At 33.9% G+C, this 52,611-nt stretch carries 47 protein-coding genes and 1 pseudogene (1 of these 48 cut by a window edge); 21 read left to right on the forward strand and 27 right to left on the reverse strand.

Annotation, left to right across the window (positions count from 1 at the left end; all coding sequences use genetic code 11):
- The 6 genes from EGI22_RS11120 to EGI22_RS11145 form a co-directional block, all read right to left on the reverse strand.
- A protein-coding gene (locus EGI22_RS11120; RefSeq protein WP_255068445.1) for an aldehyde reductase crosses the window boundary here: on the reverse strand, positions 1-629 show its 5' portion. Its footprint begins 439 nt before the window's first position; only the first 629 of its 1,068 coding nucleotides appear in the window; it begins with the start codon at positions 627-629; its stop codon lies beyond the left edge, outside the window.
- A 93-nt stretch (positions 630-722) separates the two neighbouring features.
- Positions 723-1,397 carry an NAD-dependent epimerase/dehydratase family protein gene (locus tag EGI22_RS11125; protein ID WP_255068447.1) on the reverse strand — a complete coding sequence of 225 codons (675 nt, stop codon included), beginning with the start codon at positions 1,395-1,397 and terminating at the stop codon, positions 723-725.
- 1 nt (position 1,398) lies between these two features.
- Positions 1,399-2,307, reverse strand: coding sequence for an AraC family transcriptional regulator (locus EGI22_RS11130; protein ID WP_255068449.1), 909 nt, complete (start codon positions 2,305-2,307; stop codon positions 1,399-1,401).
- A 215-nt stretch (positions 2,308-2,522) separates the two neighbouring features.
- Complete coding sequence (locus EGI22_RS11135) at positions 2,523-2,669, reverse strand: hypothetical protein (protein WP_255068450.1); 147 nt, start codon at positions 2,667-2,669, stop codon at positions 2,523-2,525.
- Between the two features lie 193 nt (positions 2,670-2,862).
- Positions 2,863-3,054: a hypothetical protein gene (locus EGI22_RS11140; RefSeq protein WP_255068452.1), complete on the reverse strand. Its 192-nt coding sequence runs from the start codon at positions 3,052-3,054 to the stop codon at positions 2,863-2,865.
- 228 nt (positions 3,055-3,282) lie between these two features.
- On the reverse strand, positions 3,283-3,996 hold the full coding sequence (locus EGI22_RS11145; RefSeq protein WP_255068453.1) for a hypothetical protein: 714 nt from the start codon (positions 3,994-3,996) through the stop codon (positions 3,283-3,285).
- Positions 3,997-4,343: 347 nt separating this feature from the next.
- Here EGI22_RS11145 and EGI22_RS11150 point away from each other — a divergent pair, with 347 nt between their 5' ends.
- Complete coding sequence (locus tag EGI22_RS11150) at positions 4,344-4,955, forward strand: YceI family protein (protein WP_255068454.1); 612 nt, start codon at positions 4,344-4,346, stop codon at positions 4,953-4,955.
- A gap of 182 nt (positions 4,956-5,137) precedes the next feature.
- On the opposite strand, the gene EGI22_RS11155 is transcribed toward EGI22_RS11150, so the two are convergent.
- From EGI22_RS11155 to metH, 3 genes are all read right to left on the reverse strand, one after another.
- A complete protein-coding gene (locus tag EGI22_RS11155) occupies positions 5,138-5,374 on the reverse strand; it encodes a DUF2442 domain-containing protein (protein WP_255068456.1) in 237 nt (78 codons plus the stop codon).
- Positions 5,364-5,573 (reverse strand): DUF4160 domain-containing protein, encoded by a 210-nt coding sequence (locus EGI22_RS11160; protein ID WP_255068457.1) that lies wholly within the window; start codon positions 5,571-5,573, stop codon positions 5,364-5,366. The genes EGI22_RS11155 and EGI22_RS11160 overlap by 11 nt, the downstream gene beginning before the upstream one ends.
- 234 nt (positions 5,574-5,807) lie before the next feature.
- On the reverse strand, positions 5,808-9,563 hold the full coding sequence (gene metH / locus EGI22_RS11165; protein WP_255068458.1) for a methionine synthase: 3,756 nt from the start codon (positions 9,561-9,563) through the stop codon (positions 5,808-5,810).
- 143 nt (positions 9,564-9,706) lie between these two features.
- Between metH and EGI22_RS11170 the strand changes: the two genes are divergently transcribed.
- The gene (locus tag EGI22_RS11170; protein ID WP_255068460.1) at positions 9,707-10,171 is read left to right on the forward strand and encodes an Lrp/AsnC family transcriptional regulator; all 465 of its coding nucleotides are present in this window, start codon (positions 9,707-9,709) and stop codon (positions 10,169-10,171) included.
- A gap of 525 nt (positions 10,172-10,696) precedes the next feature.
- Positions 10,697-11,629, forward strand: a complete 933-nt coding sequence (locus EGI22_RS11175) for a DUF1295 domain-containing protein (RefSeq protein WP_255068462.1) — start codon at positions 10,697-10,699, stop codon at positions 11,627-11,629.
- A gap of 28 nt (positions 11,630-11,657) precedes the next feature.
- Here EGI22_RS11175 and ppk2 read toward each other — a convergent pair whose 3' ends face one another.
- Entirely contained in the window at positions 11,658-12,722 is a 1,065-nt protein-coding gene (ppk2, locus tag EGI22_RS11180; RefSeq protein ID WP_255068463.1) for a polyphosphate kinase 2, read from the reverse strand.
- A 119-nt stretch (positions 12,723-12,841) separates the two neighbouring features.
- On the reverse strand, positions 12,842-13,567 hold the full coding sequence (locus EGI22_RS11185; protein ID WP_255068464.1) for a murein L,D-transpeptidase family protein: 726 nt from the start codon (positions 13,565-13,567) through the stop codon (positions 12,842-12,844).
- A gap of 216 nt (positions 13,568-13,783) precedes the next feature.
- Between EGI22_RS11185 and EGI22_RS11190 the strand changes: the two genes are divergently transcribed.
- From EGI22_RS11190 to EGI22_RS11205, 4 genes are read left to right on the forward strand one after another with little or no spacing between them, the layout of a single operon-like run.
- Positions 13,784-15,379 carry a caspase family protein gene (locus EGI22_RS11190; RefSeq protein WP_255068465.1) on the forward strand — a complete coding sequence of 532 codons (1,596 nt, stop codon included), beginning with the start codon at positions 13,784-13,786 and terminating at the stop codon, positions 15,377-15,379.
- Positions 15,380-15,404: 25 nt separating this feature from the next.
- Positions 15,405-16,901, forward strand: coding sequence for a hypothetical protein (locus EGI22_RS11195; RefSeq protein WP_255068466.1), 1,497 nt, complete (start codon positions 15,405-15,407; stop codon positions 16,899-16,901).
- A 1-nt stretch (position 16,902) separates the two neighbouring features.
- The gene (locus EGI22_RS11200) at positions 16,903-19,599 is read left to right on the forward strand and encodes a hypothetical protein (RefSeq protein ID WP_255068467.1); all 2,697 of its coding nucleotides are present in this window, start codon (positions 16,903-16,905) and stop codon (positions 19,597-19,599) included.
- Between the two features lie 6 nt (positions 19,600-19,605).
- On the forward strand, positions 19,606-21,102 hold the full coding sequence (locus EGI22_RS11205) for a DUF4384 domain-containing protein (RefSeq protein WP_255068468.1): 1,497 nt from the start codon (positions 19,606-19,608) through the stop codon (positions 21,100-21,102).
- A gap of 52 nt (positions 21,103-21,154) precedes the next feature.
- Here EGI22_RS11205 and EGI22_RS11210 read toward each other — a convergent pair whose 3' ends face one another.
- The gene (locus tag EGI22_RS11210) at positions 21,155-21,352 is read right to left on the reverse strand and encodes a YhcB family protein (RefSeq protein ID WP_255068469.1); all 198 of its coding nucleotides are present in this window, start codon (positions 21,350-21,352) and stop codon (positions 21,155-21,157) included.
- Positions 21,353-21,422: 70 nt separating this feature from the next.
- Entirely contained in the window at positions 21,423-23,435 is a 2,013-nt protein-coding gene (locus EGI22_RS11215; RefSeq protein WP_255068470.1) for an ATP-binding protein, read from the reverse strand.
- A gap of 216 nt (positions 23,436-23,651) precedes the next feature.
- On the opposite strand from EGI22_RS11215, the gene EGI22_RS11220 reads away from it, so the two are divergent.
- The 7 genes from EGI22_RS11220 (at position 23,652) to EGI22_RS11250 (ending at position 30,238) form a co-directional block, all read left to right on the forward strand.
- Entirely contained in the window at positions 23,652-25,469 is a 1,818-nt protein-coding gene (locus EGI22_RS11220; RefSeq protein WP_255068471.1) for an APC family permease, read from the forward strand.
- A gap of 60 nt (positions 25,470-25,529) precedes the next feature.
- Positions 25,530-25,940, forward strand: a complete 411-nt coding sequence (locus EGI22_RS11225) for a hypothetical protein (RefSeq protein WP_255068472.1) — start codon at positions 25,530-25,532, stop codon at positions 25,938-25,940.
- Positions 25,941-26,020: 80 nt separating this feature from the next.
- A complete protein-coding gene (locus EGI22_RS11230) occupies positions 26,021-28,210 on the forward strand; it encodes a TonB-dependent receptor (RefSeq protein WP_255068473.1) in 2,190 nt (729 codons plus the stop codon).
- A gap of 33 nt (positions 28,211-28,243) precedes the next feature.
- The gene (locus EGI22_RS11235; protein ID WP_255068474.1) at positions 28,244-28,594 is read left to right on the forward strand and encodes a heavy-metal-associated domain-containing protein; all 351 of its coding nucleotides are present in this window, start codon (positions 28,244-28,246) and stop codon (positions 28,592-28,594) included.
- A 91-nt stretch (positions 28,595-28,685) separates the two neighbouring features.
- A complete protein-coding gene (locus EGI22_RS11240; protein ID WP_255068475.1) occupies positions 28,686-29,108 on the forward strand; it encodes an OsmC family protein in 423 nt (140 codons plus the stop codon).
- Positions 29,109-29,162: 54 nt separating this feature from the next.
- Positions 29,163-29,354, forward strand: coding sequence for a hypothetical protein (locus EGI22_RS11245; protein ID WP_255068476.1), 192 nt, complete (start codon positions 29,163-29,165; stop codon positions 29,352-29,354).
- A 92-nt stretch (positions 29,355-29,446) separates the two neighbouring features.
- Positions 29,447-30,238 (forward strand): thymidylate synthase, encoded by a 792-nt coding sequence (locus EGI22_RS11250; RefSeq protein WP_255068477.1) that lies wholly within the window; start codon positions 29,447-29,449, stop codon positions 30,236-30,238.
- Here the strand turns inward: EGI22_RS11250 and folK are convergent.
- From folK to EGI22_RS11270, 4 genes are all read right to left on the reverse strand, one after another.
- Complete coding sequence (gene folK / locus EGI22_RS11255; protein ID WP_255068478.1) at positions 30,235-30,714, reverse strand: 2-amino-4-hydroxy-6-hydroxymethyldihydropteridine diphosphokinase; 480 nt, start codon at positions 30,712-30,714, stop codon at positions 30,235-30,237. The two genes, EGI22_RS11250 and folK, sit on opposite strands and share 4 nt — an antisense overlap.
- A 3-nt stretch (positions 30,715-30,717) precedes the next feature.
- Positions 30,718-31,473, reverse strand: coding sequence for a geranylgeranylglyceryl/heptaprenylglyceryl phosphate synthase (locus EGI22_RS11260; protein WP_255068479.1), 756 nt, complete (start codon positions 31,471-31,473; stop codon positions 30,718-30,720).
- The gene (locus tag EGI22_RS11265) at positions 31,454-31,777 is read right to left on the reverse strand and encodes a hypothetical protein (protein ID WP_255068480.1); all 324 of its coding nucleotides are present in this window, start codon (positions 31,775-31,777) and stop codon (positions 31,454-31,456) included. Before EGI22_RS11265 ends, EGI22_RS11260 begins: the two co-directional genes overlap by 20 nt.
- A 91-nt stretch (positions 31,778-31,868) precedes the next feature.
- Complete coding sequence (locus tag EGI22_RS11270; RefSeq protein ID WP_255068481.1) at positions 31,869-33,767, reverse strand: ATP-dependent DNA helicase RecQ; 1,899 nt, start codon at positions 33,765-33,767, stop codon at positions 31,869-31,871.
- Positions 33,768-33,889: 122 nt separating this feature from the next.
- Between EGI22_RS11270 and EGI22_RS11275 the strand changes: the two genes are divergently transcribed.
- Positions 33,890-36,532 carry a T9SS type A sorting domain-containing protein gene (locus EGI22_RS11275; RefSeq protein WP_255068482.1) on the forward strand — a complete coding sequence of 881 codons (2,643 nt, stop codon included), beginning with the start codon at positions 33,890-33,892 and terminating at the stop codon, positions 36,530-36,532.
- A 31-nt stretch (positions 36,533-36,563) separates the two neighbouring features.
- On the opposite strand, the gene EGI22_RS11280 is transcribed toward EGI22_RS11275, so the two are convergent.
- From EGI22_RS11280 to bshA, 6 genes are all read right to left on the reverse strand, one after another.
- Positions 36,564-37,421, reverse strand: a complete 858-nt coding sequence (locus tag EGI22_RS11280) for an SRPBCC family protein (RefSeq protein ID WP_255068484.1) — start codon at positions 37,419-37,421, stop codon at positions 36,564-36,566.
- Entirely contained in the window at positions 37,418-37,741 is a 324-nt protein-coding gene (locus EGI22_RS11285) for a helix-turn-helix transcriptional regulator (protein ID WP_255068486.1), read from the reverse strand. The genes EGI22_RS11280 and EGI22_RS11285 overlap by 4 nt, the downstream gene beginning before the upstream one ends.
- A 64-nt stretch (positions 37,742-37,805) precedes the next feature.
- Complete coding sequence (locus tag EGI22_RS11290) at positions 37,806-38,375, reverse strand: pentapeptide repeat-containing protein (RefSeq protein ID WP_255068488.1); 570 nt, start codon at positions 38,373-38,375, stop codon at positions 37,806-37,808.
- Positions 38,376-38,381: 6 nt separating this feature from the next.
- Positions 38,382-39,047, reverse strand: coding sequence for a hexitol phosphatase HxpB (gene hxpB / locus EGI22_RS11295; protein ID WP_255068489.1), 666 nt, complete (start codon positions 39,045-39,047; stop codon positions 38,382-38,384).
- Position 39,048: 1 nt separating this feature from the next.
- Complete coding sequence (locus tag EGI22_RS11300) at positions 39,049-40,836, reverse strand: ABC transporter ATP-binding protein (RefSeq protein WP_255068491.1); 1,788 nt, start codon at positions 40,834-40,836, stop codon at positions 39,049-39,051.
- A gap of 73 nt (positions 40,837-40,909) precedes the next feature.
- Entirely contained in the window at positions 40,910-42,055 is a 1,146-nt protein-coding gene (bshA, locus tag EGI22_RS11305) for an N-acetyl-alpha-D-glucosaminyl L-malate synthase BshA (protein ID WP_255068492.1), read from the reverse strand.
- A gap of 178 nt (positions 42,056-42,233) precedes the next feature.
- Here bshA and EGI22_RS11310 point away from each other — a divergent pair, with 178 nt between their 5' ends.
- Together EGI22_RS11310 and purN are read left to right on the forward strand one after the other, a co-directional pair.
- On the forward strand, positions 42,234-43,025 hold the full coding sequence (locus tag EGI22_RS11310) for a geranylgeranylglycerol-phosphate geranylgeranyltransferase (RefSeq protein ID WP_255068503.1): 792 nt from the start codon (positions 42,234-42,236) through the stop codon (positions 43,023-43,025).
- A 5-nt stretch (positions 43,026-43,030) separates the two neighbouring features.
- Positions 43,031-43,600: a phosphoribosylglycinamide formyltransferase gene (gene purN / locus EGI22_RS11315; protein ID WP_255068493.1), complete on the forward strand. Its 570-nt coding sequence runs from the start codon at positions 43,031-43,033 to the stop codon at positions 43,598-43,600.
- Here purN and EGI22_RS11320 read toward each other — a convergent pair.
- The 4 genes from EGI22_RS11320 to EGI22_RS11335 all read right to left on the reverse strand — a co-directional run bounded on the left by EGI22_RS11320 (position 43,590) and on the right by EGI22_RS11335 (position 49,057).
- Positions 43,590-43,994, reverse strand: coding sequence for a DoxX family protein (locus EGI22_RS11320; protein WP_255068494.1), 405 nt, complete (start codon positions 43,992-43,994; stop codon positions 43,590-43,592). The genes purN and EGI22_RS11320 overlap by 11 nt on opposite strands.
- Before the next feature lie 4 nt (positions 43,995-43,998).
- Entirely contained in the window at positions 43,999-44,229 is a 231-nt protein-coding gene (locus EGI22_RS11325; RefSeq protein ID WP_255068495.1) for a DUF4834 family protein, read from the reverse strand.
- Between the two features lie 91 nt (positions 44,230-44,320).
- Entirely contained in the window at positions 44,321-45,565 is a 1,245-nt protein-coding gene (locus tag EGI22_RS11330; RefSeq protein ID WP_255068496.1) for a TlpA disulfide reductase family protein, read from the reverse strand.
- A 522-nt stretch (positions 45,566-46,087) separates the two neighbouring features.
- Positions 46,088-49,057 carry a leucine--tRNA ligase gene (locus EGI22_RS11335; RefSeq protein ID WP_255068497.1) on the reverse strand — a complete coding sequence of 990 codons (2,970 nt, stop codon included), beginning with the start codon at positions 49,055-49,057 and terminating at the stop codon, positions 46,088-46,090.
- Positions 49,058-49,289: 232 nt separating this feature from the next.
- On the opposite strand from EGI22_RS11335, the gene EGI22_RS11340 reads away from it, so the two are divergent.
- The 4 genes and pseudogenes from EGI22_RS11340 to EGI22_RS11355 all read left to right on the forward strand — a co-directional run.
- Positions 49,290-49,502: a type II toxin-antitoxin system HicB family antitoxin gene (locus EGI22_RS11340; RefSeq protein WP_255068499.1), complete on the forward strand. Its 213-nt coding sequence runs from the start codon at positions 49,290-49,292 to the stop codon at positions 49,500-49,502.
- Positions 49,495-49,707, forward strand: a complete 213-nt coding sequence (locus EGI22_RS11345; protein WP_255068501.1) for a type II toxin-antitoxin system HicA family toxin — start codon at positions 49,495-49,497, stop codon at positions 49,705-49,707. The genes EGI22_RS11340 and EGI22_RS11345 overlap by 8 nt, the downstream gene beginning before the upstream one ends.
- Before the next feature lie 571 nt (positions 49,708-50,278).
- Complete coding sequence (locus EGI22_RS11350; protein ID WP_255068502.1) at positions 50,279-51,595, forward strand: WG repeat-containing protein; 1,317 nt, start codon at positions 50,279-50,281, stop codon at positions 51,593-51,595.
- Positions 51,596-52,255: 660 nt separating this feature from the next.
- Positions 52,256-52,611, forward strand: a pseudogene (locus EGI22_RS11355) (hypothetical protein); the annotation flags it as partial.

Consider the following 52,611-nt stretch of genomic DNA (forward strand, 5'->3'; position numbering starts at 1 on the left):
TCAGAAGTGGTATTTTGGGCATTGAGCGGAGGTCCCATTACTGCGGGAGGGTTCATCACCACCAAATCCCATTGTTTTTGTGCTTTTGACATTTCCCAAGCTTTTTGCTCTGCCAGCGTTTTGGAATAGGAGTAGGGCTGATAGTTTATTGATGCAGTTGTATTCCAAACTGCCTCCGTCAGTTTTCCACCTGGTGCGTTTACGGTATCTATGGCATCCGTATATATCGCAGCACAGCTACTGGTTAAAACTACTCGTTTAACAGATTTTACCTCATTTGCAGAGTTCAAAACATTTTCGGTACCTTTAACTGCTGGCTCTATTAGCTCTTTTTGAGGATCTTTTATGGCCAAAGTAAACGGCGACGCAGTATGATATACCAACTCACAACCTTCCATTGCTGCTTTGTAAGCTCCCGGCGTAAGCAAATCTGCCTTAAAGAATTTTATCTCACCTTTGGAATTAGCCGCGGCATCTATAAGATGTTGTAATTTTTTGGTGTCATCAGGATTTCTTACTGCTGCATGTACAGTCATTCCTTCATCCAAAAGTTTTTTAACTACCCAACTCGCCACATATCCGTTGGCACCGGTTACCATTACAGGTTTTGTTTTATCTATTTCTACCATTTTTTTGTTTTTTAATTTGATGATGCAAAGTTCATTCATTTACACCTTAAACAAGAACACGTAATGCAGGACAATTAACACAAAATGCAGTTTCTATGAATTCATTTCTGCTAAAGCATTGATTTCTTGATTTTCTAAATATGTTTTTTCGTATTTTTTATTCAAACTTGCTATCATCGCTATGCCCAACTTTGTGGTGGTGGTCACATTTTTTGATTTTACGATTAAACCGAAAAATGGTTTTAAAATCGCATAAAAAAAACGGTATAGCTTTGTTTTAGATTTTATTCCTTTTTCAGGTACTATAAAACCCGGACGAAACATATACGATGCCCCGAAACCTTTATTTAATATGTAATTTTCGGTTTTTCCTTTCACTCGTGCCCACATTGATCTTCCTTTTTCGCTGGTATCGGTTCCTGTTCCAGAAACATAATTGAAGGTCATTTTTGGGTTTATTTCTAATAGTGTATCTACTAAGCTTTTGGTGACTTCAAAGGTCAAAATGGTATAATTGGCTTCATTGAGTCCAGATGACGAAACACCCATACAATGAAAACAGGCATCATAGCCCTTCAATTGCTCTTTTATGGAATCTGTTTTTGTAAAATCCTTTAATAATACTTCCTTCAATTTTGGATTCGAAATGTCTATGGCAGAGCGGTTTATCACCAACACTTCTAATATGGCATCACTTTCTAAACACGCTAAAAGCACGCCTTTTCCTACCATTCCGGTGCTGCCTGTAATTATAACTTTGTATTTCATATTAATTCAAATTACGATATTCTACAGGTGTTTGGCCTGTTTTTGATTTAAACAATCTTGTAAAATAATGCGGATAGTTGAACCCTAAATCGTAGGCAATTTCACTTACAGAATTCTCCGTGCTCATGAGGAGGTTTTTGGCTTTTTCTACTAAAAAGTCATTGATATGGTCTTTTGGTGCTCTTCCAGTTTCTTTTTTGAGCAAATCACTGAAATAATGCTGTGAAAGATTGGCTTTTTCTGCAAAATATTGGATAGAAGGTAAGCCCGTTTCTATATGTTGATTGGTATTGAAATACTGCTTAAGAGATTTTTCAAAACTGGAAATGATGTCTTTGCTTTGGCTGGTGCGGGTATTAAACTGTCGCTCATAAAAACGCAAACTGTAGTTTAATAATAGCTCAAGATTGGTCACAATCACCCTTTGGCTGTGGTTGTCTATCCTTTGTTCGGCTTCATTCTGAATATTGGTGGCACAGGTAAACATCGTTTTTTCTTCGTCCTCAGATAAATGAAGGGCCTCATAAACTTCATAATTGAAAAAACTATATTCGTCTATTTGAGCTCCTAAATGCGTATTTCTGATCAAATCGGGGTGGAAAAATAACATCCAACCTTTAATTTCACCTGGTGCAATCGCCTTGGTGGGTTTATAAACTTGTCCCGGTGCCGAGTAAACCATCAATCCTTCTTCAAAATCCAGTGAATTGCGGCCATATTCCACACCGCAGCTTTTGTCTTTGAGCGAAATCATATAAAAGTCATTGATAAACTTACTTTCTACATCGCTTTCTCCCAAATATAGTTTGGAGGCATCTACCAAAGAAATCAATGGATGCTTAGGTTTAGGTAAACCCAGCATTTCGTGCAATTGACTGATAGATTTTATTCTAAAGTTAGTTTCTGACATTCGTTTAGTTTTTTACAAAGGTCGTTTCGTTTTCTTTAATAATTTAACACAAAACGCTGAATAACTAACACAGAATGTGAATTTATTGTAAGTGAATGATTTTCAGTGTGATATTTAAAAAAAAGCGATAAGTTTGGAATAATTTTTAATTCAAACTTAGTAGGCATTTTTTAATTTAAGGACTTGGATTTTAAAAAAATAGTATTTGGTTTATTCTAAGGCTCTAAATGTAAGATTTTACCATCTCTAGAAACCACCACTTTGTTTTTTTTGTACCGTTTGAATTCGAGCATTTTTTGGTAGGCTTGATATAGACCTTTTAACAGTTTTTGGTTAAACTCATTCTCTTCATTATTTTCCATAAAATGATTTAAATTTTCCTACTTTAAAATATCCACAGATTCAATTTCTTTTTTAAAATTTAGTTTGACAATCAAAGTAGGATTACCTTCTGAATTATCAAAAAAACTCATCTTATCAGCGATTTTCGAATAAATTTCGAACAAATTCTTAATTCCTTTGTGATAAATTCTTATTATAACGTCCTTTTCTATGTTATGCCCCACTTCCATAATTCTGGTTTTCACTCTTTCTATTGCCAATTGAGGTGAGTTTGTTTTCCTGAGCGAAAAGTATCTTTTGTTTGTAAATTTTGCTGGCCAAGGTAGTTTCTAAGGCAAAACTTTCCTGGGATTCAAAGTGCTCTTGTAGTCTATCTAACATCGGTCTGCCAGCTTCATAAGACACTTTCTAAGGATTAAAAGGTGAAAGACCTCTTGCTATCTCATCAGCATTTATAAATTCCTTGATACCAAGTATTTCTGGTAAAATAGTAAACGAGGCAGTGGTTTTACCAGCACCATTACATCCTGAAAATCAAAATAGATTTTTTATTTTCACTTAAACAAAAATAGCTGTATTTATTACTGACATAACCTATGAAATTCGTAAATCTTCATAATTGTAAATTTACTTTCATTTTCCCCACTTTATAATTCTTGTTATATCGTATATTTCTCCTCCTTTTAAACCCATGTGACCACGTCTGTCCATTCTAAAAGTCCCTTCAATTAAAACGTAGGATTTGTTATGATAATTAATATTTTGCCTGTCTAACTTATTAGAAAAAGAGACACTAAAACTATTTTTATTTAAACTATGCTCATAGTCCTCTTTATGTAAATAAATGGCATCTCCCTCAAATTCTAAATTTAAGTAGCCAACTATTTGTATTTTTTTGCCATGATACCTCTCTGGGGTGGCAATTAATCTTACCAAAGAAATATTATAGTCCTCCATTAATACAAAGCCCTCTTTTAGGTGCATACTATGTTCTTCCATACAGCCCGAATCTATTGTTTTTTCGGGTTTTATACCCATACCCCAAATAACCCAAGGTGATAATCCCAAATTGGGATAAGGGATTTTTGGATCATTTAAGAATATTGAATCGTTTTCAAATTGAATCTTTTTATCAACTATTTCCCATTTTCCTTTTACTTCGCCTTTACAGCCAATTTGACTATATTCATAGGTAAATTTGTGGTTAGTGTCTAGTGTCATTATTGAGTGTCTATCAAAAGTATTTACATTTGATTTATAAACGCCTGCATGATCAACTTTTCTGGTTTGTCCATTTGATGGGAGAGTTACAATTATTGAAAAGATAAGTAGAAGCTGTATTTTCATGAATTTACACCAATTTTGGTCATTAAAAAGTAGATTTTCTCTAAAGTTAAAAGTTTTGCGTTTAAGAACAAACAGTTTATGGGAATTCAGAAAGTGAAGACAAATATCCAAAAAGAGAGTTTCAGGGAAAGTTCTTGATAATTTTTAATCTAGTTTTCATTTTCAAATCCAAAAATAATGCTTTAGTGCTTTCTCATTGGATTTTAGATAGGTTTCTTCCTGTTTTTTTACTCAAAAAATCTAAAATAATATTTTTTTTGAATTTCTCTGAACCTTTAATTGCATTTTGTGTTTATAAATTTAATGTATATACATTAATTGAAACAAATCATTAAAATTATTTAAGAATGAAACAAATCAAAACATTGGCATTGGTAGCAGTTTTAGCTGCTGCAACTTGGTCTTGTACCTCAACAGCAGAAACAACAGAGGAGTCAACAGCTACTATGGCATTGCCAGACGGTGAAATGGCCATAAACAGTGACGGAAGTACAGTAGAATGGAAAGGTGAGGTTTTGGGAATGAAATCACACACAGGAACTGTGAAATTGACTGAAGGAAACCTAACTGTAAAAGGTGGAGCCATAACTGGTGGAAAATTTTCTGTGGATTTGAGCACTATCACGCCAACTGATTCTACCTATGACGCTGACAACACAAGAGAAAAATTGGTTGGACATTTGTCTTCTCCAGATTTCTTCAACGTAGCTGAATTCCCAACTGCGACATTCGAAATTACTGAAGTTATGGGAACGGATTTGAAAGGAAATCTAACTATCAGAGGTATTTCTCACGAAGAAACAGTAAAAAACGTAGCAATAGATGCTGAAGCTGGAACTGTATCAGGTATACTTACTTTTGACCGTAGCAAATACGATGTAAGCTTTAAAATGCCAGTTGCTGACCTAGTGTTGAGCAACGATATTCCATTAAACGTTACGATTGCAATAGCAAAATAAGGTTTTAATAACTCTTAGAAAAAGCTCTTTCTTCTATTGGAAAGGGCTTTTTTTTTGGGTTTTGGGATTGGTAAAACTATTGAATTATGAATAGTGTTTTTCCTAATTTTTTTATTTTGCCCAGTCCAAATTTTTAAGGTCTATCATATCTCACATTATTTAAATGACTTTCATAAATATTCTCAAATAGCCATTTCTTGTTTAAATGTAAAAAAGCCTTCAAAACTCAAATCTTCATCCAGTTTTTCCCAATGTATGCCAAAAGGAGATAGAGTAAAGTCTTCTCTTTGTGCTTTTGTTGCTTTCAAAAGCCTTGGAAACCATGCAATTGGGTGTTTTTTTATTTCACCTTTATCCGTTTCAATAAAAATGGAATCTTCGTTTGTCCAGACTTTTATTACGTTTATTTCATTCTCCATGATATTCTTTCCATTTAGCAATAATAATCTCTTTATTTTCTTCAATAATAGCCACTGCAAGGCTAATCTCTTTGTTTTTTAAACCTTTATTGGAAACTAATTTTACATTTTCAACCTCAAATTTTACTTTTCTATAAGCAATTATTAAATGTATATGAACAGGAGAAGATAATTGGATAAAAATGAAATCTAAGACCAAATTTTATAATCAAAGTTGGCATATTATTTTGATTATTTTAATGCATTTTCAGGATATAAAAATTTGAAGTATTTTAAAATTTAAAGTATTTCTTTGTAATTCAAATTGGTAAAAGTTATTAATAATTGATGAAACAGCATTTGTTAAACAAGAAAAGCCCCAATCTCTCGGGGCTTTTTCAATAAATATCTGTGTCGAATCCGTGTCAAATCTGTGTTCCAAAAACACCCCAACTCAATAATTCAAAGCTGGGCTCAACCATCTTTCGGCTTCTTCTATGGCTATGCCACGTTTTTTGGTGTAGTCTTCTACTTGGTCTTTTTCTATTTTGCCTAGACCAAAGTATTTAGACTTCGGGTGTGAGTAGTAAAATCCACTAACTGCGGAGGCTGGCCACATGGCAAGGCTTTCGGTTAAACTTACACCTATGGCATTTTCTACGTCTAAGAGTTTAAATAAGTCAGTTTTGAGTGTATGGTCAGGGCAAGCTGGATAGCCTGGTGCTGGCCTTATACCTTGGTATTTTTCTTTTATTATTTCTTCGTTTTTCAAACTTTCGGTGGCCGTGTAACCCCAAAGGTCGGTTCTAACTTTTTTGTGTAAAAGCTCTGTAAATGCCTCTGCAAATCTGTCCGCCAATACTTTGAGCATTATAGAATTGTAGTCGTCGTGGTTGGCCTCAAAGGCTTTTGCACGGTCTTCTGCTCCAAATATGCCTACCGCAAATCCTCCAAAATAGTCGGTCTTTCCAGTCGAAACTGGTGCAATAAAGTCTGCCAAAGAGATATTAGGCACACCATCCCCTTTTTTGCCTTGTTGTCTCAGGTGTTGGAACTTCGCCAAAGTTTGCTGCGTGTCTGCCTTGTACACTGTATGGTCATGGGCAAGGTTAGAGCATGAACTGGTATGTCCTTCGTCATTTTTCTCAAATCCATATATGATCTGCGTGTCGTCGTTTTCAACATTGCTCGGCCAAAAACCTACAACTCCATTTGCAGATAACCATTTCTCAGAAATAATCTGTTTCAACATCTCTTGGGCGTCGTCGTACAGTTTTTGTGCTTCTACGCCAACCACTTCGTCAGTCAATATTTTAGGATAATGCCCGTGCAAATCCCACGATTGGAAAAATGGCGTCCAGTCGATAAACTCGGCTATTTCTTTCAAACTATATTTCTCAAAAACCTTGGTTCCCAAAAACTTTGGTTTGGTTATTTGCGTAGCTTCCCAGTCAATTTTCAGTTTGTTTTGGCGAGCTTCGGATATTCTGATATAAGCTTTGGCTGTTTGACGGCTTTCGTAATCTACTCTAAAACGTTCATAATCAGATTTTACTTCTTTTACGTAGTTTACTGAGAGTTCTTTGCTCAATAAATTGCTCACCACCGGTACTGATTTAGAAGCATCCAAAACATGGACCACTGGTCCAGAATAGTAAGGGTCAATCTTAACTGCGGTATGCACTCGCGAAGTAGTAGCTCCACCAATCAAAAGCGGCATTTTCATGCCTCGTTTCTCCATCTCTTTGGCCATATATACCATTTCGTCCAGAGAAGGGGTAATCAATCCACTAAGACCAATAGCATCCACATTGTGCTCAACGGCAGCTGCCAAGATTTTTTCAGCTGGTACCATTACGCCAATGTCTATGATTTCATAGTTATTACAAGCTAATACAACTCCAACAATATTTTTACCGATGTCATGCACGTCGCCTTTTACAGTAGCAAGCAAAACCTTACCATTGTTGGTGCTGAGGTCACCACTTTTTAGTTTTTCGGCTTCTAGAGCAGGTAGGAGGTAGGCAACCGCCTTTTTCATCACTCTAGCAGATTTTACCACTTGCGGCAAGAACATCTTACCTGAGCCAAAAAGGTCACCTACCACATTCATACCGTCCATCAAAGGACCTTCGATGATATGGAGAGGAATTGGGTATTTGTCTAAAGATTCCTGCATGTCTTGGTCTATGAAATCTATGATTCCTTTTACCAAAGCATGCTCTATTCGCTTTTCCAATGGATAACTTCTCCATTCTTGAGCTACGGTTTCAGTTTCTTTGCTGGTGCCTTTTAAGCCTTCAGCTATATCGAGTAAACGCTCTGTTGCATCTTCTTTTCTGTTTAATAATACGTCTTCTACGGCTTCCAAAAGCTCTCTCGGGATATCATCGTACACTTCCAGCATACTTGGGTTTACGATACCCATATCCATACCTGCCTGTGTGGCATGGTACAAAAACGCCGAATGTATGGCCTCCCGTACTTTGTCATTGCCACGAAAAGAGAACGAAACGTTACTCACACCACCACTCACGTGGGCATGCGGCAGGTTTTCTTTTACCCATTTGGTACCTTCAAAAAACGAAATCGCATTGATTTTGTGCTCTTCTATGCCTGTGGCAACAGGGAATATATTGAGGTCAAATATGATGTCTTGAGGAGGAAACTTAACTTTATCTACCAAAACATCATAAGAACGTTTGGCTATTTCTATTCTGCGGGCGGTAGTATCGGCTTGACCATCTTCGTCAAAAGCCATCACAATTACCGCAGCACCGAATTTTCGAATAATATTGGCCTGACGTATAAACTCTTCCTCCCCAGCCTTTAGTGATATGGAGTTTACAACGCCTTTTCCTTGGATACATTTTAATCCAGCCTCTATGATTTCCCATTTTGACGAATCGACCATGATGGGCACTTTCGAGATTTCTGGCTCCGAGGCTATCAGGTTAAGGAAAGTAGTCATAGACGCTATTCCGTCCAACATACCTTCGTCCATGTTGATGTCTATTACGTTAGCACCGCCTTCTACTTGGTCTTGGGCAACTGAAAGAGCGGCTTCAAACTGTGCGTTTTTGATCAGTTTCAAGAATTTCTTTGAGCCTGTCACGTTGGTTCTTTCGCCCACGTTTACAAATCCCAATTCTTTTGTCAAGGTCATCGGTTCCAAGCCACTCAAACGAAGCATTGGCTCAATAACTTTGGGTTGTCTTGGTGCGAATTCGGCGGCTAATTTGGCAAATTCTTTGATGTGTTCGGGTGTAGTACCACAACATCCACCTAGTATATTTATATAACCTTCTTCCAAAAATTCACGAACCTGCTCCGCCATATAAGCTCCAGACTCGTCGTATTGGCCCATTTCGTTCGGCAAGCCAGCGTTTGGATATACACTCACGAAACAATCTGCTATTCGAGAAAGCTCACCAAGGTAGGGTTTCATGGCTCTTGCACCCAAGGCACAGTTTAAACCAATAGAGAGCAGATTGGCATGTGAAACCGAATTGTAAAACGCCTCAGATGTTTGTCCTGTAAGCGTACGGCCAGATTGGTCTGTGATAGTTCCCGAGACCATTATTGGCATATCAAAGGCTGGATTCGCTACTTTTCTCTCGTCTATTATATCTGTGGCAGCATAAAGTGCGGCTTTACAGTTAAGCGTATCTGTTACGGTTTCTATCAAAAGCATATTTACGCCACCATCTATGAGGGCGTTGATTTGCTCTTTAAAAGCCACCAAAAGCTCATCAAAAGTAATGGCTCTAAAGCCCGGATTGTTTACATCTGGCGAAAGAGAAGCCATTTTGGTTGTTGGCCCAATAGAACCGGCGACAAATCTTGGCTTATCTGGGTTAGCCAAAGTAAACTCATCGGCTGCTTGACGAGCCAACTTTGCACCTTCGAAGTTAATTTCATACACCAAATCTTCCATGTGGTAGTCGGCCATGGCCACTGTAGTACCACTGAAAGTATTGGATTCTATAATGTCAGCTCCAGCTTCAAGGTATTCTTTGTGAATGGCCAAGATGACATCTGGACGCGTGATAGATAATAAATCGTTGTTACCTTTAATATCATGTGGGAAATCTTTGAAGCGTTCACCTCTATAGTCTGCGTCTGATAATCTGTATCTTTGAATCATGGTACCCATTGCACCATCTAAAACCAATATTCTCTTCTTTAATTCTTCTCTTAAATTGCTCATTCAGCTTTGTTCTAAAATTTTGTTCAAAATTAATAAATAAAAGATAAAAAAATAAGTCATAGTAGTGAAATATAGATAAATTATCTATAAATGCTATTTTTTTTGAATACTTTATCTAATTTTGTTTTTCAAAAGGAGCGATTATGATAAAACTAGACGAAACCGACAAGGATATTTTGAGGTATCTGCAACAAGATGCCAAGCTAACCACTAAGGAATTGGCCAGCAGGCTTAACCTTTCACCCACGCCTGTTTATGAGCGAATACGTAGATTGGAAGACCAAGGCGTTATAAAAAAATACGTAGCATTGGTAGACCGTGAAAAGGTGGGTAGGGATCTTATGGTTTTGTGCAATATCCGCTTGAAAGAACATGCTCAAGAAGCTGGAGCGAAGTTTGTAAAGGCCATTGTAGAGATGCAAGAAGTGGTAGAGTGTCTCAATATTTCGGGCGATTATGATTTTTTGATAAAAGTTGTTGTCAGCGACATGCGTGAATATCAATCGTTTATAATGAATAAATTAGCTTCTTTAGAAAATATTGGCTCGACTCAAAGTATCTTCGTGATGGGTGAAATCAAAAATGAGACGGCTTTTGAGCCTGAGTGAGTTGTTTAATGATTTAATAATCGAATGACAAAATGACTGAATTATTTATAGCCACGAATGCACGAATTTTCACAAATCTGTGCGTTTTCAAATTAAAATCTGCGTTATTTTAATATCCGCGTCATCAGCGTGCCATTCAAGCATATATTTTTTTGCCACGAATGCACGGATTTTCACAAATCATTGTAAATCTGCGTTATTTATATCCGCGTCATCTGCGTGCCATTCAAGGACATAGTTTTTTGCCACGAATGCACGGATTTTCACAAATCATTGTGTGACTTTTTAAAAAATCAGTTTAAATCTGCGTTATTTTAATATCCGTTTCATCCGCGTGCCATAAACCACATTGTTTTTTGCCACGAATTCGCAAATTTTCACTAATCAATGTGTGATTTTTTGAAAATCAGTGTAAATCTGCGTTTTTTTATTATCCGTGTCATCTGCGTGCCATTTTCTCGTAAGGTTCAGTTAAAATATTCCAGATAATTTCATATAATTGCCATAGAATTTAAACCTTAAAATATGAAATTTAATCTTATCCTTATTTCTTCGCTTTTGATTTTGGCTTTGATAATCGTTCCTGTTTTTACTTTTTATTTCGATACAAATCATCCTTTGTCTTATGTTCAAACTAACACTTTACATTTTTTGGTGAAATTGATGCTTGGACTAGCAATTTTTGTGTTTGTAGTTGGGGAACTTACAAAAAACAATAGCCAAGTAGACAAACTTTGGAGCATTTTGCCAGCGGTTTATGTTTGGAAAGTTGCGAATGCTTCGGATTTCAACTCAAGAGTAGTTTTGATGGCGATTTTAGCGACGATTTGGGCAGGGAGACTAACGTATAATTTCAATAGGAGAGGAGGTTATTCTTGGAAATTTTGGGAAGGCGAAGAGGATTATCGTTGGGAAGTTTTAAGACAAAATCCAGTTTTTAAAAGTAAAATAGCTTGGAAGCTTTTCCATTTGTTTTTCATTTGTGTATATCAAATGAGTTTGATTTTATTGTTTACACTCCCAAGCATAGTAGCATGGCAAGGAGGTAGTGAATTGGGCATTTTTGATTGGATATTAACTGCTTTGTTTTTGTTTTTTGTGATTTTCGAAACCGTGGCCGACCAACAGCAATGGAACTACCAATCAGTGAAATATGCAAAAAAAGCGGCTAATGAAAACCTTGAAGGAGATTACGCTAAAGGATTTGTTGATACAGGATTGTGGGGCAAAATGCGTCATCCCAACTATTTCGCAGAGCAATTAATTTGGCTTGTTTTTTATCTTTTTAGTGTTTCTGCAAGCGGAAGGTGGCTGAATTGGTCGGTTATGGGCATCGTATTATTACTTTTACTTTTTCAAGGAAGTGCCGACTTCAGCGAAAAACTTTCGGCTGAAAAATATCCAGCTTACAAAGACTATTTGAAAAAAGTGCCGAGATTTTTGCCGAAATTTTGGTAAAAAAAACAGGACCAAGCCCGTTTTTTTTCTAATTATCCACCTGCAAGGCTCTTCTGTGATATCTTGTAACTATGTCAGGATCAGGCAATACTCTGGTCTTGAGACTTTTGTTTTCGTAGTCTATTTTTGACAAAACATAGCGGATACTCTCTAACCTCGCTCGCATTTTATTGTTAGCTTTTACAATAATCCATGGACTAAAAGAAGTATGTGTTTTATTAAACATTTCTTCTTTGTAATTGGTATATAAATTCCACTTTTCTTGAGCTTCCATGTCTACAGGACTAAGTTTCCATTGTTTAAGTGGATTGGCCATTCTTGACTTAAATCTTCTCAATTGTTCTTCTTTCGATATTGAAAACCAGAATTTTATGATTAAAATACCATCTTCATAGAGCATGTGTTCAAACTCCGTGACTTGTTGCATAAACCGCTCATATTGACTTTTGCTACAAAATCCATTTACCGGCTCTACCACAGCTCTATTATACCAACTTCTGTCAAAAAACACAATTTCGCCTTTGTTAGGCAGTTGTTTGATGTACCGTTGAAAATACCATTGTCCCATTTCATCTGCAGTTGGTTTTGGAAGTGCGACTACTCGTAATGCCCTAGGATTCATGTGTTCTGTAAATCGCCGGATGGTTCCGCCTTTGCCAGCGGCATCCCTGCCTTCAAAAAGTATAACTACACGTGCCCCCGAATCTTGCACCCATCTTTGAAGTTTTACCAGTTCTATTTGAAGTTTTTCAAGCTCAGTTTCGTACCTGAGGGACTTTAAAATCCTTTGCGGGTCTGCTTTTTTCTGCCTAAAATATTCAGCCAAATCGTTTTTGGAATTCATTTCTGCCAGCTCGCCCAAAGTTATGGTTTCACTTTTCCAAGTCAAATCCTCCACTATAGGTTGCCTAGCTTTTGAAGTTATTCTTTTCGGAATAACTGGAGTAGGTTTTGCAGATTCTATTTCCAGTACCTTTGGTGATTCTATTAAGAGTTTCGCTTCATAGCTTTTCTCATTTTTGCTTTCCTCAGTTTTTTTAGTAGCCAGAGGTTTAGTGCTATTTTTTTTTGTTGTAGATGTACTTTTAGCCATATTTATAGAAGGTTGGTAAATACTAAAATTAAAATTTGTGGAATAATTTAAAAATGACAGATTGGAGATTTAAATATGTTTTTTATCATAAAAATAGACTTTTTAACTGTGTTTAAGTCTTAATTGATTTTATACTCTCCTGATTTTGACATACTTACCAATGGGGGTGTTTTAGTTTTATTGAAATATAAATATGCAATTTGCAAACTTTTCCAAAAAGAATAATTAGGATTAGTCTTTTTAGTTTCAAGTTTTGCCTCGGTCAATTCAAATGGGAAAATATGAACTGGAATGTTTTTTTGACCTGTATTTCTAGCCATTACTGCCATTGTATAGACTTCTTTAATTTTATCATCAGAGATAGGAACACAGCCTATTGAGACATTGGAGCCGTGTATAAAAATGTCTCCTCCAGGTTTAATATCGCCTAAAACCTTATCAGAGGTATTTGGATAATTTATGCCTAATGAGAGGTGGAAATTACTTAAAGGATTGAATCTATCAATAAAATAGAATCCTTCGGGCACTTGTAAATCACCTTCTTTGCGTTTCGGCCCGGGAATCCCTGATGAATAAGTAATTGGGTAGGATTTAAATAGCTTAAATTCTTTGGCATTCTTGTTTTTTACCCAAATTTCTAAGATTTTTTCTTCTTTAAAAACCCTAATAAAAATATTGAACTCATCAGAATTTATACCTTGGGATTTTAGGTTCTCAGCCAATTCAGGCCATTTGAGGTAAAAAGCCTCCTTAACTCTTTCATATTTGAATTGGTTTTCTTTGAAGTTTTGTGAAAATGTCATAAGACTGAATAAATTTAGGATAGTAAGGAAGATGAATTTCATGAATTTTAGTGATTTTCTAAAGGATTATTGCAATTTCAAAATTAGAATAATTTGTTCGATTTTTAATTTGTGAATTACATTTTTATAGCTATGGTATTTTGTTTTCCAATAATTTAGCTTAAATTGGTACACTATTTATAGTACATGAAAGCTTTTAGAAATCGGATTTAATTTTTTATTCCCACCCGCTTTTTTAAGTTTTAAACCCAAAATGCCATGAAAATAACCATATTCTTTTTGATAAGTTTTGCCCTCTATGGCCAAACAGTTGACCTCAAAAGAGGACTTGTAGTCCATTATCCTATTAGTGGTAATCTAATAGATGTAAGCGGAAACGTCAATGACGGAATTGTAGATACTGAAGCTGTTTATGCTGAAGATAGGTTTGGAAACCCCAAAGGAGCACTATATCTTGACGGTGTACAAAGCGAAATTTGGTCAAAAAATTCTGAGTCAATAAATACCTTAGGTATTCAAAATGCCTTTTGTATTTCAGTTTGGGTATATGTGGAAGATTGGGGCGAGGATGAGATTTTTCCAATAGTACATAAGGCGGTCAGCTTTTCAAAAAATGCCTATTCGTTGACAATTAACCCTAAAGGACTTTATATTAAAGACAGAAAAGAGGGTTTTGGGTTTGATTATAAATTCTCCCAAAAAAAATGGTACCATATAGTAGCTAATTATGCCAGTATCGGAAACCAAGAAATGGCTTGGGGCTTTGAAATCAATGACTTAGGTAACAAATCAACTGAAAAAGTCTTACAAGGTCCTGATATGTCAAATGTGAGTTTGTATTTTGGTAAAACTAAAACTTTTGAGGATAATGTTGCCAAAACAATCTTTGCTAAAGGAAGATTAGACGACATAAGGGTCTATAACAGAATAATAGAAAAAAATGAAGTCAAGTTGCTTTTCGAATGGGATGAGTCGCAGGATATGACGGAAAAGGAAATGGCGGATTTTGCTTCTATTAATTCTAAAAAAGAAAATTTGGCAGCTGAAAATTCAAACATTTTAAAGGAAAGCAATCAAAAAGTTCCTGTACCAGAAGTGGATAGAGGTGACAAATCAAGCGATTCTGAAACTGATTTATCAAGTGTTCCAGGTAAATATTATGCTTTAATTATCGGAAACAATGACTACATAGACCCTGAAATTACTTCCTTAGACAAACCATTTGATGATGCATCTGAATTATATGAGATATTGGTTAATCAGTATAATTTTGAAAAAGAGAATGTTAAACTTTTGAAAAATGCAAAATATGAAGAAACGATTCAGCAATTTGATGATTTTACCAAAATCGTAAAGCCAACTGATAATTTTTTAGTTTTTTATGCAGGCCATGGTTTTTGGGACAAGGACAAAGAACTCGGTTATTGGATGCCTGTTGATTCTAAAAAAATCAATAAAGCCCAATGGCTTTCAAATAGCTTAATTAAAGACTACATGCACAGTATAAATTCTAAACATACCTTGTTGATTGCTGACGCTTGTTTTAGTGGAAGTATTTTTAAATCCAGAGCTGCATTTGCAGATGCCTCATTGGCTATTAATAAGCTATATGATTTGCCAAGCAGAAAGGCCATGACGAGTGGAACCTTAAAAACAGTGCCCGATGAAAGCGTTTTTTTAAAGTACTTAGTAAAGAAATTAACAGAAAATCAAGATGATTATCTTTCCTCAGATGAGCTTTTTATGCGTTTTCGGATTGCTGTCACAAATAATTCTAAAACGACCCCACTCTATGGGGTGATTCAAGAAACTGGAGACGAAGGCGGTGAGTTTATTTTTGTTAAAAGAAAATAAATTCTATCTTTAAACCATAAGTATTATGAAAACGAAGTTATTTTTCTCCTTTTTTGTTTGTTTTAAAATATTCAGTCAAAGCCCTCAGCTGCATCTTATGATAGCCTGTGATGTAAAAGACACTAAATATGGCGTAGAAACCTATGGTAAACTCGAAAAGCTAAAACAGTCTTTTGGCTTAATTAGCAAGTCAATTAACTATCCATTAAAATTCAAATATTGGTACGAGGAAGATTTTACTTCTGAATTGGTAAATAAGTATTTACGAGATAGTTTAAGTGAAATAGGCAGAAATGACATTGTTGTTTTTTATTATTTGGGTAGGGGAGAAACCGAAAGTACTTCGAACAAAACACCTTCAAAATTATTGTTTAGAAATCCAAAACAGGCTTTAAATATACAATCAGTCAATTTATTTTTGAAAAATAAAGGAAGATTGGCCATGGTCATAGCAGATTGTTATGAGCCTTTTTCAAAATCGAGAAGTTTGTTTTTAGAAGATGAGCCTATTGAAAGTAAACAGATTAATGAAATCGTCGACACTTCAGAATTGGATTCTTTGCAAGCCTTAAAAATAAAAAAGAATCTTTCAAAAATATCAGAATCGACGTTTACCAATTATATCCAATCAAAAGATAGTTTGGAGGGTATATACAGTCGACTTGTTAAAAATGAAACCAATGAAGCGGTTTTAGAACAAAAAATACTTCTTTTATTAAAGAGATTGGCCCATTATCCGAGTTTGGGTTTTCCTGAAGAAAAGAGATCATTACAACGTAAATTTGACATTTTGCCTGATTTATCTTTGAAATATGTCAGCAATCGTGATTTTTCATGTGTGGTAGATAGCCTATATAAAATCAATGCTTTGTTAGATTTTACGCATCCCCTTCAGGTTTATCTAGATACTCTTATAAAAATACCACTTGATGATTCTGACGAAAGGCCAGCAGTGACGACTGAGAGATTTAATGAGTATGTAATTCGGAAAATGTTTTTTAGTAATTGTGGCAACACAGTAAGCACAAACAATATTGGAGCTTCGTCTCCTGGCTTCGATTATACCGATAGTTTTTATAAAAACCTATCTATATTGTCCAATTCTTCAGATACTAAATCTATCAATAAATTGGAGATTGATAATCTTTTAAAACCTCAAAAAGTAAATCCTTATTTTGCAATAAGTAACAAAACTTGCCCTTCTGCTACAGAAAAAGAGGTCTATTATTTGCCCAAAATCATTTATTCAGGTAAAGATATTGAAGAGAAATTTAACGCATTTTTTATGACGAAAGACCTTTTGGCAAAAAAAAGATACAGGGAAGAAATCCTTCAAATATTTGAAAAAAATGCGAAAATAGCCATCAAAACCAAGGGTAAAAAACAGATTTTCCAACCTCTGATTGAATATTTAAATATTAATAGCCAAATCAAACCTTCAAAAATTGACATTCCAGTTCAAAGGATTGTAAGAGATAAAACTTTTGGTAAAATCAAAACCCTTCTAGTGGTTGAACCTTAGTATGAAGTTAAAATGTATAGTGTTTTTTTTCATGGTTTTACATGGACTTGCTCAAAAGCCCAAACTGCATTTAATAATTGCGGCCGATGTAGAAGATAATAGCTATGCAGTTAGGAATTTTACAAAAGAGGAGAAAATCTATAACATGTACAATTTGGTGTGTAAAGAATTAGGGTTCGACATGGAAATCCAATATCTGCATACAACAAAATTTGGCTTTAATGCTAAGGGCGTTTTGGATGAACTAGGCAAGGTTAAAGTATTTACAAAGGATGACATCCTTGTTTTTTATTATCTCGGAAGGGGTTTTTATCCAAATAGGAATAGTAAATATCCGCTACTAGAATTTCAGGACACTAAAAAAATGCTCTCTTTGGAGCAGATTAGGAAAAAACTAAATACAAAAAAAGCCCGCTTGACGCTTGTGATTGCAGATTGTGACGAAAGCTATACTTTGATAGATCCTCGAACACTTCCGCATTCGCTTATTAGGTCTAGTTATTATAAATCTGTTACGGATGATTTTGAAAACTCTTTTTTTGCTTCTGTTGATAACAAAATTGAAAGAAATTCTATTAAAAACTACAGTTCTAGGGAGTCAATAATTGACCTTTCTGAGCTTTCAACTCAAAATGAAGATTCCTTATATTTTGAAAAATGCACGGCAGCAATAAATTCAATTTTAGAGAATAACATCAATAGAAACTTGGATATGTTACAACTCAAGCGTTTGGCTACAATAAGCCAAATAATTAGCGAATATCCTGAAAAAGGTTATCCTAATAGAATAGATAAAGAATTACTAGGTAATTTATTGAAAAAAAATGGGTTAAAGTATGTTGTAAAAAGACCAGAACTTGATGATTATAAACTTTTTGTAGACAGTTTGTTTATCAAAAAAAGTGTTTTGGACTTCCAAGACTCTCTAAATCTAGCGTTTTTGAAGTTTTTAGAAAATGATGCTAAAGAAATTATTCCAAAGTATTGGGAAGGAGAAAAAGGGAAAAAAATTGATTATTACTTTGAGGTTAATAGTATTTTAAGTTCTGCAATTGTAAATATGGATTTCAGTAAGCCACTTAATATTAAACAAAAACATGATTATGCTATCTTTTCTAGATTAGAAAACTATAAGGAAATTGGCTTGCCAAATGAAGAAGAATATTACAGTAAAATGAGAAATTTAAAAATTTTGAATTTGCCTGAAATCACAGAACTGAATTACAAAACTTTGGATTTTAAGGTCTCTGATTATGATGTTATTATTGATAGTTTGTTTTTGAAAAGGAAGTTGTTGGATTATCAGGATTCCTTAAGTTTATTATTAGATGATTATATCGCTTTTGCTGAAAGGCCACTGATTCATCCCATTGAGTTATTAACTGATCAAGAAGTCGATAAATATTACGAAAATGTTGATAATTTGGAACAATTGATAGCTGTTTCCGTCAAAAATGAGCTTGATTCTGTTAGAAGGATTAGGCTAAATTATTTTCTAAATAGACTAAATGGATATGTGAAAAACGGTTTTCCAAAAAAGGATTTAAAACTTGGCAATATCCCAAGTCAAAAAACAAGAGATATAAACCAGATTATTGACTTTCTTTACAATTCTAACGACTTATTAGATTTTAATAATTCTTTACAGGTCAAACTAGATAGTATTATTGATAATTCATTGTCAATTCATACAATAGGACTATCTAAGGAACAATGGCAGTATTACATAAAGACTTTAAGTTCTATTGATTCACTCAAATTAAATTCTGTAATATTTTATGTTATTCTTAATCGTTTGAAAGAATTTCCAGAGTTGGGTTTTCCTGACCCTAAAATGTTATACTTTTCTGATGATCAATCTTTTAAACAAATACTAAAAATTGAGGATGTTGAATACATGACTTTTAATTTTGATCCTAAGGTCGAAGGTGAAGAAAAATTAAGAAATTCTTTTTATCGAATTATTATTGATAGTTTATATCGGTCACAATCTCTGTTAAAAATTAATCACCCTTTGTTTCAATTTTTGAAAAAATTGATAGAAAGAAATTTACCTCAAGGCTTTCCAATAGTTAAGGGAATAAGTGTTAGCATGTCAAATAATAAACCTATTATTATGCAGCTTTTTCTTTCTGAATGTGGATATATTGAGGTCGTAAATGGTCATAAGAACAAATTAAATAAAAATCAGTATTTGGAAGATTACACAGGATTTATATATCAAAATTTCAGTGAGATTTTAAATAAAAATGATTTGAATCAAATTGGAACTTTAAGTCTTAAAAATTTATATAAACCAATGAACAATAAGTTTATATATAACTATGCTAAACCCAAAACCAACCAATGTTCGGTTGTAAGCAATACTTTTCAATTGCCTGACTTTAGTAAATTGCCTACGACCGAAAAAATAGATGGTTTATTTGAAGAGTATATTAAAACGAATGACCAAAGAAAGAAAAAGTCTATAAAGCAGGAGATTATGAGTTATTTTGAAAGTAAAGCGATGTTAAGGGTAAAACCAGTTCCTTCGAGTTCCACAACTTCCGTACGTTTAACGAACATTTTACTCGATGATTATTTTAAAAAACTAGACAAAAATACACCAAAAGTAGATACTGTAGACGTGCGAGATGGGTCGGTTCGAAGAAATCAAAATTTTTCAAAAATCACCACTATGATGTTAATCGAAAAATAAAAGCTTATGAAATTATTATTTACTTTTTTAATTCTCTTCTTAATCTCTGTTTTGGGTTTCAGCCAAGGCTGGAAAACTGACACCGCTTTGTCAGCAAAAGTTCCTCAAAAGACTATTATGGATTCGAGCGTCTTTCAAAACTTACCCAAGTCTGTTGATTTGTCGAAATTTGTTCCATCGGTAATCGACCAAGAAAATTATGATACTTGCATTCCAGTGGCTTCTACTTATTATTTAAGAACTATGCTAGAAGCAATAAAACTCGGAATTACCAATGAAAAAGGGTACACCAAGATTGATGCTCTGAGATATTCGCCATCTTACATTTATGCATTGATACGAAGAGATACTCTAAATGATTGCAAAACTTATACCTATATTGAAGATGCAATGGAGGCTCTTAAAACCAAAGGAGCAGTTAAATACAATGTTTTGGATTATCCAAACTGTAATCCTGATTTATCAAAACTTAGCCCAGAACGGGAATCTCAAATTCTTGATTATGTGAGACTTTTTAGCCTAATAGACGATGGCAACAAAGTGAATGCAACAAGGCTGTCTTTAGCTGATAATTTGCCGCTAGTAGTCGGCCTTCAGGTAAATGTAACCTTAAAAAAACTAGGAAGGTTAGGCTGGATATGGCATAAGATTAAGGAGTTTTTTGGATTTGAAGACGAAGAGTTCGCTCTTTGGAAACCAGATGATGCCAATCTGATCGATGGCCACGGGGTATGTGTAGTTGGCTATGATGATACAAAATTTGGCAATAAAGGAGCCTTTAAAATTGTAAACAGTAGGGGCGAATATTGGGGAGAAGATGGCTATTTTTGGATATTGTATACTGATTATGAGCGATTGGCCAAACAGGCTTACCAAGCCATCATGCCAAAAATACCAAAAGAGGATATTAAATATGCTGGAGAAGTGTCTTATTTGACGGATAATTATGGAAATTCACAGGATTCATTTAGTGCAGAAAATGAAGCATTAGTTTTAAAAAACTATAAAGCAGATTCAATGAATTTTTTGACGGCCTATACTTTTAAAGAGCCCATCCGCCATAATTCTCACTTTCGTTTTTTTGTTAAAACAGAACAAGATTTTTATATTTATATCTTGGACGAAAACTTAGAGAATAATGAGATAAACATCGTTTTCCCTCAAGAATTTGACGAAATACAAGATTATGAGGTAAAAAAACAGAAAAATAATTATTTCCCTTTAGAAAACAACTGGTCGCTTCAAGGGCCATTTGGGAAGGAAAAAGTTTTGTTTTTATTCTCTAAAAACATATTAGATATTTATGATTATCTAGATAAATTTAACACGCTAACTGGAATGTCATTTGACCAAAAAGTAAAGGCGGTTTTTGGAAAAGAATTGATACCAGAAGAATATATCGATTATGAAGCCAGAGATCCCAAAAAGATGAAGTTTTACGTTACCAAAAAAGCAAAAACAGGATCAATAGTGCCTTTGATATTTAGTTACGAGCATATTTAATATACAAAAAGAGGCATCGTTTCGGATGCCTTTTTTTAATAACACAATACGTTTACTTCTTAGAATTGGATTGGAATTTCCCACCAAAATATCCAATTAGTGCACCTACAACAAGGCCAATAATCAGAAACATTAACCATTCGTTGTCATCGCCTGAGGCTCCTCCTCGACCTGTAGGCTGAGCATTAGAAATTAAAACACTTAAAAATAAAATTAAAGATAGACCGATTTTGTTAAGGATAATTTTCATGATATAATTATTTAAAGGGTTAAAAGCACTTAAAGATATAAAAAAGATTTCATTTTTTAGTGCCAAAGTTTTAATTTAAAGGGAGTTTTATGATGAAAGTAGTGCCTTCTCCTTCTTTAGACTCAAGTTCGAGGATACCATTATGTCCGTTTGTAATAATTTCTCTACTTAAAGACAAACCCAATCCAGTACCTTCTCCGGTAGGTTTTGTTGAGAAAAACGGCTGAAAAATCTTTTGTTTAATATTTTCTGGAATTCCATTTCCATTATCTAGGACTCTTATTTCAGCAAATTTCCCCTTTTCATTTTCTGTTAAATTAGTTTTTACAATTACTTTAGGTTTGTATTCAGAATTTTTATTTTCCTTTTTCTTTTGATTTACAGCATAGAACGCATTGTTTATAAGGTTTAATAATACTCTTTCTAAGTTTCCAATATTGCCCTTTATTAATGGTAAATTTTCATCTACTTGAATAGCAAAATCAGAATTAAAATCTACATCTTTGGCTCTCATTCCATGATAAGATAATCTCAAATATTCATCTGCAATTTTGTTTATATCTACATCTGAAATTACTTCTTGAGTCCCTCTTGAGTGTTCAAGCATACTTTTTACAATACCACTAGCCCTTTTACCATGAACATTTATTTTATTTTGATTTAACATTAGTATATCAATCAATTCTTCTATTTCTGATTGGTCTTTAGCCTTAAGATTTTCCAAAAGTTCTTTAAGTTCGCTTAAAACTTCAATACTTATCTCGGAAAAATTATTTACAAAGTTTAATGGATTTTGTATCTCGTGAGCTATTCCAGCCGTTAACTCCCCTAATGAAGCTAATTTCTCTTGAAGCATCAGCCTCTTTTGCGTATTTTTTAGTTGTTCTAATGATTCTTGAAGTTCAATTTTTTGATGCTCAATTAGGTTTTTTTGCTTAGTTAAGGTTTTATTCGCTTTAGTTTTATTTCTGTTTAGGACAAATAAATTTGCTGATATTATAGCAAAAAGAAAAAGTATGCTTCCAATTATAAACAAAATTTGATTTTTCCTCATTTCTTTTTTCGAAAAAGCCAAATCTTCATTTAGTATGTTTTCTTTGTAGGTAAGTTTCTGAATTTGAAGGTTTTTATCAAGATTGTTTAAACTATCCTTTGCAATTGCAGAACTTTTGAAATATTCCAAAGCAAGTTTGGGGTTTGTTTTTTCGTTTAATGTCGATAATAAACTATAAGAGTCGGCAATAATTTCTAAGTAGACTGTTTCTTTGGCCAATTTATTAGCTTCCATAGCAAATATCATTGCTGAGTCCAATTGATTTTTGATATGGTAGGTTTTTGCTATCATATACTGACTTAAAGCAAGATATCTTTTTTTATTTAATTTCAAAGAAAGACCGCTGCTGACCTTAAAAAGAGAGAGAGCTTTATCATAATTTTTCTTTTTATATTGAATATTTCCTAAATTAAATTGCACAATATCCAAATCTGAACTATTAATTTTAACGGCCAATTCATATGATTTTTCAGCATAATATTGTGCCGAATCATATTTTTCTAACACAAAAAAATCAGAGCCTATGTTCAAAAATGAAAGTTGGATTAAATCTTTATTGTTGATTTCCTCGGAGATTTTTAATCCGTCTTTGTAATATTCTATTGCCTTTCTATAGTCCAATTGCTCACCATATATTACGCCTAAATTTATTAGAATTCGGGCTTGATCTTCTAGATCTCCAATATTTTTGGCAAAAGCCAATGCATCAAACAAAGTCACAAGACCTTTTTGATGATTTCCCATTCGACTATATATTGCACCAATTCTGTTTTGACATCTAACTTCTCCTTTATCAAAGTTTATTTTTTGAGCCAGTTCTAAACCTTGCTGTGCATAACTCATGGCAGCCTCTAAGTCGTTGTTCCACAGGTCTTTTGCTATTTGTTCTAGTAGGATTACCCTAGAGGTATCCTGCATTTTTTGAGAGAGAATGGTTTTTAGACTGTCTAGATTGTAGACATCTTGGGAATAGCCCACGAAGGGCAAAAACAAAAAACTAATAAAAAATAATTTGAATTTAATTTTCATGGTTTGGGTCTTGTCTAAACAAATATAATTTAAATTCTTAAATAAAGTGTTTAAATGTTGATTAAGCCCTTTTATTCAGGTATATAATCCGAAAACACTGTATTTCAAAATTATTAAATTTTAAGGCTTTTAATTGTTGAAATTTTCCGATTTCATTTCATTTTAATGTGAAAAATCGCATGTTTTTAAACTTTATGCCCTATTTTGGAGGTTAAATTGAAAAGGAGACTCGACAAACACAAGAACCAAATAGACCAGATTTATATAATGGAAGAAAAAAAGCACAGTAAATTGGGCGAATTGGCAGCCACTGCCATTTGCGGAAACGATATCAGTTCGTCGGTGTTATATGTATCGGCTCTAGCGATTGCATTCGCGGGTCAATATGCCTGGATAACCCTTTTAATAGTATCTTTTGTATTGTTTTTGTTTCGGAAAATTTATGCCGAAGTAGTTGGAGCTTTACCTATGAATGGAGGAGCTTATAATGCTCTATTAAATACGACAAGTAAGAGTGTTGCTTCAATAGCTGCCACGCTTACAATATTGTCGTATATGGCAACTGCGGTGATATCTGCAAACGAAGCCATGCATTATTTACATCATTTGATACCGAGTTTACCTATTATTATCTCAACTATAGTTTTGCTTAGTATTTTCGCTATTTTGGCTATTGGGGGTATCTCAGAATCTTCTAAAGTCGCTATATTCATTTTTGGTTTTCATTTGATTTCGCTTTTGTTTCTAACATTATTTATAGGCTATTATCTAATTACGCATGGTATAGGTACCTATTTTGAAAATCAGCACTTTCAACTTTCAGACGGCGGTATAGGCAGAGCTATTTTTCTTGGTTTCGCTGTTTCTATGCTTGGAGTCTCGGGTTTTGAAAGTTCAGCCAATTTTGTTGAAGAACAAAAAGAGGGCGTTTTTCCGAAAACTTTAAAAAATATGTGGGTCATTGTTTCTATCATTAATCCCTTGATGGCGATTTTTGCTTTGTCTTTGTTTTTGGTTCCAACGCTTCAAAGTGATAGTTTTCAAAATACGCTTTTGGTAGAAATGAGCGATTTGGTAGGAGGTCATTGGTTGGCTGGATTAATAGCCGTAGATGCTGTTTTGGTTTTAAGCGGTGCGGTTTTAACTAGTTTTGTTGGGGTAACTGGACTATTAGAGCGTATGACATTAGACAGAATTCTGCCCAACTATTTCTTGAAAAAGAATAGCCGAGGAAGTTCATATAGGATAATAATCATTTTTCTTTTATTGAGTATATCAGTTTTGCTGATAACCAATGGAAATGTCAAACTTTTGGCAGGCGTTTATACAATTTCTTTTTTGTCTGTAATGGCACTTTTTGGAATTGGTAATATACTTTTAAAAGTAAAAAGGGCAAAGTTACCAAGACCTGCAAAAGCCACTTGGATTGCAGTAATTTTAGCTATTGCAGCAGTAGTAATCGCACTTATTGGAAATATTTCTATTGAGCCAAAAGATGGCCTTCCAAGTAACTTTACCGTGTTTTTAGAATATTTTATTCCTTCGATAGTATTAATTTTCATTATGCTAAACAGGACAACGCTTCTAAAAATTGTATTAAGTATAATTCGATATGTTTTTGATCCTTTGGAGGAGATAGTAGGTAAATTTCATTCAAAAATACGCTCTGTAATTGATGACATCAATAAACAAGAATTTGTGTATTTTACAAAAGGAGACAATATTTCTGTTATAAATAAAGCCATGTTGTATGTAAAAGACAATGAACATACTAAGCGAGTAAAAATAGTGATGGTGGTAAATGATAAAGTAAAAATGCCCAAAGACTTGCCGTATGAAATTGATTTTATAGACAGAGTGTATCCCGAAATAAAAATGGATTTTGAGGTTATCGAAGGTAATTTTGGTCCAAAATTGGTGAAAGACCTTTCGGAAAAATGGAAAATTCCTATCAATTTTATGTTTATTGGGTCACCAAGTGATAAGTTTCCATTTAGGGTAGAGCAACTTGGCGGTGTGAGAGTTATTATGTAAAAGTGGCAATATTTTTGTGATATTAAACTTAAATCTGATTTTTAGCGTTTTAAAGGTTGTATGTTAGAAAAAGCAAAAAAAGTATTCACTGTATTTATGGTTCTTGCCGTTTTGGTAAGTACCCATGCTTTTGCATATTATGAGCATACCTGTTTGATAACCAAACACAAAACCTACTCTTTAGAACCAAAAACTTGTGCAGGAAAAGGATTTCCAAAAGAAAGTAAAACTGCAGAAATTAAAAGAAGCAGCTGTTGTGAGTTAAATCTCAAAATTCAAAAAGTAGACGATGGACTTAAAAACATTCTAAGTTTTTCTCTAAATGCACCTCTAGCAATTCTAAATTCCTCAATTGTTTTTGAGTTTCCTGAATTTCAAATTCAGAAAGAAACCAGTCTTTCATTATTTTTTACAAACAATTCTCCTCCTACCCATAAGGTTTACATTAAAAACCAACAGTTTTTAATTTAAGATTTTCATGATTTTTCCTTCAATTTCGCTTTTTTGGTGGATTTGAATAAGGATTTATTTCGAAATTTTAAATTAAGATCATGAAAAAAATATTATTCTTCTTACTTATATATTTTCCTTCAAAAGCACAGTTTTTGGAAGGACAAATTACTGATAAAACCAATGTCGAACTGCCAGGAGCTATTGTTTTTTGGACTTCAAAACCCAACGGTGCTGTATTGTCGGACGAAAAAGGAAAGTTCAAAATAGAAAAGGCAAATTTTGATAACCAACTGGTTGTTAAGTTTTTAGGTTATAAAACAGATACCTTTAAAGTAAATGATACTCAGTTTTTGAAAATAATCTTGAAAGAGGATAATCAAGACCTTGAGGGTGTGGTTATTCAAAGTAATGCAACTACGATAGATAGGCTTTCTCCCATCCACACTGAAATTCTTACATCCAAAACCCTTGCTAAAGCTGCTTGCTGTAATTTGTCTGAGAGTTTTGAAACCAACGCTTCAGTAAGTGTTAGTTACTCAGATGCTGTAACAGGCTCAAAACAAATTCAGTTATTAGGTCTTTCTGGGGTTTATCTCCAAACCAATGTCGAGAATATCCCAAATATTAGAGGATTAGCTTCAACTTTTGGCCTTAATTATATACCTGGCACATGGATTCAATCGATAGACATAGGGAAAGGAGCTGGCTCAGTTGTGAATGGTTATGAAAACATGATTGGGGCTATAAATGTGGAGCTTAAGAAACCCGACCAGCCTGAAAGAGTATATTTGAATATGTATTTCAATAATTTCGGAAGGTCAGAGTTGAATTTAAACTTAGCAAAGAAAATTTCAGACAAATGGTCTGTTGGTTTGCTTAGCCATGGCTCATTATTGAAAACAAACATAGATAACAACAATGATGGATTCTTGGATTTACCCAAATATCACCAGATAAATGTAATGAATCGTTGGAAGTATTCTTCAGACAAAATGATGGCACAATTTGGAGTTAAATATCTTACAGAGAATAGATTAGGTGGACAGAAAGGTTTCGAATCGAATTTTCAAACACCGAATTTGTACGGTTTTAGCAATCAAACCAATAGGGTAGAAGTGTTTTCTAAAACTGCTAAACTTTGGCAAGACAAACCTTATCAAGGATTAGGGTTAATCGTAAATGCATTGGTACATAATTCAGCTTCAAAATTTGGTTTTAAACCTTATGATGCCTTCCAAAAAAGTTTTTACAGCAACTTGATTTACCAAAACATAATAGGAAATACCAATCATACATATAAAACAGGCCTTAGTTTTTTGGCTGATAATTACGACGAAAAATATGGAAGCATAGTAAGAAAACGGAATGAGTTAGTTCCAGGAGCTTTTTTTGAATACTCTTTCAATTATTTAAATAGAACAAATCTGATGCTTGGTATTAGGAATGATTTTCACAATTTATATGGAAATCAGTTTTCTCCACGAATGCACTTCAAACAAGAATTTGGTCAAAATCAAACTTTAAGACTTTCTGCAGGGCGTGGTTTTAGAGTTTCCAATCCGTTGGCCGAATACTACGGAAATTTGGTAAGCAGCAGGTCAATTAGATTTATAGAAGATCTGAAGCCTGAAGTTTCTTGGACAATGGGGTCTAGTTATATGGTTGAAATAAAGAAGTTTACGGTATCTGCAGAGTTTTATTCTACGATTTTTCAAAATCAAACTATCGCCGATATGGAGCATTCTGAATATTTATATTTTTATAATTCTGCTGGGAAATCTTACGCCAACAGTGCATTGATAGAGCTTAATTATGGCCCAGTAAAGAACTGGGAGATAAAAGCCGCTTATAGATATATAAAAAGTATGCAAACCATGGGTACACCTTTCCAAGAAAAGGTTCTTTTGCCTAAAATGTTTCTTCCCAATGACAGAGTTTTATTAAATGTCGCATATAGTTTCCCTTATGATAGATGGAAATTGGACGGAACGCTACAATGGAATGGCAAAAGACGTATTCCTGATTTTGAAAGCGGATTAGATCATACTTCTTATTATGCCATGCCAACCAAATTTGCACCATCATTTATTAATCTCAATGGCCAAGTTTCTCGTAATTTTACTAAATGGGAGTACTATTTAGGTGGAGAGAATCTTACAGGATTTAGGCAGAAAAACCCCATCATCGCAGCAAATGAGCCATTTGGAAGTAATTTTGATGCTGGAGTAGCCTGGGGTCCAGTAATCGGGGCCACAATTTATACAGGTGTTAGATATAAACTGAAATAATAATTTTTAAACAAAACAAACAATAGAATAAAGATGAAAAAAATCGTAGCATTATTGGTGACTATTTTAGCTTTAAATTTCTCCGTGAACGCACAAGCTAATAAAACTGAAGAAGTAAAGTTTAAAACTTCTGCTAAATGTAGTATGTGTAAGGCACGTATAGAAGGCGACATGGGTAAGTCTGCTGGTGTGAAAAGCGTAAAATTAAATCTTGATGACAAAACGGTAAGTATTGTTTACAACCCTAAAAAAGTAAACAAAGATGAGTTAAAAACTAGAATCTCTAAAATCGGATATGATGCAGATGAGGTTGTAGCTAACCAAAAATCTCACGATGCATTGCCATCTTGTTGTCAGAAAGATGCAAAGGCTCACATGGATTAAAACAAAATTTCGCAATTTATTAATTTAAACGAGTCTAATTTTGCAAAATCAAAACTAGAATGGTTTACAAATTAAAAAAGGTTTTAAAAATATGAAAGTAGAATTAAATAGAGTAGATCAAGATTTCCATTTTGAAGCCAAAGGAGCTTCTGGAATAACGGTTAATATAGACGCTGGCGAAAATATTGGCGGGCACAATGCCGGTGCAAGACCAATGGAGCTTTTGCTTATGGGTTTAGGTGGTTGCACTTCTATAGACGTTATTTTGATTTTGAAAAAACAAAGACAAGCTCTAGAAGACTTGAAACTGAGAATAGAAGGTGAGCGTGAAAAAATAGAAGGGACGGAGATGACGCCTTTCAGGAAAATCAATATTCACTTTATGTTTAAAGGGGCTTTGGATCCAAAAAAAGTGGAGAAGGCAATTGAACTTTCTATGGAGAAATATTGCTCTGCTACCGCTCAACTATCTTGTTCGGCAGCAATTACGCATTCTTTTGAGATAAATACATAGTTTGGCACGGTGATTGAAATAATCCTAATATCTATCAATTAAATACTAGGAAATATGAAAAAATCAATAGCTCTTTTAACAGTTTTAGTAGGTCTTTCGCTTTCATCATTAGCAGCAGATTCACCTATTAACCGTTCTAAAAAGAAAAGTAGAAAGGCGAAGTCTTCTTGCTGCACCGAAATGTCAAAAAGCGAATGCAAAACAGTTTGTTCAAAAGAAGAGCAAAAATCATGTATGAAAAAATAAATTATTAGATTTTTTATTGTTAAGGAAGGCTTCATTTAGGTGAAGCTTTTTTTTTGCTTATTTTTGTAAAAAAAAAGATTTTTTCTGAACCAATGAAGCAGTATCACGATTTATTAAAGCACATTTTAGAAAAGGGAACGCAAAAAACAGACAGAACTGGAACCGGAACAATCAGTGTTTTTGGATATCAGATGCGTTTCGATCTAAATGAGGGATTTCCAATGGTGACTACCAAAAAAGTCCACTTGAAGTCTATTATTCATGAATTGCTTTGGTTTATCAATGGTGATACCAATATTCAATATCTAAAGGAAAATGGTGTTAAAATTTGGGATGAATGGGCCGATGAAAATGGAGATTTAGGTCCAGTATATGGCAAGCAGTGGCGTTCGTGGGATAGTAAAAATGGCGAAATAGATCAACTTAAAGAGGTTTTAAAACAATTGAAATCTAGCCCAGACTCACGCAGAATCATAGTTTCAGCTTGGAATGTAGGTGAATTGTCAGAAATGGCTTTGATGCCTTGTCATGCTTTTTTTCAGTTTTATGTTGCTGATAATAAGCTCTCTTGTCAATTGTATCAAAGAAGTGCCGACGTTTTTCTAGGTGTTCCTTTCAATATCGCATCGTATGCTTTACTAACCATGATGATTGCCCAGGAATGTGGACTTGGATTAGGTGATTTTGTTTGGACGGGTGGTGATACTCATATTTATTCTAATCATTTGGAACAGGTAAATATTCAGCTTTCAAGAACTCCAAGAGCTTTGCCGATAATGAAGCTGAATCCTGATGTTAAATCAGTGTTTGATTTTAAATTCGAGGATTTTGAACTGGTAAATTATGATCCATATCCAGGAATAAAGGCTCCGGTGGCAGTTTAAAGCTTTTTAATCCAACTCTTGTCCAAATTAGATTTTGCTAATTCTGAAATAGTTTTCCTGAATTTTGGATGAATGAAATCAGGATTTATTTCTTTTAATGGTTCTAATACGAAGTTTCTTTCTTGGATGTATTTGTGTGGAATAGTTAAGTTATCAGTACTAATTATATAGTTTTCGAAGAATAGAATATCAATATCTATTAATCTAGCCTCCCATTTTTGATTTCTAATTCTACCTAATTGAATTTCTAGGGCTAGAATTTTTTCTAATATTTGCAAAGGGTAAAAGTTGGTCTTTATACAAATGACTTGATTGTAATAATTTTCTTGATTTTCTACCCCCCAAGCTTCAGTTTCATATACACTAGAATCATCTTGGATTTCCCCAATTGTATCACTTATGGCTTTTTTTGCCAATTCTATATTGGATTTCCTATCTCCAATGTTGGTGCCCAATCCTAAGAATACTTTAAACATTGTTTAAGCTTCGCTTAGATTGTAAGATTCTACCAATTGTGATATTTCGTGTAAAAAACCTGGTTGGTCTTCTATTGCATTGCCTATCACTATCACGTCTGCACCAGCGGCAAGGGCTTTTGAGGCTTTCTGAACAGTATTTATTCCTCCACCAACTATCAAGGGTATCTCAATATTTTTCTTAACAGTCTGTATAATGCCTTCGCTCACCGGGATTTGTGCCCCAGAGCCAGCATCAAGGTAGATAAGTTTTAGACCTAGCATTTCACCAGCTATTGCAGTCGCTGCGGCTACATCAGGTTTATTATTTGGTATCGGGAAGGTATTGCTGATATAAGAAACAGTTGTTGGTTTTCCGCCATCTATCAAAATATATCCTGTAGGAAGCGTTTCCAATGAACTCCTTTTTAAAATAGGAGCTGAGATAACATGCTGCCCTATCAAAAAATCAGGATTGCGGCCTGAAATAAGGGAAAGTAATAGAATTCCGTCAGCAGATTCATTGATATGAAGACCATTACCTGGGAAAATTACTTTCGGTACAAAAGTTTTTTCCTGAAGTTTTTCTAAGACTAAATTCATGTTATCCGTAGAAATCAAACTTCCACCCACGAAAATATAATCTACTGAAGCAGAATTTATTGCATTTATTCTGTCTTCTAGCGATTCGGGATTAAGCTTGTCTGGGTCCAAAAGTACCGCAAAAGACTTTTTTCCAGCTTTAACGTTCGAATATAAACTACTTAATATCTTCCTCATTGGTGTTGAGTTGCTCTATAACTTCTAAAATTTTGTTTTTTGCTAAAGCCAATAAAACTGAAGTTGCAATACCAGTAATAGCAGATCCTAAAAATGAAGATTCTTTACTTTTTTTGGTCTCACCTTCCTCAATTTCATCATCACCAAAAAGCTTCGATAAAGCAAAAGCAGCCACAATAATTCCACCAATTATCAAAACATTTTTGCCTTTATCTTGATAATCTCCCAATTGATTTTGGATGGCTTCAGTTGTAGATTTTATTACCTTCTCTAACTGACTCTTTTTATCTTCTTTATTTTCCATTTTTATTCCTTTTCAAAAACAATGCTAAATTAGTCTATTTGGTTCATATTAATGCCCAAAACGGGCTTTAAATGGAGATTTAAATCGTAAATTATTTTTGATAAATCAATCCATGTTTGTCAATACCTAGAATTCCTTCATTGAGATTATATTTTAATATTTGAGTAGATAGTTCTTTATCTTCTATACTTAGTTTCATTTCTAAAACTGCTGGAGAGCATGGTAAAAGTTTCATTATCAATTCGGTGAGTCTTACTGAATCATCAGAAACTAAGCCAAGTTTTTTCATTTTTAAACACACATCACAAATACCACAAACCTTGCTTGTTTCTTCATCAAAATAATCTTGAATCAAAAGCATGCGGCATTTTGCAGATTGCTCTGCATAGTTTTTAACTGCTCTTAAAGCCTTCTTTTCATTTATTTTTCTTGATTCTATTTCTCTGTAGTTAAGTGAAAGATTATCTGCGTCTTGCCGCGGTGTCAGAAATCCCAGTTGTGGTGAGGATTTTTGTGGTGAATAGTCAACAATTCCATGTTTGGCTAAAAATTCAAGATTTGTTACAATGTCATTGTATGTTGCACGATATGCATTTCCTATTTCTTGCTCACTTATGTTTACATAATTTGAAAAAATTTCGCCTCCATAAATTCGTAATATGGTTTTGCAAAACAATTCCAACTTTTCATTTCTTTGTTGAAATGCATTAAATTCTTGCGAATTTGCAATTATTCTAATTTTGGAAGGATTAAAATAAGCGTCGCTTAAATATATTAAACCTTGACTTTCTAGCAATTTCAGAGCATAATGCGTCTGTCGAACATTCAAACCAAAAGTTGAAGCAAAATTTTGAATCTCGAAATCAAAACTTTCAAAAACTTCGCTTTCGAAAGCTAATTTGTAGTAATTGCAAAGACTTTGATACACTTTTGTTATAAATGCGTTTTCTGGATATTTTAATTCTAAGTTATTTTCAAGATTTTCTATATCATTTTCATTGAATAAAATTACAGCATAGGCTTTTTGATTATCTCTACCAGCTCTTCCAGATTCTTGATAGTATGCTTCCAAGTTTTCGCAAAGATCAACGTGTATTACGCACCTAACATCGGGTTTGTCTATTCCCATTCCAAAGGCATTGGTTGATACTACAACTCTGGTTTTATTGTTTATCCAATCCTCTTGCTTTTGGTTTCTTTCTTTCAGACTGAGCCCTGCATGATAGAAATCAGCTGATATTTTATTGAGTTTTAAATATCTCGCAAATTCTACAGTACGATTTCTAGTTTTTGCATAAACTATGGCCGTTCCAGGAATCCTTTCAAGAATTTGAAGCGTTTTGGTTTCTTTGAGTTCGGACTCTATTACTGAATAGGAGAGGTTGTTTCTTGCAAAACTTTGAACAAAAAGTTTAGACTTTCTCAGTTCCAATTTTTCAATAATGTCATTTCTGACTTTCAATGTTGCAGTGGCTGTGAGTGCAATGGTAGGAATATCTGGAATGAGCTCTTTAAAAGCCGCAATTTGCAAATAGGCTGGTCTAAAATCATATCCCCATTTAGAAATACAATGAGCTTCGTCTATTGCCAACAGACTCACGTTCATGTATTTTATTCTTTCTTTAAAATTTATGGTTTTTAGTCTTTCAGGTGATACGTACAGAAATTTAATATTTCCATTAACCGCATCATCTAAAATATTCTCAATTTCAACGAATTTCAAACCTGAAAAAATAGCTTCTGCCGCAATGTTTCTTTCTTTTAACTGCCTCACTTGGTCTTTCATAAGGGCTATTAAAGGCGATATTACAATACATATTCCATCCAATATCATTCCAGGTACCTGAAAACAAATAGATTTACCTCCCCCAGTTGGTAGTAGAGCGAGCGTATCTGTTTTGGATAATATAGATTGGATTATTTCCTTTTGTAGCGGTCTGAATTTATCGTAGCCCCAATATTTTTTTAAAACTTCTTCAGGAGAAAGCATACTTTTGGATAAGAATTTACGTATTGCTTTGTAAAGCTATCGAATATTTTTCCTTTTAAGAACCAAAGCATTTATATTTTCATTTATATTTACGAACCAACCGAGCAATTTTAATTTATACTATGAAAAAACTTGTCCTTTTTCTCATTACTGCATTTGTGTTTTCAAGTGCATTTTCTCAACAAAGATTTAATTTTAAAACGGAGCATAAAAAAGGTGTGGATGTAGTTTGTCCTGCCCGGTTTGTAGATGAGCCATCTTTTGTGGACATGCCCGAAATTGTAAAGCAGAAGCTTGCAAATAAGAATTTAAGAACCTCCCAGGGTCAATCTGCTACTATCAATGTAAAGTATGAAGGATTTCCAGATAATGCCAAAGCTGCATTTGAAAGGGCTGTTGATATTTGGAGGAATTTGCTAGTTAGCACTGTTCCTATTAAGGTAACCGCTTATTGGGAAGAGTTAGATCCAGGAGTTTTAGGAGCAGCTAATACAAATGATTATTATAGGAATTTCCCAGGAGCAAGAGAAGTTAACACCTATTATCCGCTTGCATTGGCAGAAAAACTTGCAGGAAGGGACTTAAATGGCGTGGATGAAGATGATATATATTGCACCTTTAACAGTAAAATGCCTTGGTATTTTGGAACGGACCCTAATGTGCCTTTAGGTACTTTTGACTTTACTTCTATTGTTTTGCATGAATTAGGCCATGGCTTAGGTTTCGTAGGCTCTATGAGGGTTTCTGGGCAGCAAGGATATTATGGTTTCGGAACTCCTTACAGCACTATTTATGATAAGTTTTTAGAGACAGGTGAAAGGAAAGGCTTAACGGATACTTTGAATTTTAAAAGTCCATCTAATCTTTTAAGAAATGCATTGGTAAGCGAGGATATTTTCTTCTCTGGCCCTAATACTATTTCTGATGTAAAAGAAGACAAGGTTTTGATATATGCACCTAATCCTTGGGAGAGTGGCTCTAGTATCTCGCATTTAGACGATGCTAAATATGGTACAGGTGGTATAAACTCCTTAATGACACCTACGGCTAGTTTAAGAGAGAAAAACCTAAATCCAGGGCCTATAGCATTGAAAATGTTTCAAGATATGGGTTGGAAAAGCACCTCAATTGTGCATAATGAAATAAAAAATATAGCTGCTGCTAGAAAAGTTAGGTTCGAAACTAAGATTTTGTCTGATACTACACTTTTGGAGAATTCAGCAAAGTTAAATTATGTATTAAATGGCAGTGCTTCTAGTTCTGCTAAATCTGTTGTTCTGCAAAAAGACGGTGCTTCAGGAAAATATTTTGCTGATGTAGATTTACCTGCCAATACAACATTAGTTGAGTATTTTTTTGAAGTAAAGGATAACTATGGTTTAACAACCACAAGTCCAGGCAATGGTGGTTTTGAAAATACAAATTATATATATGGGTTTGAGGTAGGAAATAAAGATCAGTTTGGACCTGTGATTGAACATTACGCTCCACAAATTTTACCTTCTTCTACTCCTGTTAGTTTGATAGCAAATGTAATTGATGACTTCGAAGAAGGAATAGATACTGTTTATGTTGAATACAGTGTAAATGGAACAAAAATGCCTAGTCTGGGACTTAGGAAATACATTGCAGGCGTTGATAATAAAGTATTTTCTCAAGGAAGGGCTGATGATGTTTCTTATTTCGCAGAAAATGGCATCAAAAATCTCAAAAGTGGAGATTTGGTAAAATATCAAGTTATTGCAATTGATAAATCCAAAAACAAGACTGTTTTGCCAACTTATTATGCTTCAACCAATAGAAACGATAAGCCTACTGAAAGTTTTTATGAGTTTTTAATTACTGATATTAGTAATTCTACGGTAAATGAGTATTCATCAGACTTTGAGTCAAACGCAGAAGATTTTGCAATGTTAGGCTTTTCTGTTGCCAAACCTGATGGTTTTCCCTCAAATTCTTTAAACAGTTCTCATCCTTATCTTAATGGTTTAGGTTTATTAGATCCTACAGATCCAAATAATACCTCTGTTTATATGTCATTTGAAAGAAATGAAATAGCTATGTTGAAAAAGCCAATTTTATTAAAATCTTCAGGTGCTACCATTACCTTTGATGAAGTAGCTCTAGTGGAGCCAGGTGATGCAGGTTCTGGTTTTGGAGACAATACTTTTTATGATTTCGTAGTGGTGGAAGGATCTTTAGATGGAAGTTACTGGTTTCCTTTGCAAGACGGTTATGATAGCAGGGCAAATTCAGTTTGGCAAAATGCATTTGAATCTGAACTAAGTGCTGGTGATATACCTAATTCTAACGCTAAAGGTACTTTCGCTATGACTAAAAAAAGAACCGTACAAATATATGGTTCAGATTTTACTTCTGATTATGCAGGCTCAGCTCTTTTAGTGAGATTTAGATTAAATGCAGACCAATGGGCAACAGGATGGGGTTGGTCTATTGATAATTTATATATTCAGAAAGAAGCTCCGGTAATTTTGGCCAATGAAAATATTGAGATTCCAGGCTTGAAAGTTTTCCCAAATCCTACACAAGAGTACCTGAATATAACGCTTGAAGTGGGAGAGAGTCAAGATGTTAAAGTGGAAGTATTCTCACTTCGAGGCAAAAAAATGGTTGACCAAATGGTACCTACAGACGGTACTAAATTAGATTATCAAATAGCTCTTGGGAATTTTTCACCAGGAACTTATATGGTTAAGTTAACGGAGAAAACTGGTTCCGTCGTCAAGAAATTTATAAAGAATTAAAAATGAAAAAGCTCGCAGTTGCGAGCTTTTTTTACGAATTTAAAAACTTAGACAAGGACGAATTTATTATCGAATCCCAGCCTCCAACAAAGTTTTTCTTTGCCAAATCTGGATTGTTGCTAGGGAAAGATTCTATGTTTTTATGGGTTAAGGTTAACTGCGTTTGATTGTCTATTTTTTCCAATTCCCAAATTACAGTTGACATACCATTGTATCCTTCGTATTTCCATGTATATGCCATTTTCTTATTGGTCTCTAATTCGGTGACCTGGCAATGATGAATGTATTGAATTCCCCCTTCACTACCTCCGATAAAAGAAAATTCACATCCGATTTCTGCTTTAAATTCGGGAAGATCGAAGTACCACATTTTCATTTGATCCTTATCACTTATTGCCTGCCAAACTTTTTCTATTGGTGCTTCAAATATTTTTTTAATAACAATATCACCTGAAGTTGGTACATAAGTTTCTAATTTATCCAAATTTTGTTTTAATCCTTCAGCAACAATTCCATTTTTCAAAATTTCAATCATCGCTTCTTCTGATTCAAAAGTAGTGATTAATTTCAACTTAGTTTTTTCGCCTAATTTTTCAAAATATACACTAATATCAAAAAATGGAGGCCCGGTATGTACAATTACAATTTTTTCATGAAATACTATTTCTTTGAATAGATTGTGATTAGCATAATCTGTTCCATCTGGTCCATGCATAGTAAATATCCAATTTCCCTTATCTTGAAACTCCATCACAGAAATAGAGCTTCTGAAACCGTTTGGACCCCACCAATGTTGAATATGTTGTGGTTCTGACCACATTCTCCATACCAATTCTATTGGTGCATTAAAAATTCGCTCCAAGCCAATTTGATTTTTATCTAATTTCATACCTCTTGTTTTTTTATTTCTTCTAAATAATTTTCCAAAGCATCTAATTTATTTTTCCAAAAGTCTTTGTACTGCTCAATCCAAATCGACACATCTTTTAATGTATCTAATTTGGCTTCGCAAAAACGCTCTCTTCCCTTTTGCTTGATTATTACTAAACCGCATTCAGTCAATATCTTAATATGTTTCGAAATTGCCGGCCTACTAATTTCAAATTGATCAGCTACGGTATTAAGATTTAAACTTTCTTTCGATACCAAATGGATTATTTCTCTTCTTGTAGGATCGGCAATTGCCTGGAAAACGTCTCTTCTTATCATTATGTAACCTTTTGGTTACAAAAGTATTTGTAACAATTCAGTTTCGCAAGAAATTTCCTGAAATTTATTGAATCACAATATTAAATGCTGATAATAAGCCGCTTAAATTGTCTTTAGAGAACAAAGCTTTTGACATCCTATTGGTTGTTGGATTTATCCTAAAATTATGGGCATTCCTAAAATCTGTTTTTTCCAAAATAGAATTTTCGAAAATCGCTCCAAGTAAATTAGAATTATTAAAATCGGCTTGGCTCAAATTGCTTTCTACAAAATCGGTTTCTTCTAATGAGCAGTTTTTAAAAGTTGTTTTTTTAAGATTTAGTTTATAAAAGGAGGAGTGATTCAGCATGCAATCATAGAAATTTATTTCTAACAGAAACGGATTGCAATTGCTGAAATGTAGTCCTAAAGCCTTGCAATTATAGAATTTGACATCCTTTAGGGCAGTATTACCCAAATTGGCGTTACTGAGATTACAGTTTTTGAAAGTACATTCTGTGAATATAAAATTCCCTAAATTATAATCTGAGAAATCGCAATCCTCAAATTCACAGTATTCATATTCTGCTCTTTTCAAAGCTGTCTCTGTGCTTTTTAACTTTTGAAACTTTTGATTTTCAATTATTTCGAGCATTCTATTTCAATTTTTTTCAAGGTAATTTATTACTTCTGGCAAACTTCTCAATTTCATATTGGCGATTTCATATTCGTCTCTTTCAAAAAAATACGCATCAGGCACAGCTATAACTTGAGCTCCAGAGGCAACGGCACCTTTTACGCCATTGATTGAATCTTCTAAAATCAGACAATTTTCTATTTTTACGCCCAGCTTTTTGGCCACAGTCCAATATACATCTGGATGAGGCTTATTGTTTTTTTCTAAAAGTGCAGAATGTATGAATTCGAAATACGATCCTATTCCGAGTTTTTCGACAACAATATGAATGAGTTCAAGTGGCGAAGCAGATGCTAAACCTATTTTTAATCCTTTCGCTTTAAAATATTCTAAACTTTCAATAACCCCAGGCATAGGCAAAGCCTTTTCTTTTATTAAAGCAAAAACACGCTCAAAAAGCTTTTCTTCTAGCTCTTCTTTGGACTTACCTAACCATGGTCTTCTCTTAAACCAGAAATCAAATACCGCTGAAGTTGGTAAACCTGTCGTAAGCATACATTCCTCTGTGCTTAAATGCAATCCGACTGTAGCAAATATTTCTTTTTCGGCAATGTGCCAAAGTGGTTCGGAATCAACAATTAAGCCGTCCATGTCAAATATTACGGCAGATACTTTATCTATTTCTATCATTTTATACTTCTATGGCTTCGGTGTTGCTTTGTTTTTGGAAGAGGTCTCTATACTGACCATTTTGTTTTAGTAGCTCTTCATGTGTTCCCATTTCTGTGATTTTACCCTCGTCTAATACGATGATTTTATCAGCTAATCGTGCATTAGAAACTCTATGAGAAATTAGAAAGGTAGTTTTACCTTTCATGATATCCTTTAAATTATTCAATATCGCATTTTCGGTATTTGTATCAACTGCCGAAAGACAATCGTCTAGAACCAAAATCTTTGGATTACGTATAATCGCTCTGGCTATCGAAATTCTCTGTTTTTGACCACCAGATAGTGTTATACCTCTTTCTCCTATTTTCGTGTCAAATCCTTCTTCAAAATCCATGATATTTTTATAGATTTCTGCTTTTTTTGCCGCTTCAAAAATCTCTTCATCGGTGAGCTTTTTATTCCCAAATTGGATATTGCTTTTGATAGTTTCAGAGAATAAAAATACGTCCTGTGGCACGTAAGCCATTTGATTTCTGAAATTTGAGATCTCTAAATCTTTGATATTTATTCCATCAAACAATACCTCACCTTGGTCAGTGTCATACATCCTGAGTAGAAGATTTGCAATTGTGCTTTTGCCTGAGCCGGTAGTTCCTATTATCGCTACAGATTCTCCTGCATTTACAGTAAAGTTTATATTTGCTAGAGCTTGAATTCCAGTGTCTTCGTATTTGAAGTTTACATTTCTGAATTCAATTTTTCCTTGTAATACTGGCTCCAATTTTTTAACTGAAACTATATCTGTTTTGATCTTTAAAAATTCGTTTATTCTTTTCTGAGATGCTGCCGCTCTTTGAATCTGACCCGAAGTCCATCCCAAGGCAGTTAATGGCCATGTGAGCATAAAAACATACATAATGAATTCCGTAATGTTTCCAGCTGATATTTTGCCCGCTATTATTTCTTGTCCACCTATGTATACACAAATAACTGTACTTAAGCCAATCAAAAACATAATGGCTGGCGAAAACAATGCATCCACGCGGGTAAGGCCCAAAGATTCTCTTTTATAGTTTTCGCTTTCTTTGGAGAAAGTCTCATAAAATCGGTCTTCTTTTGCAAAAGATTTAATAACCCTAATGCCAGAAAAGGCCTCTTGTACAAAAGTTGAAAGATTAGATAGACTTCTTTGGATTTTCTCTGATTTTTTGTTGATTATACTGCTCACAAAGAAAATACTAATAGACAAAACCGGCATAGGAATGAGAACATACCAAGTTAGTCGGGCATTTACCGAAAACATATATGATAAAACCAAAAATACCAAAATGACCATATTGAGCAAATACATTATGGAAGGTCCGATATACATTCTTACTTTTGAGACATCTTCGGAGATTCTTGCCATCAAGTCGCCCGTACTATTTCTTTTGTAAAATGAAAGTGGAAGTGTTTGATAATGAGCATAAATCTCGTTTTTGAGGTCGTATTCTATGTGCCTAGACATTACGATGATGGTTTGTCTTACAGCAAAAAGAAAAATGCCTTTTAATATGGCCATTGCCAAAATCAAGATGCCAAATACAGCTATACTGAAGGTTATTATTTTATAAGAACTTACCTGCAAAGAAGAGTTATTGAACAAAAAATAAAGGTCAATGTTAATTTTGACCATTTCTAATGCATGTCTAACGACTTGTGCAGGTACAATACCGAACAAATTTGAAACGAGGGTAAATAAAAACCCCAATAATAAGTAGAACTTATATTTTACTAAATATTTATTAAGGTAAGCTAATTCTTTCATTTAATAGATTTTGCCCTAAACATGATAAAAATAGAGCTACTTAAAATCAACAATCGTTTTTTATGCAAATTAATCAATTTAAATTATTTAGGGCTTTAACACCGTCAATGATTTTGTGATAATAGCTTTCATATTGTTGTACAATCACATTCATGTCAAATTGTTTGGCTCTAGCCAGGGCATTCTTTTTGAAGGTTGGTAAGTTCTCGTCTTGAAGTATATATAAAGCATTTTTTACCATATCATCTACATCACCAACATCGCTTAAAAAACCAGTAACACCATTAATATTTAATTCCGCCAAACCACCAGTATTGCTGGATATAACGGGCACTTCGCAAGCCATAGCTTCCAATGCCGCCAAACCAAAACTTTCTTTTTCAGATGGCATAAAGAATAAATCAGCAACAGATAAAACTTCTTCAATAGCGTCTAATTTTCCGATAAAACGGATGTCATCGCTAATATTTAGGTCTCTGCTGAGTTTTTCCATGTTTTGACGCTCCTGACCATCACCTACCATTAATAGTTTACAAGGTATCACTTGTCTTATTTTAGCAAATGCTTTTATGATATCATCGATTCTCTTTACTTTTCTGAAATTGGAGGCGTGAACAAGCAGTTTTTCGTCGTTCGGACAAATAAATCTCTTAAAGTGTTCTTTTTCTTGTTTGAAAAATCTGGTCAAATCTACAAAATTGTAAATCACCTCAATTTCCTTGTTGATATTAAAAGTAGACTCAGTTTCTTCTTTCAAATCACGCGAAACTGCAGTAACTCCGTCAGATTCGTTCATGCTGAATGTAACTACAGGACTCAAAGCTGGATCTTTACCTACTATGGTTATATCAGTACCATGTAGAGTGGTTACAACTGGGATATTTATACCTTCTTTTTTTAAGATTTGCTTTGCTAAAAATGCCGAAGTAGCATGTGGAATAGCATAATGAACGTGTAAAATATCTAAGTTTGCATATTTAACTACATCCACCATTTTTCCCGCAAGGGCCGACTCGTAAGGTGGGTATTGGAATAGGGGATAGGAAGAAATATTTACTTCATGATAAAATATGTTCTCATTAAAAAAGTCTAATCTTACAGGTTGAGAATATGTTATAAAATGTACCTCATGTCCTTTTTGTGCTAATGCTTTTCCTAGTTCTGTGGCTACTACGCCGCTGCCACCAAAAGTCGGATAGCATACAATTCCTATTCTCATTCTATAATGTTTGCTGGTTTTTTCAGTATTAACATCATTTTATTGGTAAATAATTCCATTATTAAAATGCCACTCAGTAATTTAATTTTATAATCAGAAACTTCTTAATAATTTTGGGTACGCAAACCTATTACCTATTAAATCTTTTCTTAAACTTATTAGATGGAATAATCTCCTTATAATTGCTTTTACGCAGTATTTGGTTGCTTATTTTTTGATAAAACTCCCAGATTTTCAGATTTTTGAGAATTGGCGTTTTGCCATTTTAGTACTTTCAACTGTTTTTATAGCAGCAGGAGGATATGTAATCAATGATTATTTTGATGTAAAAATCGATCAAATCAATAAGCCCGATGAGGTTTTTGTAGGTAGAATAATTAAAAGGCGTTTTGCCTTACTTATTCATCAAATTTTTAGTGGAATAGGAGTAGTTTTGTCGGTGTTTTTAGGATGGAAAATATTAATTATTAATGTTTTATCGGTAAGCATTCTTTGGTTTTATGCTTCTGTTTTTAAAAAGAAACCTTTGGTAGGGAATTTTATAGTTGCATCTCTTACGGCCTTGTCGGTTAGTGAAATCGCCATTTATTTGGCACCTGATCAGGTTATAGTTCATGTTTATGCTCTTTTTGCTTTTTTTATTAATTTGATGAGAGAAATAATAAAAGATATTGAAGATATCAAAGGTGACCAAATGCATGGTGCTAAAACCCTCCCGATAGTTTTAGGGATTAGAAAAACGAAAAACGTTATATATTCATTAGCTGCCCTTTTTATTTGCACCGTGCTTATTTTGCTTTTTAGAATTGATAATAGAAATTTATGGTTTTGCTTTTCAGTTCTTTTTTTGTTTTTAGTTTTTTTGGTTTATAGGCTAATATTAGCTGACAGAAAAAAACATTTTTCAGACTTAAGTATGCTTTGCAAGGTGATTTTATTGTTAGGTGTACTTAGTGTGGTTTTTATTTAAATTATATGAAAAGAATTGCAATTTTTGCTTCAGGATCTGGCTCAAATGCCGAAAATATTATCAATCATTTCTCTGATAATGAGCAAGTTTCGGTTGAACTTATTTTAACTAATAATCCAACAGCTGGGGTAATAGAAAGAGGGAATAGATTAAATGTTCCTACTTTGATATTTAATAAAAAGCTTTTTACTAAATCAGACAAAATTGTTGAATTATTGAAAAAACAAGAAATTGATTGGGTGATATTAGCTGGTTTTCTTTGGTTGGTACCCGAAAACCTTATTCAAGCATTTCCAAATAGAATTATCAACGTACACCCAGCTTTATTGCCAAAATACGGCGGAAAAGGCATGTGGGGGCACCATGTGCATGAGGCAGTAGTGGCAAATAAAGAAAAAGAATCTGGCATAACGATACATTATGTCAACGAAAAATACGACGAAGGAAAGGTGATATTTCAGGCAAAATGTGAAATTTCAGACATAGACTCTCCCGAAAACGTTGCTTCAAAAATTCATGACTTGGAGTTCTTGTATTTTCCAAAAGTCATTGAGAATGAAGTGCTTAAGAGTTGAAAATCCTGTTGTCTACAGAAATTCTTCCTGGACCAGTAACAAAAATTGCAGCGTAAATAGCTAAGAATAATAAAGCATGTTCTTTAACATCAAACGGGTCGCTTCCATGGACAATAAAAGCTGCAACCGACATTGTAAACATTAAAGCAATCAAAGCTGGTCGCGTTAGAAATCCAAAAATAACCATTATTGAACAGAAAAATTCTGCAAAAACTGTAAGGAAAAGAGAGGTAGTTTCACCAATCCCGATGGGATCTCCAAAACTCATATCTCCAGAAATAATTCTCATTAGTTTGCTCCAACCATGCGTCATCATAAACATAGATGGAAAAACTCTTAGAATTAAAATTGCAAAATCTATAGAAATAGGGATGTTGAATCTTCTTTTTAGCATTGGTTTATTTTACTTCTTCGTAATCAATATATTGGCCACCTGAAGCTTTCGTATTTGAATCTTTATTAGGCACATAGTCCACTTTTATCTCTCCTTCGCGTTTCGAAGGTTCTTGAGAAGTTTGGTATTTTTTCTGTTCTTTTACTATTTGTCTACCCACTACCAGCCAAAACAAAAATCGTCTTAATGGAGCAACAAAAACCAACAACAGAAGTATTAAAAAAACAAATTTCATTCTAAATAATATCTTTAAATATAAAACGCCACAGAATCATTATTGATTCAAATTTATTAAATTTTAACAATATTATAGAATAAAAAGACGATTATTTAGCGAGTTCGAGTAATTCTGAAAGTGTTTCAGGGTTACTTGGTCTTTTTGCGTTTTCGTTTACAACTTTTCCAGTTTTATCAATCATCATATATCTCGGAATGGTTCTAATCATATATTTTTGAGCAACTTTAGATGAGCCATCTGTTGGAACTAAGCCATTTTCGAAATCCTCTAAACCATTGGCTTTAATTCCATTTTTCCATTTTTCTTCAGCATCATCTATAGAAATGTAAAGGAATACGATATCTTTTTTGTCTTTTTCTGATAAATTGGAATGCATTTTTTTGGAATAAGGCATTTCTGCTCTACATGGCCCACACCAACTTGCCCAAAAATCTACATACACCACTTTGCCTTTGTATTTTGAAAAATCGAAGCTTTTGCCGGCTAAGTCTACAAAAGAGACATCGCTTTTCTTGGCCATTTCAGCTTCTTTTTCTTTTCTTTTTTGATCGGCTATTGTTTCTTGTTCAGCTACTTTTTTCATAAAGTCGCCCGTGAATTGATTCTGAATGTCTTTTCTAGAAATCTGTCTTGCCACACTTCTAGTTGTACTAACACTTAAATATTGTGCATTTTTAGTTAGTAATTCTGCTAAAATATAATCCTTCACATCACCTTTAAAGGCTTTTTCAGTAAAATTAGCCTTGTCGCTTACTGATTGTAATTGATTTGAATATTTCTCGTAGCCTCGTAATTCTGAATTTTTGTAGGTAACATAATATACCAAAAGCGAGCGGAATGCTTTTATATGTATTAGACTTGGCTCACTCATTTTATCTTCTTTCAATCCTCCCGTCATCACATTTGGAAGCGAAATTACTCTTCTTAGTTGTTGCTCAGCGTTACCTCTTTCTATTGGATAGGCAAAAATCAAATGCCAATAATTATACTCAATTTCTTTTTGCATTTGGGCTGCCAAGGCGGGAGTACATGTATGCTCTTTAAGAAATGCCAACTGGGCATTTTTCTCATCATAAAGTTTCATTTCCCATTCGTCCACATTGGCTTCAAGCAAAGCTCCCCTTTGTTTGTTTATATCAAACAAAACACCGTACTCTGCTGAGAATTTTTTAATAAATTCTTGGTTTTCAGGGTTTTTTATTTCTGATTTTAGTTTTTCTAATTCAGGATATCCAAATTTATTATAAATATCTGCACTATCAGGAAGTAGAAAATTTTCAAGCTGCGAATATGCATTGAAACTTATTAAAAATAAGAGAATTAATTTTTTCATTAAAAGAAATTTTGCTTTCATTATTATTAACAAATTTTATTCCTAAATATTGGATTGGTTTTGAAAATCTGAAAATTTAACTAAAATTAGCCACAGAATAAAAAAAAGCCCAAGATTTATAAAAACCTTAGGCTTTTAAATTATTGAAGTCCAACTAAAATCAAACTAGCACGAAAATATGTTCCAAAAAGTATTTAAAGCAAATTAGATAAATACTTGAAACAAGAGTACTGATTTTCTTTGTGTCGGCTGCCGCCTGGGCCTTCATTTTTTTTCGAAAAAAAACGAAGCAAAAAAAACAGCACCCAGCAAACTCACGCACTCAAAATTCTCTAAATCGAAAGATTGCAATAGAAACATTTATGAAGGAGAATTTTGATTGCGTTCAGACAGTGCTGGCTGTTGTAATGAACCATTTTTATATATTATTATTAAGCACCGTAACTTTAAAATATTAAAAATCAGTGTTAATCTGTTTAATATTTGCGGCAGCCGATGCTGTCATTTGTGTTCAAATTCACATTAAACAACAACATTCACAATTCGCTTAGGTACCACTATGATTTTTTTCAATGGCTTTCCTTCCATCCATTTGATCACTTGTTCATTGGCTAAAACTTGCTTCTCAATCTCTTCTTTAGCCATATCAGCTGGGAAGTTTAGGTTTACCCTTACTTTTCCGTTGATTTGAACTGGATATTCAAAACTGTCCTCTACCAAATATGCAGCATTGAATTTCGGGAAAGTGGCTTTAGTTATACTTTCGGTTTCGCCCAATTCTTGCCAAAGTTCCTCAGCTATATGCGGAGCATAAGGAGAAAGAACAATCAACAAGTCTTTTAACAAGGAAGTTTTGTGACATTTCAAGTCTGTCAATTCATTTACACAAATCATAAATGAGCTAACCGAAGTGTTGAAAGAGAAATTCTCCACGTCTTCAGCTACTTTTTTGATGGTTTTGTGCAAAGACTTCAATTCGTCTTTGGTAGGTTCTTCGTCTTTGAAAATCGGATTACCGTTTTGATCAAAAAACAAACGCCAGAATTTCCTCAAGAACCTGTAAGTTCCTTCAATTCCACGTGTGTCCCAAGGTTTTGACTCTGTCAATGGTCCCAAAAACATTTCATACAAACGCAATGTATCAGCTCCGTATCTTTCTACTAAATCATCCGGATTAACAACGTTGTATTTGGATTTTGACATTTTTTCAACTTCTCTTCCGCAAATGTATTTACCATCTTTTTCTGGAATAATTTCATTTATCATCATATTATTGAATCTGTCACTTTTTTTGAACTCTTCAATATCTAGTTCATTTGTGGCAGGATTAACTATATTAATGTCAACATGAACTGGAAAAAAAGCTGGTGTTATTTTGACATCGATACCAATGGAATCAAATTCTTTTTGCTTGCTTTGAATCAAGGATTTAATTAACTCATCATTAATACCATTTTTAAAGTTGTCGTAGGATGATTTAGGTAGAATATACTTTCTAAGTAGTTCAAAACCTTCTGGTAATTTTTGCAAGTCATTTGGGTCAATCTTGCTCAAATTCATCGAGAATCCATAAACAAAAGCACTAACCCCCTGAATCATCCCTTGATTGATCAATTTCTTCGCAAATTCCTCTTGTTTTACATACCCAAGGTCTTTTAAAACCTTGTTCCAGAAACGGCTATACAAAAGGTGACCCGTGGCGTGTTCGGTTCCGCCCAAATACAAGTCAATATCTTGCCAATATTCCAATGCTTCTTTTGAGGCAAAATCGGTGTCGTTGTTGGCGTCCATGTAGCGGTACCAATACCAGCTACTGCCTGCCCAACCTGGCATAGTGCTCATTTCCAATGGATAAGCCTCAGTTGAGCCTTCTGGTGTGTAAGTCCAATCTTTGGCTCTTCCCAGTGGCGGTTCGCCTGTTTCAGTCGGTTGGTATTTGTCGATTTCTGGCAAAATCAATGGCAAATCCTTTTTATCTACCAAATGAGGCACAAGCGTTCCTTCGGCATTCGGCTTGAAATATACAGGAACAGGCTCTCCCCAATAACGTTGACGAGCAAAAACGGCATCACGCAAACGGTAATTTACCTTTCCACGTCCTATTTTATTTTCTTCCAAATACGCTACCAATTTGGCAGTCGCTTCTTTGTAATTCAGGCCGTTTATCATGCCTGAATTGATGTATTTTCCTTCTTTGGTGGCATCTGCTTGGGTTTCGATGTCCGCTTGTGCATCCAAAATCGGAATGATGGGCAGGCTGAAATGCGTAGCAAAGTTCCAGTCACGTTGATCGCCAGATGGTACACCCATCACAGCACCTGTTCCGTAGCCAGCCAATACGTAATCTGCAATCCAAATTGGCACTCGCTCACCATTAAAAGGATTGATACAGTACGAACCCGTAAACGCACCCGAAACTTTCTTGACGTCTGACATACGGTCCAATTCAGAGCGTTTTTGAGTTTCAAGGATATATTCTTCTATCGAGGCTTTTTGTTCAGAAGTCGTCAAATCGGTCACCCATTCGTGTTCTGGAGCCAAAACAAGGAACGAAACGCCATAAATGGTGTCAATTCTGGTCGTGAAAACCTCTATTTTTTTGTCAGAATTCTCTACCTCGAATTTTACCGAAGCTCCGTTGGATTTGCCAATCCAGTTGCGTTGTTGGTCTTTCAAAGATTCCGACCAATCAATGGTATCTAATCCTGAAATTAATCTATCTGCATAAGCTGTGATACGCATCATCCATTGACTCATTTTTTTTTGAATCACAGGATAGCCACCACGCTCCGAAACGCCGTCTTTTACTTCGTCGTTCGACAAAACCATGCCCAATTCAGGACAGAAATTCACTACAGATTCGGCCAAATAAGTCAAACGGTAATTCAACGAAACCTCATATTGTTTTTCTGTTGACCAAGAGTTCCACTCCTCGGCTGTAAATTCTGTCAATTCTTCGTCACAAACAGCTTTAGCTGCATTTGAGCCACCTTTTTCAAACAAATCGTACAAAGTAGCCACATTTTCTGCTTTGTCTGATTCCTTGTTGTACCAAGAATTAAACAATTCGATGAAAATCCATTGCGTCCATTTGTAATATTCAGGCTCAGAAGTGCGTACTTCTCTCGACCAATCGTAAGCAAAACCAATGTTTTTTAATTGTCCAATGTACGTTTTGATATTCTGTTCAGTAGTAATAGCAGGATGTTGGCCCGTTTGGATGGCATATTGCTCAGCAGGCAAACCAAATGAGTCGAAACCCATAGGATGCAAAACATTGAAACCCTTAAGTTTTTTGTATCTGCTGTATATATCAGACGCAATGTAACCGAGCGGATGGCCAACATGCAAACCCGCACCCGAAGGATAAGGAAACATATCTAAAACATAACATTTTGGTTTTGAAGTGTCTATTTCAACTTTATTGGTCTGGTTTTCTTCCCAATATTGCTGCCATTTTTTTTCTATCTCGCGGTGTCTGTACTCTGCCATTGCGTTTGTTTAAATCAAATTTTCCGCAAAATTAGCGATTTTTGGTGGAATTTTGGTAAATAGCTTATAGTTGTAAAACTAGATTTAGAAAATAATGTAACATAAAAATCTGAAATCATTGAAAGTTAGTAAATCTTTACATAAAGAATTAGAATGGAAAAAATTTACAAAAAAATGTTTTTAAGGTGTGAATTATAAAAAAAGGTTAAATTTGTAATACAAAACTGTTAAAATGATAAATCTCGAACATATTGTTTGGAAAGAAGGTGAACATTTTGTCGCTCAATGTTTAAATGTTGATGTTTCCAGCTTTGGTGATACTAAAGATAGTGCATTAGAAAACCTTAAAGAAGCTTTAGAACTTTATTTTGAAGATAGTAGTATTAATGCTGTCCAAGAAATAGAGCAACTTGAAATTATTCACGCTACGTTTTCTCATGCCTAAATTATATTCTTCTGAATATATTGTAAAAGTGTTGCTTCGAATGGGGTTTGAATTTATTTCTCAGAAAGGAAGTCATGCCAAATTTCGTAAAGGCGTCAATCCTGTTCTTACGGTGATCGTACCTACGAGTAAAAAAGAAATACCATTTGGGACTTTTCGTTCAATTGTAAGGCAAGCAAATTTGACTGTGGAGGATTTTGTGTAGGGATTTCGAAATGAGTTTTATACCTCTAGTTTTTTAAAATCCTTCTATATTGTTTTTAGTCCGATACCATGAAGAGGGGTTTTGAATAAATTGAAATAGAATTGTTGATAATTGGAGTGGAAAACCTCTTTTATTTAGCTTCGAAATTGGGAAGTTGTAGGGAGCCGTTTGAACTAGCGATATAAAAATGTCGGATTGGAAATCCTCCTTATCTCGCTTCGACATTGGGAAGATGTCTGAGAGCGGTATCAAACTAATTCCTAAAATTCGATTGTAATTAAGACCCTCTTAATATATATATACTTAATAAAATTCAATAATCATGTCGAATACTTTTAAACCATTTTTAATATTTATTTTTATTTCTTTATTTAAAGTAACTTATTCTCAACAAAAATATGAATCTCATTATCCTCTAAAGGAAGGACTAAGAATGGTCTCTAACGGTAAATTTATTGGATATGTAGATAGTCTAGAAAACGAAGTTATTCCTTTTATTTATGGGTCAGGCTCTGATTTTAAATTAGGTAATGCTATAGTTCATACGAATGATAAAAATGGTGCAATTAAAATGGGAATAATAAATAAGAAAAATGAGTTTTTAGTACCTCCAATCTACGATTATATCAAAAATTTTAATGATGGTGATTTTGACGGGTCAAATTATGGCAGAGACTTAACAGTAGCTTTTAATCATGCCAATGTAGTTCCTATATACGATTTAAAAACAGGAAATGCACTAAAGCAAGGAATTACATATTACGCTATTTACAATATCAAAACAAAAAAAATGTTGTATGACTTGGACTCCAAAATTACCAATTTTGTATTGTATAGTGACCATATAACAAAAAAGCCAGTATATTTTTTTGAAAAAAATCAAAAATGGGGTATCATGGACAATGATGGCAGAATAGTTGCTTCACCAGAATTTGATGAACTAAAAGGCTTTCCATTATTGGTTTTTAATAATGATAGGGATCTAATACTAGCAAAGAAAGGGAATAAGTATGGAATAATTGAATTTCCCAACAAGGAAATTTTATCATTTGATTATGATAAAATTGAAGGGCCGTATGTCGATGTTAAAGATTTTAATCATTTGTTTATGGTTAGGAAAAATGGAAAAGCTGGTGTTACTGAAATAACTAATAAAAAAATTTTAGATTGTAAATACCAAGATATTAATATTCTTAATCCTGGATGTTTTATCGTAAAAAACAACAATAAAAAAGGAATTATTAACAATAAAGGAGAATTAATTCTCGATATTGTTTATGAAGATATACCTCGAAATGTTTCAATTAGTGAAGAAGGTTTTTTCAAAGAAATTTCGGTAAAGTCGAATGGTAAGTGGGGATTAATAAACAGCAAACAAAATTTTATTGTCACTGCGAAGTATGATGAGCCAATTTCAGGATTTTTATTTGATTTCCAAGAAAACCAATACTCTGATTTCACATATGTTGTGAAGAATAAACTCAAAGGGGTCGTAGATACATCAGGTTTAGAGATAATTGAGCCTAAATTTGGTAGTGTAATTCATATCAAAGCCCAAAAAACCAAATACTTTCAAGTTAGTAAAAATAGTTATCCAAGTTTTAGTTCAAATGATTCTGCATTAATGAGGGAAGGAAATATTCTCATTACAGATTTTAAATTTCATAATTTTTATTTTGACCAGTTAGGGAATATTGTTGCTTGTATGTACGATTCCAAATTCGAATATAAGAGTAAATGTGGTTTAATTAATCAAAAAGGCGAATCAATTCTTCCCATTATTTTTAGGGATATAAAATATGATCAAAATTCAGGGGTTTATGTCACAATTGATAATGATGGTAAAGCAAATAATTATAAAATTGATGGTAGTAAATTTAGTGACTAATCTCGCTGTGCTTAGTCTTCTGACTAAGCACGAGTGTATTTCGGTCTTCAGACCTATTATTTGCCTCGCAAATGACAAGTTTTTATTCTATATTAGTTTCTATTATATTTTATCTTCCAAACTTAGTCAAGCTATTTTGTAAAACTATTTAATTCAAAAGTTGATAGACTTTGCCTCAAAACTGGTTTCCAGATGTTCCGATAATTCTTTGAAATCTAATCAGATTTTTTTTGTATTTGTTTAATAAACAATAAGAAAATGACCATAAAAATACCAGCGAAAAAAAAAAGCAGAAATTGAGGCAGTATATACAAATCTTAAAAAAGAAAAAAAAACTTTAAAACCGCGGGATTTTATTGGCAAATTCCCTTTTAAACGTGATAGCCTAAAATTTCAAGAAGATTTGAGATAATGAATCAAAGGGCTATAATTTTAGATAACAATATCAGCAATGTTATGTCTTCTTGTAATTCAGTCTTGAGATAGATAAAATTGATTAAAACTGGACAAATTAATCTCTTGACTTTGACACCTATTTTTTCAAAAAGCTCTCAGATGAATACCTGAGCAGGGTTTTGGCTTAATTTTCAAAAATTTGTAGAGAGCCGATTTGGTTTTTAGGTATTGACTTTCAGTGTCTTACGGTTGTAATTTTGCATTATGGCTTATTTGAAAGTTGAAAAGAAAGAATCGGGTACTTATTTACGCATTTTGGAGAGTTATCGAAATGCTGATGGTAAACCAACGTCGAAGGTTTTGTACTCTCTTGGGAAGGTCGAAGATTATAAGCCTGAGGATCTTCGTAACATTGGAATCAAGTTTTATGAATTAGGCGGTGGTGACTTGAAAGCCCTTCTCGAAGGCGAATTATTGGAATTAGGCCGGTACAATTATGGTTACCAAAAGGTATTCGGCTATTCCCTTGAGCATTATGGCTTAAAGTCATTATTAGATCGTATTCAGAAAAAGAGTAAGCTGCAATTCAGCCTATTTGATAGTGTTTTTTTGATGCTTTT

This window comes from Lacihabitans sp. LS3-19 (assembly GCF_024343575.1).
Taxonomy (GTDB): domain Bacteria; phylum Bacteroidota; class Bacteroidia; order Cytophagales; family Spirosomataceae; genus Leadbetterella.

Excerpts from the sequence above, each read along its gene's own strand:
- bshA (WP_255068492.1), bottom strand. The coding sequence starts at position 42,055 with ATGAGAATAGGAATTGTATGCTATCCGACTTTTGGTGGCAGCGGCGTA.
- EGI22_RS11185 (WP_255068464.1), bottom strand. The coding sequence starts at position 13,567 with ATGAAATTCATCTTCCTTACTATCCTAAATTTATTCAGTCTTATGACA.
- EGI22_RS11330 (WP_255068496.1), bottom strand. The coding sequence starts at position 45,565 with ATGAAAAAATTAATTCTCTTATTTTTAATAAGTTTCAATGCATATTCG.
- EGI22_RS11235 (WP_255068474.1), top strand. The coding sequence starts at position 28,244 with ATGAAAAAAATCGTAGCATTATTGGTGACTATTTTAGCTTTAAATTTC.
- EGI22_RS11170 (WP_255068460.1), top strand. The coding sequence starts at position 9,707 with ATGATAAAACTAGACGAAACCGACAAGGATATTTTGAGGTATCTGCAA.
- EGI22_RS11145 (WP_255068453.1), bottom strand. The coding sequence starts at position 3,996 with ATGAAAATACAGCTTCTACTTATCTTTTCAATAATTGTAACTCTCCCA.
- EGI22_RS11250 (WP_255068477.1), top strand. The coding sequence starts at position 29,447 with ATGAAGCAGTATCACGATTTATTAAAGCACATTTTAGAAAAGGGAACG.
- folK (WP_255068478.1), bottom strand. The coding sequence starts at position 30,714 with ATGTTTAAAGTATTCTTAGGATTGGGCACCAACATTGGAGATAGGAAA.
- EGI22_RS11135 (WP_255068450.1), bottom strand. The coding sequence starts at position 2,669 with ATGGAAAATAATGAAGAGAATGAGTTTAACCAAAAACTGTTAAAAGGT.
- EGI22_RS11200 (WP_255068467.1), top strand. The coding sequence starts at position 16,903 with ATGAAGTTAAAATGTATAGTGTTTTTTTTCATGGTTTTACATGGACTT.
- EGI22_RS11275 (WP_255068482.1), top strand. The coding sequence starts at position 33,890 with ATGAAAAAACTTGTCCTTTTTCTCATTACTGCATTTGTGTTTTCAAGT.
- EGI22_RS11190 (WP_255068465.1), top strand. The coding sequence starts at position 13,784 with ATGAAAATAACCATATTCTTTTTGATAAGTTTTGCCCTCTATGGCCAA.
- EGI22_RS11155 (WP_255068456.1), bottom strand. The coding sequence starts at position 5,374 with ATGGAGAATGAAATAAACGTAATAAAAGTCTGGACAAACGAAGATTCC.
- EGI22_RS11325 (WP_255068495.1), bottom strand. The coding sequence starts at position 44,229 with ATGAAATTTGTTTTTTTAATACTTCTGTTGTTGGTTTTTGTTGCTCCA.
- EGI22_RS11345 (WP_255068501.1), top strand. The coding sequence starts at position 49,495 with ATGCCTAAATTATATTCTTCTGAATATATTGTAAAAGTGTTGCTTCGA.
- metH (WP_255068458.1), bottom strand. The coding sequence starts at position 9,563 with ATGAGCAATTTAAGAGAAGAATTAAAGAAGAGAATATTGGTTTTAGAT.
- hxpB (WP_255068489.1), bottom strand. The coding sequence starts at position 39,047 with ATGATAGAAATAGATAAAGTATCTGCCGTAATATTTGACATGGACGGC.
- EGI22_RS11335 (WP_255068497.1), bottom strand. The coding sequence starts at position 49,057 with ATGGCAGAGTACAGACACCGCGAGATAGAAAAAAAATGGCAGCAATAT.
- EGI22_RS11340 (WP_255068499.1), top strand. The coding sequence starts at position 49,290 with ATGATAAATCTCGAACATATTGTTTGGAAAGAAGGTGAACATTTTGTC.
- purN (WP_255068493.1), top strand. The coding sequence starts at position 43,031 with ATGAAAAGAATTGCAATTTTTGCTTCAGGATCTGGCTCAAATGCCGAA.
- EGI22_RS11210 (WP_255068469.1), bottom strand. The coding sequence starts at position 21,352 with ATGAAAATTATCCTTAACAAAATCGGTCTATCTTTAATTTTATTTTTA.
- EGI22_RS11350 (WP_255068502.1), top strand. The coding sequence starts at position 50,279 with ATGGGAATAATAAATAAGAAAAATGAGTTTTTAGTACCTCCAATCTAC.
- EGI22_RS11125 (WP_255068447.1), bottom strand. The coding sequence starts at position 1,397 with ATGAAATACAAAGTTATAATTACAGGCAGCACCGGAATGGTAGGAAAA.
- EGI22_RS11240 (WP_255068475.1), top strand. The coding sequence starts at position 28,686 with ATGAAAGTAGAATTAAATAGAGTAGATCAAGATTTCCATTTTGAAGCC.
- EGI22_RS11130 (WP_255068449.1), bottom strand. The coding sequence starts at position 2,307 with ATGTCAGAAACTAACTTTAGAATAAAATCTATCAGTCAATTGCACGAA.
- EGI22_RS11290 (WP_255068488.1), bottom strand. The coding sequence starts at position 38,375 with ATGCTCGAAATAATTGAAAATCAAAAGTTTCAAAAGTTAAAAAGCACA.
- EGI22_RS11175 (WP_255068462.1), top strand. The coding sequence starts at position 10,697 with ATGAAATTTAATCTTATCCTTATTTCTTCGCTTTTGATTTTGGCTTTG.
- EGI22_RS11270 (WP_255068481.1), bottom strand. The coding sequence starts at position 33,767 with ATGCTTTCTCCTGAAGAAGTTTTAAAAAAATATTGGGGCTACGATAAA.
- EGI22_RS11230 (WP_255068473.1), top strand. The coding sequence starts at position 26,021 with ATGAAAAAAATATTATTCTTCTTACTTATATATTTTCCTTCAAAAGCA.
- EGI22_RS11285 (WP_255068486.1), bottom strand. The coding sequence starts at position 37,741 with ATGATAAGAAGAGACGTTTTCCAGGCAATTGCCGATCCTACAAGAAGA.
- EGI22_RS11280 (WP_255068484.1), bottom strand. The coding sequence starts at position 37,421 with ATGAAATTAGATAAAAATCAAATTGGCTTGGAGCGAATTTTTAATGCA.
- EGI22_RS11300 (WP_255068491.1), bottom strand. The coding sequence starts at position 40,836 with ATGAAAGAATTAGCTTACCTTAATAAATATTTAGTAAAATATAAGTTC.
- EGI22_RS11215 (WP_255068470.1), bottom strand. The coding sequence starts at position 23,435 with ATGAAAATTAAATTCAAATTATTTTTTATTAGTTTTTTGTTTTTGCCC.
- EGI22_RS11225 (WP_255068472.1), top strand. The coding sequence starts at position 25,530 with ATGTTAGAAAAAGCAAAAAAAGTATTCACTGTATTTATGGTTCTTGCC.
- EGI22_RS11150 (WP_255068454.1), top strand. The coding sequence starts at position 4,344 with ATGAAACAAATCAAAACATTGGCATTGGTAGCAGTTTTAGCTGCTGCA.
- EGI22_RS11245 (WP_255068476.1), top strand. The coding sequence starts at position 29,163 with ATGAAAAAATCAATAGCTCTTTTAACAGTTTTAGTAGGTCTTTCGCTT.
- ppk2 (WP_255068463.1), bottom strand. The coding sequence starts at position 12,722 with ATGGCTAAAAGTACATCTACAACAAAAAAAAATAGCACTAAACCTCTG.
- EGI22_RS11320 (WP_255068494.1), bottom strand. The coding sequence starts at position 43,994 with ATGCTAAAAAGAAGATTCAACATCCCTATTTCTATAGATTTTGCAATT.
- EGI22_RS11195 (WP_255068466.1), top strand. The coding sequence starts at position 15,405 with ATGAAAACGAAGTTATTTTTCTCCTTTTTTGTTTGTTTTAAAATATTC.
- EGI22_RS11205 (WP_255068468.1), top strand. The coding sequence starts at position 19,606 with ATGAAATTATTATTTACTTTTTTAATTCTCTTCTTAATCTCTGTTTTG.
- EGI22_RS11260 (WP_255068479.1), bottom strand. The coding sequence starts at position 31,473 with ATGAGGAAGATATTAAGTAGTTTATATTCGAACGTTAAAGCTGGAAAA.
- EGI22_RS11265 (WP_255068480.1), bottom strand. The coding sequence starts at position 31,777 with ATGGAAAATAAAGAAGATAAAAAGAGTCAGTTAGAGAAGGTAATAAAA.